The sequence below is a fragment of the Pseudomonas sp. M5A4_2d genome, assembly GCF_053345295.1.
Genome location: NZ_JBKEZW010000008.1, coordinates 227,263 through 283,941, shown reverse-complemented (window position 1 = coordinate 283,941; position 56,679 = coordinate 227,263). Strand labels below are relative to the sequence as shown.

At 57.6% G+C, this 56,679-nt stretch carries 48 protein-coding genes and 4 pseudogenes (2 of these 52 cut by a window edge); 27 read left to right on the top strand and 25 right to left on the bottom strand.

Annotation, left to right across the window (positions count from 1 at the left end; translation table 11 throughout):
- Positions 1 to 492, bottom strand: the 5' portion of a protein-coding gene (locus ACLBW8_RS20175; RefSeq protein WP_447806167.1) for a class I SAM-dependent methyltransferase. 165 nt of this gene lie to the left of the window's left edge; only the first 492 of its 657 coding nucleotides appear in the window; its start codon is at positions 490 to 492; its stop codon lies beyond the left edge, outside the window.
- Positions 489 to 944, bottom strand: coding sequence for a YbaY family lipoprotein (locus tag ACLBW8_RS20170; RefSeq protein WP_064454332.1), 456 nt, complete (start codon positions 942 to 944; stop codon positions 489 to 491). The genes ACLBW8_RS20175 and ACLBW8_RS20170 overlap by 4 nt, the downstream gene beginning before the upstream one ends.
- Before the next feature lie 139 nt (positions 945 to 1,083).
- Between ACLBW8_RS20170 and nrdR the strand changes: the two genes are divergently transcribed.
- The 11 genes from nrdR to ACLBW8_RS20115 all read left to right on the top strand — a co-directional run bounded on the left by nrdR (position 1,084) and on the right by ACLBW8_RS20115 (position 9,361).
- Positions 1,084 to 1,554 carry a transcriptional regulator NrdR gene (gene nrdR, locus ACLBW8_RS20165; protein WP_064455016.1) on the top strand — a complete coding sequence of 157 codons (471 nt, stop codon included), beginning with the start codon at positions 1,084 to 1,086 and terminating at the stop codon, positions 1,552 to 1,554.
- Complete coding sequence (gene ribD / locus ACLBW8_RS20160; RefSeq protein WP_447806166.1) at positions 1,551 to 2,687, top strand: bifunctional diaminohydroxyphosphoribosylaminopyrimidine deaminase/5-amino-6-(5-phosphoribosylamino)uracil reductase RibD; 1,137 nt, start codon at positions 1,551 to 1,553, stop codon at positions 2,685 to 2,687. The genes nrdR and ribD overlap by 4 nt, the downstream gene beginning before the upstream one ends.
- Before the next feature lie 47 nt (positions 2,688 to 2,734).
- A complete protein-coding gene (locus ACLBW8_RS20155) occupies positions 2,735 to 3,412 on the top strand; it encodes a riboflavin synthase (RefSeq protein ID WP_064454330.1) in 678 nt (225 codons plus the stop codon).
- A 15-nt stretch (positions 3,413 to 3,427) separates the two neighbouring features.
- Positions 3,428 to 4,519: a bifunctional 3,4-dihydroxy-2-butanone-4-phosphate synthase/GTP cyclohydrolase II gene (ribBA, locus tag ACLBW8_RS20150; RefSeq protein WP_064454329.1), complete on the top strand. Its 1,092-nt coding sequence runs from the start codon at positions 3,428 to 3,430 to the stop codon at positions 4,517 to 4,519.
- Positions 4,520 to 4,607: 88 nt separating this feature from the next.
- Positions 4,608 to 5,084, top strand: a complete 477-nt coding sequence (gene ribH, locus ACLBW8_RS20145) for a 6,7-dimethyl-8-ribityllumazine synthase (protein WP_003194576.1) — start codon at positions 4,608 to 4,610, stop codon at positions 5,082 to 5,084.
- On the top strand, positions 5,081 to 5,581 hold the full coding sequence (gene nusB, locus ACLBW8_RS20140) for a transcription antitermination factor NusB (RefSeq protein ID WP_053258233.1): 501 nt from the start codon (positions 5,081 to 5,083) through the stop codon (positions 5,579 to 5,581). Before ribH ends, nusB begins: the two co-directional genes overlap by 4 nt.
- An 18-nt stretch (positions 5,582 to 5,599) precedes the next feature.
- Positions 5,600 to 6,565, top strand: a complete 966-nt coding sequence (thiL, locus tag ACLBW8_RS20135) for a thiamine-phosphate kinase (protein WP_447806165.1) — start codon at positions 5,600 to 5,602, stop codon at positions 6,563 to 6,565.
- Between the two features lie 56 nt (positions 6,566 to 6,621).
- Positions 6,622 to 7,344, top strand: a complete 723-nt coding sequence (locus ACLBW8_RS20130) for a substrate-binding periplasmic protein (protein ID WP_447806164.1) — start codon at positions 6,622 to 6,624, stop codon at positions 7,342 to 7,344.
- A gap of 129 nt (positions 7,345 to 7,473) precedes the next feature.
- Positions 7,474 to 8,091 carry a GTP cyclohydrolase II gene (gene ribA, locus ACLBW8_RS20125; protein WP_221295733.1) on the top strand — a complete coding sequence of 206 codons (618 nt, stop codon included), beginning with the start codon at positions 7,474 to 7,476 and terminating at the stop codon, positions 8,089 to 8,091.
- On the top strand, positions 8,088 to 8,507 hold the full coding sequence (locus ACLBW8_RS20120; RefSeq protein ID WP_064454324.1) for a nuclear FMR1 interacting 1 family protein: 420 nt from the start codon (positions 8,088 to 8,090) through the stop codon (positions 8,505 to 8,507). Before ribA ends, ACLBW8_RS20120 begins: the two co-directional genes overlap by 4 nt.
- On the top strand, positions 8,504 to 9,361 hold the full coding sequence (locus ACLBW8_RS20115) for a cobalamin-binding protein (RefSeq protein ID WP_447806163.1): 858 nt from the start codon (positions 8,504 to 8,506) through the stop codon (positions 9,359 to 9,361). Before ACLBW8_RS20120 ends, ACLBW8_RS20115 begins: the two co-directional genes overlap by 4 nt.
- Here the strand turns inward: ACLBW8_RS20115 and ACLBW8_RS20110 are convergent.
- The 8 genes from ACLBW8_RS20110 to ACLBW8_RS20075 form a co-directional block, all read right to left on the bottom strand.
- Entirely contained in the window at positions 9,304 to 11,199 is a 1,896-nt protein-coding gene (locus tag ACLBW8_RS20110) for a TonB-dependent receptor domain-containing protein (protein WP_447806162.1), read from the bottom strand. The two genes, ACLBW8_RS20115 and ACLBW8_RS20110, sit on opposite strands and share 58 nt — an antisense overlap.
- A gap of 157 nt (positions 11,200 to 11,356) precedes the next feature.
- Positions 11,357 to 13,255 carry a 1-deoxy-D-xylulose-5-phosphate synthase gene (gene dxs / locus ACLBW8_RS20105; protein WP_262666355.1) on the bottom strand — a complete coding sequence of 633 codons (1,899 nt, stop codon included), beginning with the start codon at positions 13,253 to 13,255 and terminating at the stop codon, positions 11,357 to 11,359.
- Between the two features lie 110 nt (positions 13,256 to 13,365).
- The gene (locus tag ACLBW8_RS20100; RefSeq protein WP_447806161.1) at positions 13,366 to 14,253 is read right to left on the bottom strand and encodes a farnesyl diphosphate synthase; all 888 of its coding nucleotides are present in this window, start codon (positions 14,251 to 14,253) and stop codon (positions 13,366 to 13,368) included.
- Positions 14,250 to 14,492 carry an exodeoxyribonuclease VII small subunit gene (locus ACLBW8_RS20095; RefSeq protein ID WP_003176346.1) on the bottom strand — a complete coding sequence of 81 codons (243 nt, stop codon included), beginning with the start codon at positions 14,490 to 14,492 and terminating at the stop codon, positions 14,250 to 14,252. The genes ACLBW8_RS20100 and ACLBW8_RS20095 overlap by 4 nt, the downstream gene beginning before the upstream one ends.
- An 89-nt stretch (positions 14,493 to 14,581) precedes the next feature.
- The gene (locus ACLBW8_RS20090) at positions 14,582 to 15,721 is read right to left on the bottom strand and encodes a Fic family protein (protein WP_447806160.1); all 1,140 of its coding nucleotides are present in this window, start codon (positions 15,719 to 15,721) and stop codon (positions 14,582 to 14,584) included.
- 126 nt (positions 15,722 to 15,847) lie between these two features.
- Positions 15,848 to 16,225: a MerR family transcriptional regulator gene (locus ACLBW8_RS20085; protein ID WP_447806159.1), complete on the bottom strand. Its 378-nt coding sequence runs from the start codon at positions 16,223 to 16,225 to the stop codon at positions 15,848 to 15,850.
- Positions 16,164 to 16,808 carry an NAD(P)H-dependent oxidoreductase gene (locus tag ACLBW8_RS20080; RefSeq protein ID WP_447806158.1) on the bottom strand — a complete coding sequence of 215 codons (645 nt, stop codon included), beginning with the start codon at positions 16,806 to 16,808 and terminating at the stop codon, positions 16,164 to 16,166. Before ACLBW8_RS20080 ends, ACLBW8_RS20085 begins: the two co-directional genes overlap by 62 nt.
- Positions 16,809 to 17,130: 322 nt before the next feature.
- The gene (locus ACLBW8_RS20075; RefSeq protein WP_447806157.1) at positions 17,131 to 20,298 is read right to left on the bottom strand and encodes a hypothetical protein; all 3,168 of its coding nucleotides are present in this window, start codon (positions 20,296 to 20,298) and stop codon (positions 17,131 to 17,133) included.
- 606 nt (positions 20,299 to 20,904) lie between these two features.
- On the opposite strand from ACLBW8_RS20075, the gene ACLBW8_RS20070 reads away from it, so the two are divergent.
- The 8 genes and pseudogenes from ACLBW8_RS20070 (at position 20,905) to ACLBW8_RS20035 (ending at position 26,151) form a co-directional block, all read left to right on the top strand.
- Positions 20,905 to 21,486: a YjfI family protein gene (locus ACLBW8_RS20070; protein WP_128587821.1), complete on the top strand. Its 582-nt coding sequence runs from the start codon at positions 20,905 to 20,907 to the stop codon at positions 21,484 to 21,486.
- A 17-nt stretch (positions 21,487 to 21,503) separates the two neighbouring features.
- Positions 21,504 to 22,202: a PspA/IM30 family protein gene (locus ACLBW8_RS20065; protein WP_259763390.1), complete on the top strand. Its 699-nt coding sequence runs from the start codon at positions 21,504 to 21,506 to the stop codon at positions 22,200 to 22,202.
- Positions 22,203 to 22,332: 130 nt separating this feature from the next.
- Positions 22,333 to 22,893, top strand: coding sequence for a rhomboid family intramembrane serine protease (locus tag ACLBW8_RS20060; RefSeq protein ID WP_432751144.1), 561 nt, complete (start codon positions 22,333 to 22,335; stop codon positions 22,891 to 22,893).
- A 125-nt stretch (positions 22,894 to 23,018) separates the two neighbouring features.
- A pseudogene (locus ACLBW8_RS20055) lies at positions 23,019 to 23,144 on the top strand (potassium channel protein); the annotation flags it as partial.
- The gene (locus ACLBW8_RS20050; RefSeq protein ID WP_447806156.1) at positions 23,131 to 23,805 is read left to right on the top strand and encodes a DUF2491 family protein; all 675 of its coding nucleotides are present in this window, start codon (positions 23,131 to 23,133) and stop codon (positions 23,803 to 23,805) included. The pseudogene ACLBW8_RS20055 and the gene ACLBW8_RS20050, both read left to right, overlap by 14 nt.
- 15 nt (positions 23,806 to 23,820) lie before the next feature.
- Positions 23,821 to 24,249 (top strand): DUF350 domain-containing protein, encoded by a 429-nt coding sequence (locus tag ACLBW8_RS20045; RefSeq protein WP_159960214.1) that lies wholly within the window; start codon positions 23,821 to 23,823, stop codon positions 24,247 to 24,249.
- An 18-nt stretch (positions 24,250 to 24,267) separates the two neighbouring features.
- The gene (locus ACLBW8_RS20040; protein ID WP_064454310.1) at positions 24,268 to 24,981 is read left to right on the top strand and encodes a DUF1190 domain-containing protein; all 714 of its coding nucleotides are present in this window, start codon (positions 24,268 to 24,270) and stop codon (positions 24,979 to 24,981) included.
- Positions 24,982 to 24,993: 12 nt separating this feature from the next.
- A complete protein-coding gene (locus tag ACLBW8_RS20035; protein WP_447806155.1) occupies positions 24,994 to 26,151 on the top strand; it encodes a glutathionylspermidine synthase family protein in 1,158 nt (385 codons plus the stop codon).
- A 200-nt stretch (positions 26,152 to 26,351) separates the two neighbouring features.
- Here the strand turns inward: ACLBW8_RS20035 and ycaC are convergent, their stop codons facing one another.
- The 3 genes and pseudogenes from ycaC to ACLBW8_RS20020 all read right to left on the bottom strand — a co-directional run.
- Complete coding sequence (gene ycaC / locus ACLBW8_RS20030) at positions 26,352 to 26,984, bottom strand: isochorismate family cysteine hydrolase YcaC (protein ID WP_262666347.1); 633 nt, start codon at positions 26,982 to 26,984, stop codon at positions 26,352 to 26,354.
- Positions 26,985 to 27,295: 311 nt separating this feature from the next.
- Positions 27,296 to 28,384, bottom strand: coding sequence for a type II toxin-antitoxin system antitoxin DNA ADP-ribosyl glycohydrolase DarG (darG, locus tag ACLBW8_RS20025; protein ID WP_447806154.1), 1,089 nt, complete (start codon positions 28,382 to 28,384; stop codon positions 27,296 to 27,298).
- Positions 28,381 to 28,461, bottom strand: a pseudogene (locus ACLBW8_RS20020) (type II toxin-antitoxin system toxin DNA ADP-ribosyl transferase DarT); the annotation flags it as partial. The gene darG and the pseudogene ACLBW8_RS20020, both read right to left, overlap by 4 nt.
- A 361-nt stretch (positions 28,462 to 28,822) precedes the next feature.
- Between ACLBW8_RS20020 and ACLBW8_RS20015 the strand changes: the two are divergent.
- Entirely contained in the window at positions 28,823 to 29,059 is a 237-nt protein-coding gene (locus ACLBW8_RS20015) for a DUF6124 family protein (protein WP_447806153.1), read from the top strand.
- Positions 29,060 to 29,498: 439 nt separating this feature from the next.
- Here ACLBW8_RS20015 and ACLBW8_RS20010 read toward each other — a convergent pair whose 3' ends face one another.
- Positions 29,499 to 30,776 (bottom strand): DNA cytosine methyltransferase, encoded by a 1,278-nt coding sequence (locus ACLBW8_RS20010; RefSeq protein ID WP_447806152.1) that lies wholly within the window; start codon positions 30,774 to 30,776, stop codon positions 29,499 to 29,501.
- 116 nt (positions 30,777 to 30,892) lie between these two features.
- Here ACLBW8_RS20010 and ACLBW8_RS20005 point away from each other — a divergent pair, with 116 nt between their 5' ends.
- From ACLBW8_RS20005 to ACLBW8_RS19995, 3 genes are all read left to right on the top strand, one after another.
- Positions 30,893 to 31,129, top strand: coding sequence for a helix-turn-helix domain-containing protein (locus ACLBW8_RS20005; protein WP_447806151.1), 237 nt, complete (start codon positions 30,893 to 30,895; stop codon positions 31,127 to 31,129).
- Entirely contained in the window at positions 31,129 to 32,136 is a 1,008-nt protein-coding gene (locus ACLBW8_RS20000) for a Cfr10I/Bse634I family restriction endonuclease (protein ID WP_447806150.1), read from the top strand. Before ACLBW8_RS20005 ends, ACLBW8_RS20000 begins: the two co-directional genes overlap by 1 nt.
- 437 nt (positions 32,137 to 32,573) lie before the next feature.
- Entirely contained in the window at positions 32,574 to 35,207 is a 2,634-nt protein-coding gene (locus ACLBW8_RS19995; RefSeq protein WP_447806149.1) for an AAA family ATPase, read from the top strand.
- A 482-nt stretch (positions 35,208 to 35,689) separates the two neighbouring features.
- Here the strand turns inward: ACLBW8_RS19995 and ACLBW8_RS19990 are convergent.
- From ACLBW8_RS19990 to exaC, 10 genes and pseudogenes are all read right to left on the bottom strand, one after another.
- Positions 35,690 to 36,269, bottom strand: a pseudogene (locus ACLBW8_RS19990) (tyrosine-type recombinase/integrase); the annotation flags it as partial.
- Positions 36,270 to 36,639: 370 nt separating this feature from the next.
- Complete coding sequence (locus tag ACLBW8_RS19985; RefSeq protein ID WP_128587814.1) at positions 36,640 to 37,410, bottom strand: LexA family transcriptional regulator; 771 nt, start codon at positions 37,408 to 37,410, stop codon at positions 36,640 to 36,642.
- A 214-nt stretch (positions 37,411 to 37,624) separates the two neighbouring features.
- Complete coding sequence (ppa, locus tag ACLBW8_RS19980) at positions 37,625 to 38,152, bottom strand: inorganic diphosphatase (RefSeq protein ID WP_003237090.1); 528 nt, start codon at positions 38,150 to 38,152, stop codon at positions 37,625 to 37,627.
- Positions 38,153 to 38,245: 93 nt separating this feature from the next.
- Positions 38,246 to 39,076, bottom strand: coding sequence for a M90 family metallopeptidase (locus tag ACLBW8_RS19975; RefSeq protein ID WP_447806148.1), 831 nt, complete (start codon positions 39,074 to 39,076; stop codon positions 38,246 to 38,248).
- Between the two features lie 6 nt (positions 39,077 to 39,082).
- A complete protein-coding gene (locus tag ACLBW8_RS19970) occupies positions 39,083 to 39,739 on the bottom strand; it encodes a DedA family protein (protein WP_064454304.1) in 657 nt (218 codons plus the stop codon).
- Between the two features lie 307 nt (positions 39,740 to 40,046).
- Positions 40,047 to 40,505 carry a GNAT family N-acetyltransferase gene (locus ACLBW8_RS19965; RefSeq protein ID WP_053258200.1) on the bottom strand — a complete coding sequence of 153 codons (459 nt, stop codon included), beginning with the start codon at positions 40,503 to 40,505 and terminating at the stop codon, positions 40,047 to 40,049.
- 88 nt (positions 40,506 to 40,593) lie between these two features.
- Positions 40,594 to 41,430: an ethanolamine ammonia-lyase subunit EutC gene (eutC, locus tag ACLBW8_RS19960; protein ID WP_064454303.1), complete on the bottom strand. Its 837-nt coding sequence runs from the start codon at positions 41,428 to 41,430 to the stop codon at positions 40,594 to 40,596.
- The gene (locus tag ACLBW8_RS19955) at positions 41,427 to 42,821 is read right to left on the bottom strand and encodes an ethanolamine ammonia-lyase subunit EutB (RefSeq protein WP_447806147.1); all 1,395 of its coding nucleotides are present in this window, start codon (positions 42,819 to 42,821) and stop codon (positions 41,427 to 41,429) included. Before ACLBW8_RS19955 ends, eutC begins: the two co-directional genes overlap by 4 nt.
- Before the next feature lie 64 nt (positions 42,822 to 42,885).
- Complete coding sequence (gene eat / locus ACLBW8_RS19950; RefSeq protein WP_053258197.1) at positions 42,886 to 44,319, bottom strand: ethanolamine permease; 1,434 nt, start codon at positions 44,317 to 44,319, stop codon at positions 42,886 to 42,888.
- 232 nt (positions 44,320 to 44,551) lie between these two features.
- Positions 44,552 to 46,072 (bottom strand): acetaldehyde dehydrogenase ExaC, encoded by a 1,521-nt coding sequence (exaC, locus tag ACLBW8_RS19945; RefSeq protein WP_064454300.1) that lies wholly within the window; start codon positions 46,070 to 46,072, stop codon positions 44,552 to 44,554.
- 272 nt (positions 46,073 to 46,344) lie between these two features.
- Here exaC and ACLBW8_RS19940 point away from each other — a divergent pair, with 272 nt between their 5' ends.
- The 3 genes from ACLBW8_RS19940 to ACLBW8_RS19930 all read left to right on the top strand — a co-directional run bounded on the left by ACLBW8_RS19940 (position 46,345) and on the right by ACLBW8_RS19930 (position 52,866).
- The gene (locus ACLBW8_RS19940; protein ID WP_447806146.1) at positions 46,345 to 48,252 is read left to right on the top strand and encodes a sigma-54-dependent Fis family transcriptional regulator; all 1,908 of its coding nucleotides are present in this window, start codon (positions 46,345 to 46,347) and stop codon (positions 48,250 to 48,252) included.
- A gap of 176 nt (positions 48,253 to 48,428) precedes the next feature.
- Positions 48,429 to 51,641 carry a hypothetical protein gene (locus tag ACLBW8_RS19935; RefSeq protein WP_447806145.1) on the top strand — a complete coding sequence of 1,071 codons (3,213 nt, stop codon included), beginning with the start codon at positions 48,429 to 48,431 and terminating at the stop codon, positions 51,639 to 51,641.
- Between the two features lie 553 nt (positions 51,642 to 52,194).
- Positions 52,195 to 52,866 (top strand): hypothetical protein, encoded by a 672-nt coding sequence (locus ACLBW8_RS19930; RefSeq protein ID WP_447806144.1) that lies wholly within the window; start codon positions 52,195 to 52,197, stop codon positions 52,864 to 52,866.
- Positions 52,867 to 53,245: 379 nt separating this feature from the next.
- Here ACLBW8_RS19930 and ACLBW8_RS19925 read toward each other — a convergent pair.
- Positions 53,246 to 53,779: pseudogene (locus tag ACLBW8_RS19925) on the bottom strand (transposase); the annotation flags it as partial.
- A 585-nt stretch (positions 53,780 to 54,364) separates the two neighbouring features.
- On the opposite strand from ACLBW8_RS19925, the gene ACLBW8_RS19920 reads away from it, so the two are divergent.
- Positions 54,365 to 56,679, top strand: the 5' portion of a protein-coding gene (locus ACLBW8_RS19920; protein ID WP_447806143.1) for a hypothetical protein. The gene runs 706 nt beyond the window's last position; the window shows 2,315 of its 3,021 coding nt (coding positions 1-2,315); the start codon lies at positions 54,365 to 54,367; its stop codon lies beyond the right edge, outside the window.

Sequence of the window (56,679 nt, the reverse complement as noted above, 5' to 3'; positions counted from 1 at the left end):
CTGGTCGAGCAGCGGCAGGTTGGCGCGGTCGTAGAGCACGTCGGCGACCAGGATCAGGTCGAAGCGGTCGGCTTCGGCGAAAAAGTCTGCTGAATAACTCAGTTCCACTTTGTTGAGTTCGGCGTTCGCCCGGCAAGCGGCCAGCGCCAGCGGGTCTAAATCACACGCGACCACTTCCAGCGCACCCGCCTTGACGGCGGCGATCCCGGCCACGCCGGAACCGGCGCCAAAATCCAGCACACGCTTGCCGGCGACCCACTCAGGGTTGGCCACCAGGTAGCGCGCCAGTGCCAGGCCGCTGGCCCAGCAAAAACTCCAGTAGGGCGGTTCATGCAGGATGCGCCGGGTTTCTTCGGGGCTGAAGGCACGGTCCATATTGTCCGCGTCGAGCAGCCACAACGAGAGTTCGGTGCCCGGCAGCGGGCAGGGCACCAATTGCGCGTCGCCGATCAGTTCGCTCAGCGCCCGTTGCAGGCCCAGCGGTGGCGTCATGGTGCCTTGACGAGTTGCAGGGGGCCGGTGGTCTGGGTGATGGCTTGGGTGATGCGCACGGCGGGCAGGTGCAGGATCAACTGGCCGGACTGGCTGGCACGACCGCGCAATTCAACCCGCGCACCGGCCGGAAAGGCGTCCGGGCTGAAGCGCAGGCGGAAGGCCACGGGCTTGCCGTTGCCGGTCAGCACACTGCTGGCGAGCAGTTGTTGCGGGCGGTTGCGCTCGTCGATCACCAGCAGCGCCAGTTCGACTTCGGCGTTGGCCGGCACGCCGTTGAGGGTGCCGTTGATTTCACGCTGATAAGCCGGCAGCGGGCCCAAGTCTTCAATGCCGGGGACTTTTTTCTCTTGGGCAGGCGTCGGTTGCGGTACCGACGGTTTCGGGGCTTCGCTGCTGCAGGCGACCAGGAAACTGAACAGGGTGAGTAAAACAAGTGGTCGTAACTGCATGTACGGCTCCAGAAAGGGCAAAATCCGTGGCTTAAAAAATATGAAACATAATAGTCAGCCTATATACCGTAAAGGCTATGGCTTGTCTTGCCATGGGGATGCGCTACCATGGCCCTCCCTTTTTTTGTTGCCTGCCACCATGCACTGTCCCTTCTGCGGTGCCAACGACACCAAGGTCATTGACTCACGTCTGGTCGCCGAGGGCGATCAAGTACGTCGCCGGCGCGAATGCCTGGCCTCTGGCTGCGGTGAACGTTTCACCACCTTCGAAACCGCCGAACTGGTGTTGCCACGTCTGATCAAGTCCGACGGCAGCCGCCAGCCTTTCGACGAAGACAAACTGCGCGCCGGTATGCAGCGCGCGCTGGAAAAACGCCCGGTGAGTGTCGAGCGGCTGGAGGCGGCGCTGGCGCATATCAAGCACAAGCTGCGTGCGACCGGTGAGCGCGAGGTCAAGAGCCTGGTGGTTGGAGAACTGGTGATGGGCGAGCTGCAAAAGCTCGACGAAGTCGCCTATATCCGTTTCGCTTCGGTGTATCGACGCTTCCAGGACCTCAATGAGTTCCGCGAAGAGATCGACCGCCTGGCCCGTGAGCCGGTAAAGAAATGACCGCACCTTCTGCAGAACAGGCCATCCTCGACGCCCATTACATGGCTCGCGCCCTCGAATTGGCGCGCAAGGGCGTGTACACCACCCATCCCAACCCGCGTGTGGGCTGCGTGATAGTGCGGGATGGGCAGATTGTCGGCGAAGGCTGGCATGAACGCACCGGCGAACCCCATGCCGAGCCGAATGCGTTGCGCGCCGCCGGTGACAAGGCGCGTGGCGCCACGGTGTACGTGACCCTTGAGCCATGCAGCCACCACGGGCGGACACCGCCTTGCGCCGATGCATTGGTGACTGCCGGTGTCGCGAGAGTGGTCGCCGGGATGCAGGACCCCAACCCGGAAGTGGCTGGCCGTGGCCTGCAGCGTTTGGCCCAGGCCGGTATCGAAACCCACAGCGGCGTGCTGGAAAGTGAAGCGCGCGCGCTCAACCCGGGCTTCCTCAAGCGCATGGAACACGGCCTGCCGTTCGTGCGGGTCAAACTGGCGATGAGTTTGGACGGCCGCACCGCGATGGCCAGTGGCGAAAGCCAATGGATCACCGGCCCTGCCGCCCGCGCCGCCGTACAGCGCCTGCGCGCCGAGGCCAGCGTGGTGTTGACCGGTGCCGATACGGTGCTGGCCGACGGCGCCCGCCTGACCGTACGTGCCGCCGAACTGGGCCTGGACGAAGCGACCACCGCGCTGGCCATGTCCCGCCCGCCGTTGCGCGTGTTGATCGACGGCCGCCTGCGCGTGCCGCTCAACGCGCCGTTCTTCAAGGCCGGCCCGGCGCTGGTCATCACCTGCGTTACGCCAGAGAACCAGTTCCCCCGTGGGCCCGAATGCCTGGTCGTGCCAGGCGTTGACGGTCAGGTGGACCTGCGCTCGGCGCTGGTCGCACTGGCGGCCAGAGGTGTCAACGAAGTGTTGGTAGAGGCCGGTCCAAGCCTGGCGGGTGCGTTTGCCCAGCAGGGGTTGGTCGACGAGTACGTGATATTCGTCGCCGGCAAGTTTCTTGGCTCCGCCGCCCGGCCTTTGCTGGACTGGCCGCTTGATAAACTCGCCGACGCCCCCCAAATCAAGATCACTGAAATGCGCGCTGTAGGCGATGACTGGCGAGTCACTGCCATCCCTCTTCCAGCAGCGAGCGTATAATTCTGACCGGGCGCTCAAGCGCCCGTCCCGTTTTCCAGGAGAAGGCCATGTTCACCGGCATTATCGAATCCATCGGCAGCATCCGCGCAATGACCCCCAAGGGCGGTGATGTGCGCTTGCTGGTTGAAACCGGCAAGCTCGATTTGGGCGACGTCAAGCTGGGCGACAGTATTGCCGTCAGCGGCGTGTGCCTGACCGTCATCGAGCTGCCGGGCAATGGCTTTGCCGCCGACGTCAGCCGGGAAACCCTGGACTGCACCGCGATGAACGACCTCAAAGCTGGCAGCCCGGTCAACCTGGAAAAAGCCCTGACCCCGACCACCCGCCTGGGTGGCCACCTGGTCAGCGGTCACGTCGACGGCGTCGGCGAGGTGGTGGCGCGCAGCGAAAACGCACGTGCCGTGGAATTCCGCATTCGTGCGCCGAAAGAGCTGGCCAAGTACATCGCCCACAAAGGCTCGATCACCGTCGACGGCACCAGCCTGACCGTGAACGCCGTCAATGGCGCCGAATTTGAGCTGACCATCATTCCCCACACCCTGAGCGAAACCATCATGGCTTCGTACCAGCCAGGTCGCCGGGTGAACCTGGAAGTTGACTTGCTTGCCCGTTACCTGGAGCGCCTGCTGATGGGCGATAAGGCCGCAGAGTCTGTCTCTCTACAAGGGCCGTCCGGGAACATCACTGAAAGCTTTCTGGCCGCTAATGGCTACCTGAAATCCTGACCAAGGGGGTGCCGCGTGGCGCTCAATAGCATCGAAGAACTGGTTGAAGACATCCGCCAAGGCAAGATGGTCATCCTGATGGATGACGAAGATCGCGAAAACGAAGGCGACATCATCATGGCCGCCGAGGCCTGCAAGGCTGAGCACATCAACTTCATGGCCAAGCACGCCCGTGGGCTGATCTGCATGCCCATGAGCCGCGAGCGCTGCGAGTTGCTCAAGCTGCCATTGATGGCGCCGCGCAACGGTTCGGGTTTCGGCACCAAGTTCACCGTGTCCATTGAAGCGACCACCGGTGTCACCACCGGTATTTCTGCCGCCGACCGTGCACGCACGGTGCAAGCCGCCGCCGCGAAAGACGCCAAGGCCGAAGACATCGTCAGCCCGGGCCACATCTTCCCGCTGATGGCCCAGCCGGGCGGCACCCTCGCTCGCGCCGGCCACACCGAAGCCGCCTGCGATTTGGCGCGCATGGCCGGTTTCGAGCCGAGCGGCGTGATCTGCGAAGTGATGAACGACGACGGCACCATGGCCCGTCGCACTGAACTCGAAGCCTTTGCCGCCGAACACAACCTCAAGATCGGCACCATTGCCGACCTGATTCACTACCGCATGATCCACGAACGTACCGTTCAGCGGATTGCCGAGCAGCCGCTGGACAGCGAACTGGGCCAATTCAATTTGGTGACCTACCGTGATTCAGTGGAAGGCGACGTGCACATGGCCCTGACCCTGGGCACCATTTGCGCCGACGAACCGACCCTGGTGCGCGTGCACAATATGGACCCGCTGCGCGACCTGCTGATGGTCAAGCAGCCCGGCCGCTGGAGCCTGCGCGCTGCCATGGCCGCGGTTTCCGCAGCAGGCAGCGGTGTGGTGTTGCTGTTGGGCAACCCGGTGGATGGCGACGTGTTGCTCGCGCATATTCGCGAAACCGCCGAGAACACTCAGGTCAAAACGCCGACCACCTACAGCATCGTCGGTGCCGGTTCGCAGATCCTGCGCGACCTGGGTGTACGCAAAATGCGCTTGATGAGTGCACCGATGAAATTTAATGCGATATCCGGTTTCGACCTGGAAGTTGTAGAATACGTGCCCTCCGAATAACGGCTGGCTATTTTTGCCCCGTGTTCGCGGTTAAATCATCACTGAGGGACGCACTTTTCGCGTCCCGGCTCTTTAAGAGATTTGTCGAATGACCCTGAAGACCATCGAAGGTACCTTCATCGCCCCCAAAGGCCGCTATGCCCTGGTGGTTGGCCGCTTCAACAGCTTCGTGGTTGAAAGCCTGGTAAGCGGTGCCGTTGACGCCCTGGTTCGCCACGGTGTGAGCGAGAGCGATATCACCCTCATCCGCGCCCCTGGCGCCTTCGAAATTCCTCTGGTTGCGCAAAAAGTTGCACAGCAGGGTGAATACGCGGCGATCATCGCCCTGGGCGCGGTCATTCGAGGCGGTACCCCGCATTTCGAATACGTGGCTGGCGAATGCACCAAGGGCCTGGCCCAGGTGTCCATGGAGTTCGGCGTGCCAGTCGCTTTCGGCGTACTGACCGTAGATTCCATCGAGCAAGCCATCGAGCGTTCCGGCACCAAGGCCGGTAACAAAGGCGCTGAAGCAGCCCTGTCCGCGCTGGAAATGGTCAGCCTGCTGTCGCAGCTGGAGGCCAAGTGATTTCTGACGAGAGCGATCAGTTCAACCCTCAGGACCCACGCCCTGCGGATGCCGGCAAGCCATCCAAAAGCGAGAAGCGTCGTAAAGCGCGTCAACTCGCTACCCAGGCGCTGTACCAGCGTCTGCTGGCGGGCGCTTCGCTGAACGAAATCGAAGCGCAGTTTCGCGTCGATAACGACTTCACGTTTGCCGATCAGAGCTACTTCCACGACATCCTGCACGGTGTGCATGCCAACCTGACCGAGATCGACACGGCACTGGCGCCATGCCTGGACCTGACCATCGAAGAACTGGACCCGGTTGAGCTGTGCGTGATGCGCCTGTCTACCTGGGAGCTGCTCAAGCGCGTCGACGTGCCGTACCGCGTGGTCATCAACGAAGGTATCGAACTGGCGAAAGTCTACGGTTCGACCGACGGCCACAAGTTCGTCAACGGCGTGCTCGACAAGCTGGCCCCGCGTCTGCGCGAAGCCGAAGTGAAGGAACACAAGCGCTAAGTCGCGCTGACGTTACCCATGGGTGAGTTCGAGCTGATCCGCAAGTACTTCGCCGCCGCGCCGTGTGCGCAAGGCGGCGAAGGCATTGCCCTGGGGATTGGCGACGACTGCGCCTTGCTGGCGCTCCCCGCCGGGGACCAGCTGGCAATCTCCACCGATACCCTAGTGGCCGGCGTGCACTTTGCCGACCCGTGTGATCCGTTCCTGCTCGGCCAGCGCTCGCTGGCCGTGGCAGTGAGCGACCTGGCCGCCATGGGCGCCCATCCCCTCGCGTTTACCCTTGCCCTTACCACCCCGACGGTTGATGCCGATTGGCTGCAACGCTATGCCCAGGGTTTGAATGCCATGGCGCAAAGCTGCGGTGTTGGCCTGGTGGGCGGCGATACCACGCGCGGGCCGCTGAGCCTGACCCTGACGGTGTTTGGCCGAGTGCCGGCCGGGCAGGCATTGACGCGCAGCGGTGCACAGCCGGGTGACCTGCTGTGTGTGGGCGGTGAACTTGGCAATGCCGCCGGCGCATTGCCGTTGGTGTTGGGGCAACGCACGGCTGACGCCGCCATCGCTGAGCCCTTGCTCGCCCATTACTGGTCGCCGCAACCGCAGTTGGCGCTGGGCCTGGCGCTACGGGGCAAGGCGACATCGGCCATGGATATTTCCGACGGGTTGTTGGCCGATTGCGGGCATATCGCCAAGGCTTCGGCTGTCAGCCTGCTGGTTGAGCGTCAGAAGTTGCCGCTGTCCAAGGCGTTGTTGGCGTTTGTCGGTGATGATGAAGCCCGTGTCGCCGCGTTGAGCGGGGGCGACGACTATGTGTTGGCCTTCACCTTGCCGCGCGCCGAGTTGGCGCCCTTGTTGGCGAACGGGTGGCCGATCCATGTGATCGGCCGGGTCGAGGCAGGGCAGGGCGTAACGCTGCTCGACGCCACCGGGCAAGACATCACTCCGGCCGTGCGCGGTTATCAACATTTTCACGAGACGCTGTAAGCCTGCGAGCATGCGCTACCCTCTATACGGTTATCACGGTGTAGGAGGTTGTCACCATGGTTGTGCGCCGTTGGCTGCTGATCATGATGTGTGCCTCGTCGCTGGTGCTGGCAGATGAAGCGCCCGTCCCTGGCAAGGTCATGCTGGCCAGTGAGGAATGGAACAACTACACCAACAAAGATGGCAGTGGTCTGGCCTGGGATGTATTGCGTCAGGTCTTCGAACCGGCCGACATCACCCTGCAAACCCGCACCGTGCCCTATACCCGCTCGGTCGGGCTGGCCCAGCGCGGTGAGGTGGACGGCTGGGTCGGCGCCTATCGCGATGAAGCCCGCGGCGTGCTGTACCCGCACTGGCACTTCGACGCCGACCACCTCTACGCACTCGGGCTGGCAACTGCGCCGACGCCGAGCCTCGCCACCCTGGGCAACTACCGCTTGGCGTGGGTGCGCGGCTATCGGTATGAGGCGTACTTGCCGAACCTGCACCACTTCAACCAGATCGAGCGCCGTGACGGCATCCTGCCGATGCTGCAACACGCTCGCGTCGACTTCTACATCGATTCCCTTACCGAAGCCAAACACGTGCTGAGTCAGTCGGATGAACCGTCGCAATTCAAACTCACTCATATCGCCGAGCTGCCGCTCTATGTGGGCTTTGCCGACACTGAGCGCGGGCGGGCCTTGATGGCCGTCTATGACCGGCGCATGGCGGCCCTGGTCAAAAATGGCGAGCTGAAGCCGATTTTCGAGCGCTGGAAGCAGCCGTATCCATTCTGACCTGCATAGAACCTGGACGAAGGCCAATCGAACCTATTGATCTTTATCAGCGATAATTCAGCTTAAGCGTCTGTAGGAACCTGCTGTTACAATGGCGCCCTCTGTGAAATCTGAAATCAGGAGCACACGGTGCCCGTCGTTTTCGTCGCTGCTTCCAAGCTGCCTACCCCTTTTGCCACGTTCACCATGAATGGCTTTCTCGAAGAGGCCAACGGGCGCGAGCACGTTGTGCTCAGCCTGGGTGACATCGCCGACGGCGCGCCGGTGCTTGGCCGCGTGCACTCCGAGTGCCTGACCGGCGACGCGCTGTTCAGCCAGCGCTGTGACTGCGGATCGCAACTGGAAGCGGCCATGCGGGCCATTGCTCGTGAAGGCCGTGGCGTATTGCTGTACTTGCGTCAGGAAGGCCGTGGCATTGGCCTGATGAACAAGATCCGGGCTTACGAGCTGCAGGACGGCGGTGCCGATACTGTCGAAGCCAACGAGCGCCTGGGCTTCGCCGCCGACCAGCGTGACTACGGCATCTGCCTGCCGATGCTGGAACATTTGGGGGTGAAATCCCTGCGCCTGATGACCAACAACCCGCGCAAGGTCAAAGCCTTGACCGAGATGGGCATCACCGTGGCCGAGCGTGTGCCGCTGCACACCGGGCAAAACCCGCATAACAAACTCTACCTGGCCACCAAAGCCAGCAAGCTCGACCACATGATGGGTAACGAGCATCAAGGCGAGGTCGACCGCGCGTGACCCGTGGCCAGGTAAAACGCCGACTGTCCTTCAACTGGTGGCAGTACCTGGCCCTGGCATTGCTCCCGTTGTTCGTCATCAATCTGGTATTTGGTCAGGCCGAGTCGCTGCTTCCCGTGCTGGCCATGCCGTTCTTCATTGCCGGCGTGGCCTCGATGTTTTTGAGCCTGCGCTATTTTCATGGCTATAAACACGCGCTGATTGCCACTTCCAAAGCCCTCGACACACCCGAAGAACCGGCTGCCTGGATCACCCTTGCGGCACGTCGGCGCACGGCGTTGCTGGTGGCAGCCCTGCCAGCCTGGATCGGTGCGTTGGCGGTGTTTGTCGGCCTGGAAGCAGTGCCGCTGTGCTTGCTGGCGCTGTCGACGCTGGTGCTGTTTTACCTCTATCGCATTCCGCGTCAGCTGGGATGAGGCGTTACTGGCTGGCGGTCCTGCTGCTGGTCTTCAGTGCCCAGGCATTGGCAGTCGAACGCGTTGTCAGCCTGGCGCCGTCGCTCTCTGAAATTGTGCTTGAACTGGGCGCTGCCGACTTGCTGGTTGGCGTGCTCGACGGCGGCGAGCGGCCGGCGGCGTTGGCGAACGTGCCGTCGGTGGGGCATTACGGGCAACTGAACATGGAGCGCCTGCTCAGCCTAAAGCCCGACCTGATCCTGCTCTGGCCCGGCAGTGTCGGCCCGGCTCAGCGTGAGCAATTGCAGCGCCTGAAGATCCCGGTGTATGTCGCCGAACCCCATAGCCTTGAACAACTGACGTCTCAAATCCAAGCCATCGCTCAACAAGTGGGCCGTGAAGAGGCCGGTCGACAACTGGCTGCGCAGTTACGCCAGCGCCTGACCGAACTGCGCCAACGCTATCACCGGGCCGAACCCTTGCGGGTGTTTTACCAGGTGTGGAACCAGCCGCTGTACACCGTGGGCGGTGGGCAAATCATCAGCGATGCGCTGAGTGTGTGCGGCGCGCGTAATGTATTCGATGACCTGAAGCTGCCCGCGCCGCAGGTCAGTATTGAGTCTGTGTTGCAGCGTAATCCCGAGGTAATTGTGGCCGGGGATCAGCCGCAACTGGACGCCTGGAAAGCCTGGCCGCAGATTGCCGCCGTGGGGCAGGGGCGATTGCTGTTGGTGCCGGACAAAGGCCTGGAGCGACCCAGCGGGCAAATGTTGGAGGCGGTGGCCAGGCTCTGCCAGGTGATCGCAGCCAGTGCCGATCAGATGTCCGGCGCCCAGCTCACCCCGACCATAAACGCCCGACCTTCTTCCCGATAGCCATACTGTTGGCCTTGATACTGATACAGCTCCCGGTTGTAGCCTTTGTCCAGCAAGTTATCGACCTTCATGCTCAGCGTGATTTCACGGTTCACGGCCCAACTGGCGCGTAGCCCGAGCACCCCATAACCACCCAACCGATGCTGGTTCTTCGGATCGTCGTAGCTGCTGCTTACCGCTTGCCAGCTGGCGCCGACGCCGAACTGATCGAATTGGCGATCCACGTCCAGGCTCACGGTGCGCCTGGCGCGACGCGCCAGTGTGCGGCCGGAATCGCGGTCGCGCGGGTCTATCATTGCCAGCCCAAGGCTACCTTGCCAGCCGAACAACTCTTGCTTGAGCGCGGCTTCAACGCCATTGATGCGTGCCGAACTGACGTTTTGCGGGCCGCCACTGGCGAACACAATCGCATCTTGGATATCCGTGCGGTATAGCGAGGCTTCCAGACGGCTGGTGTCGCTGAGCTGGCTACGCCACTGCACTTCGTAGCTTTTGGAGGTTTCGGGTTTCAAATTCGGGTTGCTGTTTTTAAAGCCAAACTCGTCCGGGTAGTACAGGTCATTGAACGTCGGAGCCCGGAAGCCCTCGCTGTAACTCAGTAACAGATCGTTATCCGGGTTTACCGGCAGGGTTAAGGTGCCGCTCCAACTGTTGTGACCGCCGAACTGTTGGTTCTGGTCGCGACGCAGGCCCAGTTCCGTGGAGAAGTACTGGGTTTGAAAGCGGTGCTGGATAAACGCAGCACGGTTCCAGCGGCTGTCTTCGGCCAGCGCGGTGCTGCTGTTGACCCGGTCTTCGTACCAGTCGGCGCCCAGGATCAGACTGTTCTGTTCATTGAGGGTTAAGTCGTTCTGCCAGTTCAGCGAGTCGCGGTAGGTATTGAACACACTGCGTTCGTCGCTAAGTTTATCCTGGGTCTCTTCACGATTTTCGCTGTGGCCCAGTTCTACGCGAGACTTCCAAATGTCGTTGATACGCGCATCGACGTAGCTGCTGACGCTACTTACGGTGAAGTGGGTGTACGGCTGCTGTTGGAAAGCTTGATAGGTGACCGAGTCAAAGCGACCGTAAGGGTTATCGAATTCGCTCTTGCCATGGTTGTCCAGCACGTTTATGCCGGCGTCGAGATCATCGGTGAAGGCATGGCTCAGGCTGAAACTGACGGCTTGGTTGCGGTAGGCGTCATCGTCGCCATCGCTGGGGTAGGAGGTCCGTGTGCGATTGAACCCGGCGGTGTCTTCCAAGCTGGCGCTGAGGTCGAATCGGGTTTGTGGGTCGCCCCCGGACAATCCCACGCTGCGCTCCCACGTCTGGTTGCTGCCAAAGCCCACATGCATGCGCGGTTGCAGGCCGGGCTCGGTGTAACGCCGAGTGAAGATCTGGATCACTCCACCAATGGCATCGCTGCCGTAGATCACCGAACGTGAACCTCGTAACACTTCTACTCGCTCGATTTGATCGATGTTGAGGTATTGCAAGTTGCTGGTGCCGGTGGTGGAACTGCTGATGCGCTGGCCATCTACCAGAACCAGGCTTTGGGCGGTGGACGTGCCGCGAATATAAATATTGGTCGCGCTGCCACGGCCACCGCTTTGTGCCACCTGCACGCCGGGTACGCGGTTCAGCAAGTCGCTTAGGGTGGTGGGTTGCAGGCGGTCGATGTCATCGCGGGTGAACACGGTGTTGGCGGCGCTGCTGTCGTTGCGTGCCTGGACCTGGCGGTTGGCGCTGATCACTACGTTGGGGAGTTTCAGGGCGTCGTCGCGCTCAAAGGGGTCGGCGAGCAGGTCAGTGGCCGGGAGCAGCAGCAAGGGCAGGGCAAAGCGAAGGCGGGTCATGGGCTGTCCCTAGCGTTTGAAAATGGCATAAAACCAATGTGGGAGCGGGCTTGCTCGCGAAGGCGGTGGCACATTCAACATCTCGGTTGACTGATACTCCGCATTCGCGAGCAAGCCCGCTCCCACATGTTGACCCGGTTTCTACCGGGAGGTCGGTTTACAGGCCGAGCAGTGCCATGCGCTCGCGCACCGACGCTTCAATCCCGGCTTCGTCCAGCCCGCATTCGGCGAGCATCTGCGCCGGCTTGGCATGTTCGACATACACGTCCGGCAAGCCCAGGTGCAGCACCGACTTGAGGATATTCTCCCGCGCCAGGAACTCACTGACCGCTGCACCGGCGCCGCCCATGATGGCGTTTTCTTCGACCGTCACCAGCAGCTCATGGCCCGCGGCGATTTCGCGGACGAGGGCTTCATCCAGCGGTTTGACGAAGCGCATGTCGACCACGGTGGCGTCGATCTTCTCGGCGACTTTGAGGGCTTCGGCCAGTTGCACGCCAAACACCAGGAACGCGGCTTTGCTGCCCTGGCGGCGAACAATGCCTTTACCGATTTCAATCGGCTCAAGGTCTTTTTCGATCATGGCATTCGGGCCATTGCCGCGTGGGTAACGCACGGCGGCCGGGCCGTTGTACAGGTGGCCGGTGCTGAGCATCTTGCGTAGTTCGTTCTCGTCGCTCGGCGTCATCACCAGCATGCCGGGAATGCAGCGCAAGTAGGACAAGTCAAAACTGCCGGCGTGGGTGGGGCCGTCTTCGCCGACTAAACCTGCACGGTCGATGGCGAACAGCACGTCGAGGTTCTGCACCGCCACGTCATGAACCAGCTGGTCATACCCGCGTTGCAGGAACGTGGAGTAGATCGCCACGACCGGTTTCGCGCCTTCACAGGCCATACCGGCCGCGAAAGTAACGGCGTGCTGCTCGGCAATTGCCACGTCGAAATAGCGCAGCGGGAAACGCTCGCTGAACGCCACCAGGTCGGAGCCTTCTTTCATCGCCGGGGTAATGCCCACCAGGCGCGGGTCGGCGGCGGCCATGTCGCACAGCCATTCGCCAAACACACCGGAATACTTCGGCCCGCTGGCCTTTTTCGGCGCGGCGGCGGGAGCGTCCAGAGGTTCGAGCTTGGTGATGGCGTGGTAACCAATCGGGTCGACTTCCGCCGGGGCGAAGCCTTTGCCTTTTTTGGTGACGATGTGCAGGAACTGCGGGCCCTTGAGGTCACGCATGTTGCGCAGCGTGGCGATCAGGGTCGGCAGGTCATGACCGTCGATCGGGCCAATGTAGTTCCAGCCCAACTCTTCGAACAGGGTGCCAGGCACCAGCATGCCCTTGGCATATTCTTCGGTACGCCGGGCAATTTCCCACGCGCCGGGCAGGCGCGAGAGCACCTTCTTGCTGCCTTCGCGCATGCTGGCGTAGGTGCGGCTGGAGAGGATCTTTGCCAGATAGTTGGACAGGCCACCGACGTTGCGCGAGATCGACATGTCGTTGTCGTTAAGGATCACCAGCATGTTGGCGTTCACTTCCGGCGCATGGTTCAGCGCTTCGAAGGCCATGCCGGCGGTCAGCGCGCCATCACCAATCACGGCAATTGCCTTGCGGTCGCTGCCTTGCAGGCGGGCGGCAATCGCCATGCCCAGCGCTGCACTGATGGAGGTGCTGGAGTGGCCGACGCCAAAGGTGTCGTACTCGCTTTCGGCGCGGCGCGGGAAGGCGGCCAGGCCGTCCTTCTGGCGCAGGGTGCCCATGCGCTCGCGACGGCCAGTGAGGATTTTATGCGGATACGCCTGATGGCCCACGTCCCACACCAGCCGGTCGTCCGGGGTGTCGAACACGTAATGCAAGGCGATGGTCAGCTCGATAACGCCCAGCCCTGCACCGAAATGCCCACCGGTCTGACCGACCGTGTAGAGCAATTCCAGGCGCAACTCATCGGCCAGGGTTTCCAGCTCGGCTTCACCCAGTCGACGCAGGCCGTCCGGCGTGGCAGCACGGTCGAGCAGGGGCGTGGACGGGCGCTTGCGGGGAATCTCTTGGAACGTCGTGGGCATCAGGCGAATCGTTATAGGTATAGAAGAGGCGGCAGTTTACCTCAAGCCGCGCAAACTGCCCACGCAGAGCGCCGAACTTGGCTGATATGCGGCGCTAATAGCCCGCGTTATCAGTGGCGGCGTTCGACGATATACCGCGCCAGGTCGCGCAACGGCTCGGCCGCCGCGTCGAAAGGTCGCAGGGCATCCAGGGCCTGGTCACGCAGTTCCAGGGCATACGCCTTGGCTGCTTCGAGGCCGAGCAGGGCCGGATACGTCGGTTTATCGCGTGCGGCATCCGCACCCTGGCGCTTGCCGAGGGTCGCGGTGTCACTTTCGACGTCGAGAATGTCGTCCTGCACCTGGAATGCCAGGCCGATAGCCCGCGAATAGGTCTGCAGGGCGGCCAGTTGCGCAGCGTCTGCACGGCCACTGGCCAATGCGCCGAGGTGCACGGCAGCTTCGATCAGCGCGCCGGTCTTGTGGCGGTGCATGTGTTCAAGGGCTTTCTGGTCCAGCTTGAGGCTGACCGAACCCATGTCGATCGCTTGCCCGCCGACCATGCCGGCCGGGCCTGCGGCCACCGCAAGTGCCGTGACCATGCGCAGGCTGATCTCGGCTTTCACGCTATTCAGGTGCGGGTCCAGCAATGCGCTGAACGCCAGGCTCTGCAAGCCGTCACCGGCGAGGATCGCATAGGCTTCGTCAAAGGCTTTGTGGGTGGTCGGCTGGCCGCGACGCAAATCATCGTCGTCCATCGCCGGCAAATCGTCATGCACCAGGGAGTAGGCGTGAATCAGCTCGACCGCACACGCCGCGCCATTGGCCTGCTCGGCAGGCGCGCCCAGGGCTTCACACGCGGCATACGCCAGCAACGGGCGCACGCGCTTGCCGCCATTCATCACGCTGTAGCGCATGGCAGCATAAAGGCGGTTCATTTCCGGGCTGGGCGCAACAAACATGGGCTCGAGCGCCGCATTCACCCGGGCTTGGCTACTGGCCTGATACGCGTCGATCATTCCGGCTGTTCCGCATCGAAAGGTTCTTCGGCCAACTCCCCGTCACGTTCCAGCAGCACCTGGACCTTCTGCTCCGCCTGCGCCAAGGCGCTCTGGCAGTCGCGCGTCAGGCCGATACCTTGCTCAAACGCCGTCAGCGAGTCCTCCAGCGACAACTCGCCGTTCTCCAGACGCTCGACCAGGGTTTGCAGGTCGGCGAGGGATTGTTCGAAATCGAGTGCAACTTTTTTGCGGGCCATGGCGGCTATTCCGGTAGACGGTAAACCGGCGCGACACTAGCAGACATGGGGATTCTGGGCAAATGAGCGGACAAATGAGTGGGGGCGCTTCAGTCTTCTCGGCCATTGATTTGATAACGCGTACTACGGCCTCCGCCGGGCAAGCGGACCAGGCAGTTTTTTTCCAGCAGATCAGCCAGATGGCGGGTTGCAGTAGCCTTGGACACCTTCGCCACGGCCTGGTACTGCGCGGCGCTGATGCCGTGTTCGAAGCCCTTTTCACCGCCGTCGAGCAGGCGGTTGAGTACCTTGATCTGTTCGGTGGACAACGAGAGGTCGCGGTGCTGCTGCCAGAACCGGGTCTTGCCCAGGACGCGTTCTATTCGCGCCATCGCCTGCTGCAGGCTGCGCAACAGGGTTTTCAAAAACCACGCCAGCCAATCAGTGATATCCAGTGTGGCCTTCTGGCTGGACTCCAGCGCGCTGTAGTAACCGGCGCGGTCCTCGAGGATGCTGGCTGACATGGCATAAAAACGGATGGCCTGATGGTCGCCCTGGGCCAATGCCAAATCAGTGATTGCGCGGGTCAGGCGACCATTGCCGTCATCGAACGGATGCAGCGTGACAAACCAGAAGTGCGCGACGCCAGCGCGGATCAGCGGGTCCAGCTCTGGCTGGTTGCGGCTGGTTTCGAACCATTCGAGAAAATCACCCAGCCCTTGCTCCAGGCCTCGGCGCGGTGGCGCCTCGAAATGGACCGTTGGCCGATCAAGTCGCCCCGACACCACCTGCATGGGCTCATCTCCCCTCAGTGCGCCGACATTGAGCGCGCGTGGGGCAAAGCCAGCTTCCGGGGTGGGGAAGACCCAGTGATGCCAATTCAATAAGCGCGTAAGAGTGAACGGCTGCGCGAATTGCTCGGTGGCGTCCATCATCAGTTCGGCGAGGCCTTCACTGCGTCGACTCACTTGGCCATCCTGCATCGCCTCCAGGCCCAAGCGTCGCGCCAGAGAGGAACGCACGGAGCCGACATTCAGCTGCTCGCCCTCGATTGCCGAGGAGGTCAGAATATTTTGCAGCAACGCATCCAGCTCATTCTGCGCACTGACTGTCTGGCTGACGGAGCCAAGCATGCCCAGCAGCTTGCCTTGGGCTTGCCCGCACTCGCGCAGCAAGACCGCCAGCTGTCCGGGCTGCCAATGAAAGTGGGGCCAATCGGTGTGTTGCCAGATCCAGTACGGATGATCCATGGGGCATGCCTGGGTGCGTGAGCCGAATAAAAACGTTATTCGGCTCATTTTGTGAGCCGATTGTGCATCCTATTCGGCTCATCGTCCACCAGACACCGAGCCAGAAGGCGTCGTCGTCCGGGAAAGTCAGTCACTGTCAGCGGTTAAATAACACTGCCCCTGCGCGTCCTTAAGCTGTGCTTCAAATGCGGTCAACCCCGCCTGCATCTGCTGCAACCCGGCAATCTGCGCGGCCAGTTCGTTCTTCTTGCTGGTGATGGCCTGGTCTGCGCGCTCCCAAGGCAACGCATCAGCCTCGTGCCCGTGCAAAATTCCCTGCAACTCCTTGAGCTTGAAACCCAACTGCTGGGCGCACTTGATCAACGCTAACAGCTCGACACTTTGCGCTGAATAGACCCGATAACGTCCTTCCCGCTGCGGTGCTGGCAACAGGCCAATCGCCTCATAGTGACGAATCGCCTTGATGGTCGTGCCCGACAGTTGCGCGGCTTTGCCGATGTACATGAAAACTCCCTTTTCCCATTAATCCGCCAGCCTGTGTCAGCCACTTTGCCCGTTGCGCTGGCGTAGATCCCAGCACCGGCCCGAACAGCAACGTCTTGATCGGCTGGATGCCGCAAAACGCCAGGGTCGCGCTGCGCAGCTGATGAATGCCCGGCATGCGGTAGAACCAGCGGTAATACCACGGCGGCGTGTCCAGGGTCACCAACAAGTGCGCGGTTCGGCCGAGCAGCAGCTTGTCAGGAAACAACTTGCCTTCGCGGTATTTAAAGGCAAAGCCGGGTAGGAAAATACGGTCGATAAACCCCTTCAACAACGCCGGAATACCGCCCCACCAAATCGGGAAAACGAAAGCCAGATGGGTGGCCCAGAGGATGTCGGACTGGGCGCTGATCAAATCGGGCTCCAACGCCTGGATCTGCGTGTAGCCGTGGTGAAGAACGGGGTCGAAAGTGAGATCGCCCAGGGATAGGACGCGTACTGGGTGGCCAGCGACTTTTGCGCTGTGGATGTAGGCTTCGGCCAAGGCTGAGCAGAGGCTCGTGGTGGAAGGGTGGCCGAGGATGACCAGGATGCGTTGGTGCATGGGGTGAGGTCCTGAACGTCGAGGTGTTCAGGGTAGGGTGTGCCGTATAGGGGAGAGTCAAGGGCCGGGCTAGTGCTGCGGAGTAATTGTGCAGCAGGCTGCTGCACAAACACCCACCGGTTTGCCTCAATGCCGGTCAGTTAAGCGAACGCAATACTCAAAGCAGCAAAGATCAAATGTGGGAGCGGGCTTGCTCGCGAAGACGTCGGCCCAGCAAACATTGAGGTTGACTGAACCACCGCTTTCGCGAGCAAGCCCGCTCCCACGGGGATCTGCGTTTAACCGAAGAGCAGGGGCTTGCTTGAAAAATGCCTACGCAACATCAGGCCGTGTTCTTGCTCCCCGTGTCCATGTCCGTGCTGCTCCAAGGCCGCCAGTCATCGGTGTGCCGCTCACTGCCATGTGGCCCGCTGGAACTGGTCCCGCCCGCCAGGAATTTTTCCCACAGGTTCTTGCTGTCGGGGTCGCTGTCTTTGTGCAGATAGGGCGCCAGCCGCGCCAGCGAGCTGCCTTTTTTGTCTTGGGTTTCCTTGAAGTGTTTCCACTCGTCCGACTGGTACTCGAACATCGATTTGTCGTCCGGCGTGTCCCGGCCGCCATACATATAGGTGGCATAACGCGCGTATTCGAGCTTGTCGCCCCAGTCGTCCTTGGTCACGCCGGCGGCGGCGAGGTCTTTGAAGAACTTGCCTTGGGAATCGGTGAGCTTTTGCATTTTGGCATGCTCGACCGCCTCCGCGATCAGGGTGCCTGCCACCCCGAAGATCACACCGGCCACGGCGAAAATCGGGCCCGCCACACGGGCACCGATGGCGAGCCCGCGTATAACCGTGGCGGCAACATCACCGGCCAGTTTGCCTGCCAGGTGCGCGCCTTTGGGGGCGAACATCGCGATGGTATTGGCGATCGCCATGCCGGTGCCGGACGCACCACCGCCCAGCGTGAAGGCCGCGTCGGTTTTTTCCAGTGCGGTCTTGGCAGTTTTCAGTTTGCGCGCGCCGGAAACGATGTCCATCACGCCACCTGTCAAATCCAGGCCGGCGCCGCCCATAAAGCGCAGGAACGAGCGCCCGGAGGCGATTGCAATGTCGGATTTTGAAGCCGGCGTGCCTTTGCCGGGAATGTCCTTGACGCCCATGTGTTCGCCAAGGGATTTGGCGGCGTTGTCGTACTCCTTGACCTCATCGGCCGACAGGTTGCCCACGTCGAGCTTCTTGAGGGTTTCGGACGATTCTTTAACGCGGGTGCTGATAGATGCAGCCAGTGCGTCAGATTTTTCTGTGGTTTTCTTGCCCCAGATATCCGGCAGGTTCTCATCGATCAGGCCGAGCCATTCGGTGGCTTTGATTTTTGGCGGGCCTTTACCGTCTTTGTCCACCGCAGGGTCATAGGTTTTAGTGCCACCCAGGGTTTCCACAATGTTCGAACCGAACTTGAGGAAGTCGTTGGTAAAGCTCAAGCCGGCGACCAGGTCTTTCGCGGCGGCGATTTTCTGGTCGTCGGTCATGTTGCCGCCGCCATTGGCGAGCTGCAGGGCGCCGCTGACCAGGTTCATGGTGCCCGCCATGGCACTGAGCCCGCCCGTGGAACTGGCGGTGTGCAGCACCGTCTTCAAGGAACCGGCGGCCGCCTCGCGATTGGCGCCCAGGCCCTTCAATTGGGTGTCGACCACCTTGTCGATGGCTTTCGGGTCGCCGCTGGCGGCAGCGAGACGAATCGCCGCTGCGATCTGTTTGTTTTCCGCCGGGGTCAGCCCTTTGATATGGCCGTCGAGGATGTCGATCTCATCCTTCATCTTTTTGTACATGTCGTACGCTTTGTCGCCCTTGTCCAGCCCACCCAGGGCGGCGTTGATGCCGCCCTTGATCATGGTGAACGAGGCCTTCAGCCCACTTTCGGCATTTTCCGGCGACACCTTGTCGGGGTTTTCCATGTAGGTGTTGAGCTGGTGCGTCATCATGTTCTGGTCAAACGTCTGACGGCGCGCGGTGTAGCTGTCCGGTTCGAGAATACGCAGCGACTCGAAATAGCGGTCCACGTCCAACTCCGCCGTTTCCGATTTTTTCGGATCGCCCGAGTCATTCATGGCGATTACATATTCTTCGAAGTTCAAGTTGGCATCACGGGTGCCATCTTTGAACAGGGCCGGGAACACTTGTTCGCGCACTTCATTCAAGCGATCTTCCGACAAACTACCAACACTTTTCTTTAGTTCTGCGTCGTAACGATCCTTAATCCCTTCCTTGCCCATCAACGTGGAAATTTCTTTGGCAAGTTTGTCCTCGTCGACCATCTCCTTCACGTCTTTGCCGTTCAACTTGGTCGGGGTCTTATCCGTTTCCCGGTAAGTGCCGCTGCCCAGGTTGATGCTCTCGGCATAGCCGTACAGGTCGTAGCCACTGTCCAGTGCAGCCTGGGCGTCCATCAGCTTGACGATCTTGGCTTCATCCGAGTCTTCGCTTAGCTTGCCGCTCTTGATGTCATCGCGGATGCGCTGCACAAAGTTCTCGGCCGTCTGGCCGCCCACGGTCTTGTCGTTGGGCAACTCCATGTCCATCAACCCTTCGGCGCCGAAAGTCGGGATGTTGTACTTGTCGCGCAGGGCCTGCACGTCCTGCGGCTCATCGGGCGGCGCGGCCTTGTCGCTATGCGTCGCGTCTTTGACGTGCATCAGGTCGCCCTTGAGGCTTGAGTAGCCGTACTTGCCGAAATCCTGCAAGCGGCCGGCTTCGGTGCCGTGGCGGGCCTCTTTGTCTTTGGTGAAGCCATCAATGCTGTCGTTGTCTTTATTCCTGGCGTCGATGCCGGTCAGCAACTTGCCGTTTTCATCGAGGCTGACCACATGCTCCAACACCTGGGTGGCGCGGTACGCGGCGTCGGCATCGTTCTCGAAATCCCCCACCTGTTTCTTGAGGTTTTCCTTCACATCGCTCTGGTTACCCAGGTTTTTCAACAGCGGCGTGGCGTCGATAATCTCCTTGGCCGAGCGCGTGTCACCCTCAGGGCGCTTCTGCTGGTCGCCCAAGTCCGACTTCACCACCTCGCCGCGTAGGCTCGAATAGCCATACTTGCCGAAATCCTGCAGGCGGCCTGCCTCGGTGCCGTGCCGAGCCTCGCCGTCCTTGGTGAACCCGTCGATGCTGGTGTTGCCGACATTCTTGCCATCGGTCAGCTTGCCGTCTTCATCAATGTATTCGACATGCTCCAGCACCTTGGAGGCGCGATAGGCCGCGTCCGCATCTTTCTCAAAATCGCCGACCTGCTTTTTAAGGTTGTCCTTGACCCCACTTTGGTTGCCGAGCTGGGCGAGCAGCGGCGTGTCATCAATGATTTGCTGGGCCGAGCGGGTATCACCTTCGGGGCGTTTCTGGCCTTTGCCCAACTCATCCTTCGGTGCAGAAGCTTTTTTGACGGATTTTTCCCAGGCAGCGACGGAGCTTTTAGGGGTGACCGCGGCGTCCTTTGGGGTCGTTTCTACCTTCGCTACCATGGTTCTTCTCCTGATGTAATTATTGCGCCGGCGTCTTTTAAGACGCGCAGGGGCGCCCAACTTCCTGGATAACTACCCGAGGCTGTTTATTGAATAACAAGAGGGCGGACTTAGTGGGTCGGCCGCTGTGCGCAAGTGCTGCGAATGACAACGTCACGCAACTTAGCATGACGAATTGGCCCACTTGCCCGGCCTTCACAACAATTCACAACGCCAAGGCTAATTTGGAACACTCAGAGAGTAGGGGCCGGCACCTGCAAAAAAGCTCGTCGTTCAAGGCAGGCTTATCCTAGAGCGCGGCAAGCGAAGTGTTGATGCGCTGTCAGTGCCGAATAACCGTTCATCAGATTGCGATGCAGTCGTGCCACCCTTGGGCAAGGAGTGCGTTTGGATCGAGCGGAAACGCCGGGAAAAAATCTCACGCGTGAGCTATTGAGCAAGCCGAGATTTACCTGTAGATTTTCTCACGCGTGAGTTTTTCACAACGAGGTCAGTACCATGAAAAGCAGCTCTCCATCGAGCCCGCCAGCAGGGCCCGATACCGATTCAGCAAGCCGCAAGGGAGAGCGCTTGAAGTCGCCCGCGAAAAAGCCGTCGAGCTTTTACATGAAGCAGATGCGTGCGGGCCTGGCAGCCGCCGGTTATGTGAAACACGAGACTTGGGTGCTTCCCGAAAACCGAAGCCTGCTCAAGCAGATGGAGAAACAGCTTCGCCAGCCGATTCTGGCTGGCTCATTCATGTCGGAGAATTTCATGAGCGCAGGTACTAACTGGAATATCGATCGCCTCTTCACGGCGCTTCAGGCCTTGGACGAAGTGGTTTCCAACGACATTACGCTTTCTCTGGTTCAAGGCTCCGAGTCCAGCATCAAGCTGGAAATGAACGACTTCGGGGGCTTGCCGATTTACATCGCGGTAGTGGGCGAGCAGATCATCGTGGACACCGTGCTGGTCGACGTCGAGTCCATCAACGACGTCACCGCATTCAATGACGCGGTGCTGCGCAGCCGGGAAATGTTCCCGTTGTCTTCGATCGGTATCGAGTCCATGCCTAACGGGCAAGTTGTTTACAACATGTTCGGCGCACTGAGTTCCGACTCCAGCCTGACCAACATCGTGACCGAGGTGAAAACCCTGGTTGATAACGTGCAGCGCGCCAGCGAAGCCTTCGAACGTTTCTTCAATTAATTATTCGGGAGTATCCAATGACTCAGTCCATCTGGAGCAAATTGTTCACCGCGCTGCGTGGCGGTGCCAGCGAAGTCGGCGAATCGATCGTTGACCAACAAGCCCTGCGCATCCTCGACCAGGAAATTCGCGACGCCGACACGGCGCTGGCCAACGCCAAGCGTGAGCTGGTCAGCATCATGGCCAAGCACAAACTGGCGGCTGATCGCGTGGGCGAGTACGACGCCAAGATCAAGGACCTGGAGTCCAAGGCGATGGCGGCTATCCAGGCCAATCGCGAAGACCTGGCCATGGAAGTCGCCGAAGCCATTTCGAGCCTGACCAACGAACGTGACGTCGAGCAAAAGCAGACCACCGAGTTCGGCGGGTATGCAGAGAGCATGCGCAAAGACATCACCAAAGCCGAAAGCCGGATCAAAAGCCTGCGCCAGCAAGTGGACATGGCCAAGGCGCGCGAAAGCGTACAAAAGGCCCAGGTCAGTGCGTCCATCGCCAGTGGCGGCGCCAACGGCAAGCTGGAAACCGCCGTCGGTACGCTGAACCGCTTGCAAGCCAAGCAGCAGCAACGCGCCGCTGAACTGCAAGCCCAGGATGAGCTGGCTGAGGCATCCACGGGCACCGACCTGGAGCGCAAGCTGCGCGAAGCCGGCATCACGCCGGACACAGGCAGCGCCAATGCGATTCTGGAACGCCTGAAGCAAAAGTCGGCTGAGTAAATAACGCCGCAGCAGGAAGGGCAGGTCAGTTAAGTGGACGAAATGCTCAAAGCACCGCGGCTCCCACAAGGGGCTTGCACTTAACTGACCGGCATTAAGGTCTGCCCTTCTTTTTTATCTCGAGGTCAGGATGGATACCCTGAAGGGTTTCAAGACAATCGCAGGCCTGGCCGTCTTTATGGTCGCGCTGCAACTGCTCAATGTAGCCACCGGTTACAGCCTCATGGCATTCGGCCTGGTCCCGAGAACGGTGCAGGGGCTGTTCGGCATCCTCGCCTCACCTTTTTTACACGCGTCCTTCGCGCACCTGAGCGCCAACCTGATTGCCTTTTTGGTACTGGGCACCCTGGTCATTGTCGAAGGGCTCAACCGGTTCATCGCCGTCAGCGCGATCATTATTCTGCTGGGCGGCTCGCTGGTCTGGCTGTTCGGTTTTAACGGCGTACACGTCGGTGCCAGCGGCTGGGTATTCGGGCTATGGGCCTACCTGCTGTCTCGCGCCTGGTTCCACCGGAGCTGGAGCAACCTGATCACCGCCGCTGTCGTGGCGCTGCTGTATGGCGGGCTGATCCTTGGCTTTCTGCCGCGCCAGGGGATTTCCTTCGAAGGCCATCTGTTTGGTGCACTCGCCGGGTTTATTGCGGCCAAGGTACTTCTCTCTGCGCCGCGCAGCAGGTTTAATGCCGGGTGAACGCACTTGAGCATCCAGACGCCGGGGCGCTGACGTCATCAGGAATCAAGTACCCAGGGAATCGGGACGACATGTCGATTTTTCTTTTGTTGCGCCTTTACGCCGCCTCCCTCTTTCACCGCTTCGGCTATCGCGCCGACGCGGCTCGGCACCCCTCAATCAACCCGCCTGGCGCCACGCGCGTTGAAGGCGGCGAACGCTTCTACATCGCCTCCACCCGCCTCAAGGAAATCTCCAATGGGATGGTTTAAACAGTTGATGGGGCTTGAGGCCCCGCAAGCGAATACAGAATCGAAATGGACCGCAGGCCAAACCCTGCCGGTTACGGGCCCGTTGGGCCTGGCGCCGGGCAAAGGCGTGATGTTCGACACGAGCCTGAAACTGCTGCTCGATGAGAAAACCACGGTGGTGATCCCCGGCTCCCAGGAGATCTGGGCCAACGGCACCGTTGATCTCGGGCAATCGACCTGGCTGTCGCGCTACTACATGAACGACGAAGATTACTGGCTGCAGGTGCACACCACCGGCGAGATCGCCGGGCAGGTCGAGTCGGTGATCCTGTTCAACTACCTGAGCGTCGTCACCCTCAGCAGTGAAGCGGAACTGCGCCGGCTGGCCGGGCCACAAAGCCTGATCGGGCTGCCGACCTACACCCACGACGGCGTTGAATACGCCCGTGTGTGGGGCAGCGAGGCTGGCCAGACAGAACTGGTGGCGATGACCGAACAGGTGATCAACCCCGAGACCGCCTACACCGTCGAGCACCGTTCGATGCTGTACGCCCGCGACACAGGCCTGACCGATCGTCGAGAGTTTTTGCTGTTTTCCGTCGAAGAAGACGCAGAAGGCACCATCAGCCTGAGCACCTCGCTGGGCATTTCGCTGTACACAACCGACCTGACTGCGCTCTAAAAAAGGAAGAAGTCCATGCTAGAAGCTCTCTCCATCTCCCTGAACAAAGCGGCCGTGTTCGGGTTTGTCACGTACATCCTGGGGGCTGCCGTCATTTTCGCGCTGTTCCAGTTCATCTACACCCGCGTCACACCGCACAAGGAGTTCGAACTGATCCGTGCGGGCAACGTGTCGGCGGCGGTCGCCCTGGGCGGTGCCATCATCGGTTTCGCCATTCCGGCCAGCAACGTGATTGCCTACTCGATCAGCATCCTCGACTTCGTCGTCTGGGCGGTGATCGCTGCCGTCGTCCAACTGTTGGCCTTTCTGCTGACCAGCCTGGTGCTCAAAGGCACGTCCGAGCGCATCAAGAACGGCGAACTCGCGGCCGGTATCTACGTGGCCGCCGTGGCCATCAGCGTCGGCATGTTGAATGCCGCGTGCATGACGCCTACCCAGAACTGATCGCGCACGGAGCTCCCGATGAAACGAAGCAAGTACGTCCAGCTGTCGCTGGCAGCGTCGGTCGCCATGGCGATATCCGGCTGTGGGCCGACGGAAAAAACCTACGATTTGCAGAAGAAGTACAACTTCCAGTCTGTTCAGCAATGCGCCGATGAAAAGCTGCCGGTCGACGTGTGCTCGGACGCCTACATGACGGCCATGGCCGAGCATCGCCGCATTGCCCCGGTGTACGACAGCCAGGCCGACTGCGATGCCGACTTTGTCGCCAACTGGTGCCAGCAGGATTCCACCGGCAAGTTCATCCCCAAGCTGGGCGGTTTCGAACTGACCGCCGCCGGCCAGGTGACCCAATCCCAGGTCGATGCGGCCAATGCGCAAGCCGGCGGATCCCAAGCGAACAGTGGCGGCTCAGGCTTCTCCACCAGCAGCCTGCTGACCGGCCTGCTGATCGGCAACATGCTCAGCAACAATCGCAACAGCTACCGCTCCGAGCCGGTGTATCGCTATCGCGATGATCGCGGCAATTACGGCAACTCGACGCTTAACCAGCGGGTCTCGAATGGGGCGACATTCGGCCGGTCCAACCAGGCCCGGTACGGCAGCAGCAATTACACCAACACGCTGCGCTCCTCCAGCAAGCCGGTGTCCGTGGCGTCCTCTACCTCCCGTGGCGGCTTCGGCAGCAAAGCCAGCGCCCGCAGCGGCTGGGGCGGCGGCGGGTCGAGCAGCTAAGGAAACCGGGCCATGAAAAAAATCCAATGCGCAGAACGTCATGACTGGAAACAGACTGCCGACAGCCTCGGCTTTCTGTTCCACACCATTGACGGCGAACCCTACTGGGACGAGCGCGCGTACTACCAATTCACGCTCCAGCAAATCGAGCGCGACCTCGAAGACCCGACCACCGAGATCCATGACATGTGCATGGACCTCGTGGCCCGCGTGGTTCAAAGCGAAGAGCTGCTGGAACGCCTGAGCATTCCCGCGCCGTTCTTCGACATGATTCGAACCTCATGGCTCGAAGGCCACCCGCACTTGTACGGGCGCATGGACTTCTCCTACAACGGCAGCGGGCCCGCCAAGCTGCTCGAACTCAACTACGACACGCCAACCAGCCTCTATGAGGCCGCGGCGTTTCAATGGGGCTGGCTGGAACAATGCATCGAACGTGGCCTGCTGCCCAAGCATGCCGACCAGTTCAACAGCATCGACACCAAACTGCACCAGGCCTTCGCCCAATTGCAGGTCAACCAGCCGTTCTACTTCGCCTCCATGAAAGACTCGGTCGAAGACAAAGGCACCACCGACTACCTGCGCCTCGTCGCGGAAAAGGTCGGCATCGAATCACGCCACATCGACATCGAAGACATCGGCCTGACCAGCGACGGCCGTTTCGTCGACCTCGAAGATCGCTGGATTCCGCGCCTGTTCAAACTGCACGCCTGGGAATTCATCTTCCACGAGCCCTTCGGCGCCGCGATTGCCCAGTGCGATACGCAGTTTTTCGAGCCCGCCTGGAAATCCATCCTCTCCAACAAAGGCATCCTGCCGCTGTTGTGGGAATTCAACCAAGGCCACCCCAACCTGCTCGCATCCCACCTGGATACCGACCCAGGCAAAGCCGTGCCAAAAGGCTGGGTGCGCAAACCGTTCTTCTCCCGCGAAGGCGCCAACATCGAACTGCAAACCGCCGACGGCCTGATCGTAAAAGAAGACGGCCCCTACACGGATGCGCCGTTTATCCTCCAGGAGTTTGCGCCGCTGCCGCGATTTGGCGACAGCTACACGCTGATCGGGTCGTGGGTGATTGGCGATCAGGCCGCCGGCATTGGCGTGCGGGAAGACAATAGCTTGATCACCAAGGACTCAAGCCGGTTTTTGCCGCACCTGATCCTCGACTGAGTAAGGGCAAACAGCGCGTCTGTGGTCAGTGGGCTTGCCCCAATACTCAAAGCAGCGAAGATCAAATGTGGGAGCGGCGGTGCGACGATTCGACTTGCTCGCGAAGACGGTGTGTCAGTCACCTAATATATGACTGATTCACCGCCATCGCGGGCAAGCCCACTCCCACAGTTTTTTGCCGGCCACACAGCCCCTCAACCTCAGCCCTGACGCGCCGTCACCGCCGCATACCCATTCATCAAATTCCGATAGTTAGGAATCCGCTGAGACAACAAATTCCCCAACCCTTCCATGTCATTGCGCCAGTCACCCTGCAACTCACACGCCACCGAAAACCAATTCATCAACTGCGCCCCCGCCTGCGTCATCCGGCTCCACGCCGCCTGCTGCACCGTGGTATTAAACGTGCCCGACGCATCCGTCACCACAAACACCTCAAACCCCTCCGCCAGCGCCGACAACGTCGGGAACGCCACGCACACATCCGTCACCACACCCGCAATGATGATCTGCTTACGCCCAGTCGCCTTGACCGCCTTAACGAAATCCTCGTTATCCCACGCATTGATCTGACCAGGACGAGCGATATACGGCGCCTCCGGAAACATCTCCTTCAACTCCGGCACCAACGGGCCATTAGGGCCCTGCTCGAAACTGGTGGTGAGGATCGTCGGCAAGTTGAAGAACTTGGCCAAGTCCGCCAGGGCCAGCACGTTGTTCTTGAACTCGTTGGGGGAGAAGTCCTGCACCAGCGAGATCAGACCGGTTTGGTGGTCGACCAGCAGAACTACGGCGTCGTCTTTGTTCAAGCGGCTGAGAGTTGGAATGCTCATGGTTGAAATCCTTTTTTGTTTAGGTTGGTTTGGCGTTGCGTTCAACATGGGCACAGATTAATGGGTGGGGTGTGGGGGGATAAATCGGGTGGGAGGAGTCTTACTGTCAACTCAGACGGGACAGTTGCGGCGAATGTAGAGTCGAGTCCGCTTCACACTAAAAGGCGGGGAGGATGAGTATGTGGGCGGACTTTTTAGCAGGAATCAAGAAGCTGATTCGAGCAAACCAGCGGGTAGGATTTTCTAACTAGAGAATCTGAAAATGCATCTTTGCGCAGGCTGTTTCCAGCCTGCACAAAAAACTCCCATATCTAACAGGTAGCCAGCTGAGGTCTGAAAGTACTGGAGGTAAGCCGCTTCAGCGCAATATCAAGCGCTTGATCGTCAAACAGCTTGTTTTTGCGAGTAGCTGCACCGGAGCCGCCATCCCACTGTTTTAATGCTTCACGCACAGCGGTAACCGTCGGGGGAACGTCTTCCTGGCTAAGCAACCAGTCGACTGTCGCTAACAGCTCCATGCCAAAGGGCGACTCAAAGCCATCGATCAATTCGGCGGTAAGCTCAAGGGCTTGTGAGTACTCCTTGGCCTCCGTCTTCAAATAGGTTTGGAGGAAGGCTTTTCGGTCTTGATCAAACCAGATCACATCGCTGATACCTGCATCGCTGATGCGCTTGTCGCAATGCAGATAGCTGCCATCCAGGTTATCGAGCAGATGCTCCAACCGATTGGCATATGGCCCGTATTTATGAGCAACAAACTTTAGATCCAGTGGGTTTTTTGCATCCGGCAGCTTCTCAATGGCGCGCTCTAAGAACCAAGCCAGCTTCTGAATCTCAAGCAGGCTGCATTCCATACCTAAAACCCAGTAGCGTCGAACCAGTTCCGCAATGAGTGCGCGGGCGGGGGTGAGCTTCTCCACACCACTGCGGTTGGCGACATTCAGATACTGATTGGAGGGTTCAAATACAAGCACATCGACATCCAGATCACTTAAGACATCAACAATTTGCTCGCGAACTTCCGGCCATTTCAGTCCACCATTACCCGCGCCCAGCGGTGGAACCGCCACAGACTTCACATGGTTTTCGATCAGAAAACGACGTAGGTCGTGTAGACCCTCTGTTATCCAAGCCATTTGCGATGGCGATCGCCAGTGACGTTTGGTCGGGAAGTTAACAATCCATTGAGGACCGTCCAGTTCGTTGACCGCAGTGACATGAACCTTACCGGTCTCTACCTCGCCAGCCTTGCAGGCTGCTGCATACAGGCGATAGTTTTCCGCAAAACGCTCTTTGAACATCAGCGCGATACCCTTGCCCATCACGCCCACGGTATTCACCGTGTTGACGAGAGCTTCGGTATTGGCTTCCAAAAGGTTGCCTTGGGTGAATCTGATCATTGGAAATACCATCCCGGACGCGCATGCACAGACAACGTCAGGCCTCTGGCGGCAACGTCCTGCTGTATGCGTTCTTTCATTACTTAGGTGTAGCGAATAATGCTTGTGCGAATTCGTTGTGCCAGCAGGGCCGGTCCCTTTCATTTGGAGGACGTTTCCTAGAGAATTCCAGGCGCTTGCGCCAGTTAAATCCCGCGACTAGGCTGCGTTCCGTCACTGCATTTTCAGTGATCGGGTTTAGTCGCCCGGACTTCGCTAGGCGCACGCGCCATCCCAAAGCCAGGTGTCTTCTCACCTGCACTTTATGGTGGCTGTGCGCAGGGCACCTTCGGGTGCGCCGGTGCCTAGCGGCCGGTCGACTAACCTGCGTACAGCCGCCACCTCTGCTCGTTTAGTCGCGAAAGGACGGTGGTAATCACTTACCGCTAGAGGTTTTCTATGGATAACGTTGTTTCGGATTTGCCGTCATCGGCTGCGACTAAGCCATTTACTGTTAATGAAGAGCTGAGCTTTGAAGATGCCTGGGTGCGTGTGGCTGAGTTGCTGCAATGTGCGGTGGCAACGTCGCAGGCGCTTGGTGAACCGCTGGGAGCGCCGCATCGGGCGGTAATGCATTTGGTGGAGATGGCGAAGATGGTGGCAGATCGGGCTGTGGATTGTTTGCAGCCCAAATGATGCGGCTTGAGAGACGGGCCGGGCTGTAGGTAGTCTGCCTTTGCTTATCCAATTGTCCAACAGGTGCTGGACAATTGGTTCGTAGTTTTTAAGGGCATTAAAAGCCGGCTTGTGGGCGGCGTTATTAGTGAGATATGGCCTTGTTTTACTGGTCTTATAGGCTAAAAGCAATTCTGTCCCCCCATTTGTCCCCCCACATTGAGCGGGCGTGAACCAAATGCTTATTGTGCTAGGCGTGGGGTGCTGGGGAGGGGCGACGAACGTCGTGCAGTCGGGCTCTCCTCCACTTTGCTATTTAAGGAAAGACACTCGAAAGTATCTAAAACGAGCTTTTTCGTGACGAGGCTCGTTTTAGATCGAGATTTCAAGCCGGATTGTCAATGTAGCGCTGTATGCTTTCAACCGCTAAAGGCTGCAAACGAAAAATCGTCTGTTTTCTTTAGGCCGGAATCAATAGCTCAGATTGAACCGTTGGTGATTGTAAAGCACTTGAAGCTAACTGTTCTCCATCAAGAACAGAAAGGATGCGATGTGATAGCTTCCCCAAAGCATACCCAAGCAACGGAGGGACGGCATTGCCAATCTGCTTTAGCTGTTGCCACTCACTACCAACAAAAACAAAACCATCATGAAAAGATTGCAGTCGGGCGGCTTCTCGTACAGTAATCCACCTATTTGCGTGTGGATGTATCCACTCACTCATGTCTCGGTGCATTTGGGCCAAGATGGTGTGCGATGGTTGGTCTGGATGCAGTCTCCTCCATTTCTCTGGGCGTTTACCGTCCCAGATTTCTTTAGGAAGGCTGTTCGCTTTCATGCCCGGTTTAAGTAGAGAAATAAGATTGGCTCTTCGGGCTTGAATTTCTTTGGTGTGGTGGTTATGCAGTGCAGCAGCTGTTTTACCTAGCCCTCTTTTTTTCTTGAGCGCTTTGGAGTATCGCAAACCATCGTAATCAAGTCTCATGTCTTTCATGAATTGCGATGGCTTGGTTGTCTTCGGATACTCTAGAACTTCGCCGCTATGGACAATTTCATCTGGTAGGTCGCCAATCGCTTCACTAACGGTAACGACTTTATCTACGCGATATCCGTCTAGTGCAGTTTCGCAAAATGAATAAAGATCGAAAGGGAATTGGTCTTCGTCGCGAGTGCCAACAAATATTACCCGTTGTCTTGTTTGAGGTACTCCAAAGTCGTCAGCGGAAAGCCGAAGCATTACTGCGTTACTGTAACCAAGACTTGAAAACTCCTCCAGAATTAGCTTTTTGAAGTGGCCTTTGTTCATGAGGGCAAGGTTAGGAACGTTTTCCATAAAGAAAACCCGTGGTCGTAACGTATCAACAATCCGGGTGTATTGTTTATAGAGTTCGTTTCGCTCGTCATCTAGCTTTCTTTGGCCTATCTGACTAAAGCCTTGGCATGGAGGTCCTCCGAAAACGAGGTCAACCTTGCTTAGCCGGTAATCTTGGATGTGCGATGAGTCATCAGTTAGAAAACCGTGAACATCGCCCTCGAAAAGTGGTGTGCTCGGAAAATTATGTCGATAGGTCTCGCACGCAAATTTATCGAGCTCTACTGCAACCTGTATTTTCGTGCCGGCGCTTTCTATACCCTCACAAAAACCGCCGCATCCTGAGAACAAGGATACCGCTGTGGGCGCTGGGTTTGGCGCTGCCACCGTATGTGGTGCCGGCGTAAGGGGGTGACTTTTAGGCATCTGCTCTACCGCGTAAATCAATCAATGGCCCACAGTAGCTGGATCAAACGCATCTGTACACCCTGTGTGACTCATAGTCCGTGGTCTCTTAGTCGACATAGCAGTAGCTTTCCGCCATGAATCTAGCGGACTACTTCGGTCTAGCCATCCGTCGGCACAGAGAGCTTTTGCGCCTCAGCCAGGAAGAGCTAGCCAGCAGAGCAAATATTGATCGCACCTACATAAGCGGAGTGGAGCGCGGCGCGCGCAATCCGACTCTCCATGTCATGCAGAAGATCGCAACGGCTCTTGGTAGCGATCTAGATGTCCTTTTTGCTACCGCACGCGAAATAGCACGCGCTAAGGAAAGCTGATGCCATACTCATTTGACCACGCCCAGGTTTGTCTCAACTGTCCTTTTGGAAAGTGTTTTGAAGACAGGCGCGTAAATACGGTGAAAGGGCGAAATACTAAGTTTCGGTTTCGTCAAATGGCCGCAATGAACTGTACGTTCACAGATTTCATGCCTGGCTGTGACAATGATCCAGACCCGTCCCGTTCTTTTGGTGAGTATCTGACACAATTTACGAGAAACGCGACCTTGGCAGGGGAGGCGCTCTTTGGGAGGGAGTTCGACGTTAAAACTTCTGCTATTGCAAAAGTTGAAGGTGACGTATTTGAGCTTTTGGAGGCTGGCGCGTTTTGGAATGCAGCTGCGGCCTGGAACAATTTTATGGATTCAGGCATATGGGGCTCTACAAACCTCACAAAGCCACCCCAAGCAATACCAACGCCTACTCGAAAAATTGCCGTTGTGAAACTTCCGAGAGGGTACGATGCAACCAAACTCTTTCGTCCAGAAATTCGAAGTGATATTTTGGCTCATGAGGCTGCTCTAAGCTCTCGAGGCTTAGCATTGGGGTTATCTAGCCCGGATATAGTCGGCGTTCGACTTCCATACCCGCTTCCCCCAGAGCTGTCTTGTTTTTCTGATCCTGCCGAAAGCTTGAGTGTGGTTAACTTGGCGAAGCTTGAAAATGCACATAAGCTGTTAGAGGGGAAAATTGATTCAACAGGTTTTCTATTTGCTGTTGCTGTCAAGAGAACCACAAGAAGTGATAGACTTTATCAGCCACTGTTTGAAGCAAATGTACTAAAATATTTAATTGAAGTTGTACTTAAGGGTGCTGCATTTAGATTTTATGCTCATTTGAATTCGTTTGATGGGGCTGATGTGGTTCGGCATTATAAGGCGGCGTCTTTGATTTCACTTGCAAGGGGAGGGACACCGACCAAAGCAGTTGATGTACTGTATTTGGCTATATCCCCCCGGGATTCAGCTCAATCAATTCTTAATGATTTTCCACTTTATCATCTGTAGGAATTCCATTTAATTCTGTGGTTCGCGAGGATTGCAGGCGCGAGCTGATGCCAACAGAGAGCCCACATTCTCGGTGGATGCAGCCTCGGGTCCATCTTTTCCTTCAAAATCGTGGTTTGTGGCTCACCGTAGAGTCCCCCTCTGACTGGCCTCTCATACTTGTTCGGAGGGACCTTAGGCGTTCGATTTGCCCGCTTTCTGGCTAGAAAACGTGGACAGAAGGCGCCGATTTCGCGTGGTCGGAAACCCGCGAACCGCGCGTGCCTGCCGGCCGTAATGCAGAGAATAGTCTCCAGGGGGCCCAACCTTTCAGCCAGGCTGAATGTAGCGTGTTGCCCTGTCCCAATTGAAAAAATTAAATTCAGTTGCAAACAAGCGATAGGCGGGTATTGATAGCTTCAAGAAAACGGAAGCGCATCAATCAGAGAGGGATACCCATGTCGATATTGCAGGAAATTTTAGACTGGACTCAGGGTTTACCTGAATGGCAGAGCGACGCGGTTGCTCGATTACTGGCTAATCAAACCTTGAGGTCAGAAGACCAAGATGACTTGTTCGCACTGCTGAAAGTATCCCATGGTATCCCCGACCCGCAAGGCAGAGTTCCAAAGCCGCTGACAGCCGACCAGATTCCCGCACCGGTAAAGCAAACAACGCACATCGAATTGCGGGCAATGAAGAGCCTGCAACACGTAAACGCCATTGCCGAGAATCAGTACCTTCCCTTTGGGTCCACGGGGATGACAGTGATTTATGGCGACAACGGTTCGGGTAAATCAGGGTACTCACGAGTGCTCAAGCGCGCATGCCGTGCTCGCGACCAAATGGAACCCATTCTTCCTAATGCCAACCTTCCGGCCGGTCAACCAGCTACTGCTGAAGCCTGGTTTGAAATTGGAGTCGACGGCGTAGTCCAGGATGTACAGTGGATTCAAGGCCAACCAGCGCCTGCGTTGTTATCGTCCTTTACAATTTTTGATACTCGATGCGCGCGCGCATACCTTGATAACGAGGATGACTTTTCCTATGTGCCCTACGGGCTCGATGTATTCGAGGGACTGGCAAAGCTCTGCCGGCAACTGAAAGTAATGGTCGAGGCGGAGAGCGCGCAATCTACAGTCGACCTGACCGCCTTCGCGCCGCTGCAGGGTGACACACCAGTTGGCAAACTAATCGCAACACTTTCAGCGAAAACGACAGAGGCACAGATTGAAGCACTGGCGATACTGACACCGGAGGATGTGGCCCAGCGTGACGCATGGGACAAGAGCCTGAAGGAGAGTAATCCAAAGGAGAAGGCCACCCAGCTTCGCCAGCTTGCCCGCCGCATCACCACCGTCGCGACAAACGTGACCACTAAGTCAGCGCTGGTTAATAAGGCAGTGATTACTCAGCTGCACAGCTTAGCGGATACATACCGCACGGCACAGGTAGCATCTGCGCTGGCGGCCCAGCAGTTCAAAGAGGCAGAGAATTTACTGCCCGGCACCGGCGGCGAGGCATGGCGTGAGCTCTTCGACGCTGCGCGCAAATTTTCTATCGAATCACACCCTGATAAAGCGTTTCCTGCATTAGGGGCTGATTCGGCTTGCCCGTTGTGCCAGCAGCCTCTAACTGAGGGAGCCGAGCGCTTGCTGCGCTTTGAGGCCTTCATTCAGCAAGAGGCTGAAAAAACATCACAGCAACGCCGCCTAGCGCTGTACAGCCAGTACAAGCCGTTCATTGCACACGTGCTAACGATCGATGTGGACGACGTTACCTATGGCGAAATTGCTGCCCTAGATGTGCAGCTCGCCAACGACACCAGGCTATTTGCGAAAACACTAGCGGCTCGGCAGGAAGCAGTTAAAGCGGCTGTAATTTCGCATGATTGGTCCGGCACTGATCAGGAGCTGGTGAATCCGGCAGGGCGACTTCAAGCACTAGCCGACAAGCTGAATACAGATGCTGAAGTCCTAGAAAAGGCCTCGGACGAGAATGCCCGTGCCGAACTCCAAAAGTTGTTCACTGCACTCGATGCTCGGGTGCGACTGAACGAAATCAAAAGTGCTGTGGCCACGGCCGTAAGCCGGCTTGTGCATCAAGCTCGACTTGCAAAGTGTTTGGGAGCAATCAAGACCACAAATATTTCTTTGAAAGCATCCGAACTTGCAGAAAAGGTTGTATCCAAAGATCTGGAGAATGCACTCAATCGAGAGTTCAAGACGCTGGGAGTTGGTTTGCTGCAGGTTTCCTTAAAAAGCCGTGCTGACAAAGGTAAGCCGTTGCACAAGCTCAAGCTGGAGTTGCCCCAAACTCGTAGTCCAGGCGACATCTTGAGTGAAGGTGAACAACGCGCAATTGCTATAGGCTCCTTTCTCGCGGAGGTGAGCCTTGCTGGCGGAAACGGTGGGATCGTCTTTGATGACCCTGTGTCATCACTTGATCATCGTCGACGCGAACGCGTGGCTAAGCGCTTGTCGATTGAGGCTGGACAACGCCAAGTCATCATCTTCACCCACGATATTTACTTCCTTTGCCTTCTTGTCGAAGAGGCAAAGCGCGCCGGTGTGCCAATTGTCACGCAAAGCCTTACACGCCGAGCCGAAGGCTTTGGAATTGCAGATCCTGAGCTGCCATTCGAAGGCAAGAGTGCTAGCAAACGCATAGGTGCATTGAAAGCGCAGCAACAAAAAATCGCAAAGCTATTCAAGGATGGCGAGGAGCAGGAGTATTACAAGCAAACCGTCGACGCTTATTTCCGGCTGCGCATGGCGTGGGAGCGCGCTGTCGAAGAAGTGCTATTGCGCGAAGTAGTCATACGCTTTCGAAAAGGCGTCGAAACACAACGCCTTGCTGGAGTTGTCGTCGACGACACTGACTATGATCAAGTGAATGCCGGCATGTCGAAGTGTTCTAACTATGCCCATGACAAAGCTGTGATGGGTGGAGTTGCGGTTCCCGAGCCAGAAGAATTGTTCGCAGACATCATGGCTTTGGAATCTTGGCGCGAGACAATCGATATTCGCAGTCTCGCCACTGCTAAGAAACGCAAATCCGGTCCAGCATCTGCAGCGGCCCTGGCGCCTTAACACTTGGGCAGTGGCATTCCTTGCTATCGAGAATGTGGGAGGCAGTGCCAACTCTGACCACTGCAATGCATTAGCAGCCAGCAAACGAGAGTTTTGTTGGCTGCTTAACTACCTTAACCCTGACGTTAAGGGTGATTGCTCCCGCTTAAAATACTTGAAAACAATTCTCCTTATTGCTCAGGGTTTGAAGGTGGGCTTGCCAACCACTTGCCTTCAGTGCTTAAGGAAAGTTGGTATCTTGTTACATGATTTTTCTCCAGAGTATTTATATCTCTCTGGATATTGTTTTAGTGCCCGGCTTCTTGGACGTTGTGTTTAGATCAGATGTTTTTGAGGCTCGGTATTGGTAGTATGATTTACTAAGCTCCATATGTGTGCGGATAAGTAAGGTGGACATCGATGTAGGCCAGATATTAGGTAGTGGTCTTCCACGAAGACCATAGCTGCAATGTAGGTGACTGATGGGGGCTGTAAAAGATTACTCGGTATGGAGATGTGTATGACCTCATATTGCGTGCTTTGGCGGCGTCCAGGACTTGCTCAATTTACCCACGTACCTCATCGGCGGTTCGCGATTTAGTAGCCCAGATAGGTTGCAGCACCTTGAGCACTTCGGGAGTACCGATGTCTTCGGCTGCCAGCTTACCAATGTGATCAAACGCATACAGCTCCAGCTTTCGCAGCCAGCCTTTACGCCATTTATCTGACCATGCAGCGCCGTGAGCATTACGGTATTCCGTTGCGAGCGTCTCGAACTTCAGTTGCTTGGCTTCACTTGCGCGTTGGGCTTCGCGTTGAGCGGCGCGCTCTATGTCTCGAGCGGCTAATGGGTCTATGCCATCACTCAATTGGGTGCGTTTTGCTGGCATCTTGTCTGGCCTTCTTGAGACTCACCTCAGGGAATGAGCCCAGCCCCATCTCTCTACGACGGCCTGCCAGTTGGAAGCGAAGCAGCCAAGATTTACGCCCGGTAGGTTTGACGACCAAGCGAAGCCCATCACCATCTTCATAGGTGCCGGGTTCGGTCAGGTTTTCGACTTGTTTCGGATTTAGCTTACCCATTGGATTTCCCCTGTCGTCCGTTTTGTCCCCCCACCTGTCCCCCCACTTCATCGTTGGATGAGGTCAAATGGCGTCGAACGCCATCGGACAGGGGAATGCCTGAAAGCCACGGAATAGCTAAGCTATCAGGAAGATTCTTGGATGGGATAGGATTATTTCGGACAATTAAAAAGCCGGCTTGTGGCCGGCTTCTCGGGGACTGCTTCAGCTTGTTTTTGACAAACCTCACCAGCCTTCAAATCGCTCAGCCCACATCACGTCTGGCTGAATAGTAGGGGCATCAGCGGGAACTCCTCCGCATCGCCAGGCAGGATAGATAGCGCAAAGCCATCCCCTGCCAAATGTGCGGCGCATGATACCCACATTCACCTCAAATGCCTACCTCCGGGTCCGATTTAGAGCCTTCCCAGCCCAGCAGGTGTTCGTCCAGTGGCACCGGTCGGCGGTTGTTGAGGGTGGACCACCAGAACACCCAGCCCACGATCTCGAAGTTCTGTTCGAAGCGTTGCTCGTGGGTGAGGTATTCGTCGGGGTGTTCGCTGGCGTTGTGGCTGCGCATGCGCAGGCCACCGCCGGGGCGGTTGTAGAGGTATTTGATGCGTAGCATGCCGTCGTGTTCGACGGCGTAGATTTCGCCGTCGGTGATTTGGCTGCGGCCGCGGTCGATGGCGAGGGTGGCGCCTTGTTGGATGATGTCGATCATGCTGTTGTCGACCATGTAGGCGCCTACGGCACGGTCGGGGTTTACGTTGAGGGTGTCGAGGGTGTGCAGGGAGACGCGGATGCGCTCGGTGGAGGTGAAAGTGGGGTGGAGGGCGATCTCCACGTCGATTTTTTCCGGGAGGCAGGCGGGGCCTGTGAGGTATTTGCCGCTGTCTTCGCGGGTGCGCAATCCTTTGGCTGTGTCCGGGCCTTCCAGCAGGAAGTTGGCCGGTGGGTGTTTGAGGCCTTCGCCGGTGCGTAGCCAACGGCTGGAGACGCAGAGCAGTTCTGCGATCTCGTTGAGTCGGCCCATGGGCACGCCGCGTTTGAACCAGTTGTTCACGTGTTGAGGCGTGACACCGCGGTTCTTGGCGAAGTCGGAGGCGGAAAGATGAACTTCCCGTAATAACGCTTTTAGTCGATCACCTGATGTATTCATAAACGCAGAGTTTACTGGCCGGAAAAATACATCAAATAAACTATGCGTTGAATTGCGCGTGTAGGGATTTGCTTAGTTGTAGTCCGATATTTCAGTGTTTTAATTTTGTTAAACGCTGCGCATTAAACATTGAACTTTGAGTTTAATTTTTCCCACAAAAAAAGCCCCGAATAGTCGGGGCTTTTTTGATTGCCAGGGCAATGAGGAGCGGGTATCAGCCTTTGTAGGCAGCGACCGACTTCATGATCTCGGCGCGGGCAGCGTCTGCGTTGCCCCAACCTTCGATCTTTACCCATTTGCCTTTTTCGAGGTCTTTGTAGTTCTCGAAGAAGTGCTTGATCTGTTCCAGCAGCAGTGGCGGCAGGTCAGTGTATTCCTTCACGTCCACGTACAGCTGGGACAGCTTGTCGTGGGGTACCGCGATAACTTTGGCATCGCCGCCGCCGTCGTCGGTCATGTTCAGGATGCCGACTGGGCGCGCGCGAATCACCGAGCCTGGGGTAACCGGGTAAGGGGTTACAACCAGCACGTCGAGGGGGTCACCGTCGTCAGCCAGGGTGTTCGGGATGAAACCGTAGTTGGCCGGGTAGAACATCGGGGTGGCCATGAAACGGTCAACGAACAGGCAGTCGCTGTCTTTGTCGATTTCGTATTTGATCGGCGCGTGGTTGGCCGGAATTTCGATGGCGACGTAGATGTCGTTCGGCAGGTCTTTGCCAGCCGGAATCTTGCTGTAGCTCATTGGGCGTTGCCCCCGTAGTTGGCCATGGAACATGGCCGGATTGGCCTAAAAGTGGCGGCGATTATAGGCATATTCTGACGCCGACGCTATGCGTCAGACGTCGTGTGGCGCGTGGCGTTCAGTCTGATAGCGGGCGTCGCTGGCTTGCAGTTGGGTCAGGCGGGCCAACGGGTCCTGCCGATAAAAGCGGCTCAGTTGCGCGTACACCTGGGGATAAGTGCTGACCAGTAAATCCGGGGCGCTGAAAAAATACTCGCTGGTGACCGCAAAGAACTCCGCCGGGTTTTCGGCGGCGTAGGGGTCGATCTCGGTGTCGGCGTGCGGGTTGGCGTCCAGCTGACGGTTGAGGTCATCAAAGGCGCTTTGCATCACGCTGGCCCATTCCTGCACGCGCATGTCGTGGTGCAGCGGTGGCAGGCCGTTGGCGTCGCCGTTGAGCATATCGAGCTTGTGCGCCAGCTCGTGGATCACCAGGTTGTAGCCTTCCCACTGGCCGCTGGCCAACACGCCGGGCCAGGCGAGGATCACCGGGCCCTGTTGCCAGGCTTCGCCGCTGTGTTCGCCGTCCCATTCGTGCTCGACGCCGCTGGCATCGCGATGGCGCTGCGGGCTGAGGAAGTCGTCTGGGTACAGCACGATTTCGTGGAAACCCTGGTACCAATCGAGTTCGCCGAGGTTCATCAGCGGCAATTGCGCCTGGGCGGCGAGCAGCAGGCGTTGTTCCTGGTGCAGGTCGACGCCGGGCAGGGCGGTGAGGTGTTTTTCGCTGAGGAACACCACGCAAGCTTCACGCAGCCACTGGTCTTGCTCGGCGCTGATGCCGTCGAGGAAGGTCAGGTGGTGGCGCACCCGTTGCCAGGTGTCATCGGCAATCGGGTGCTTGGCCAGCAGGCGCCGGCGACGCCAGGCGCTGAGGGACCACATCGCGGGTTACTGCGGCTTGGCTTCGGAGGAGTTGCGGCCAAAGCGGCTGCGGAATACGCCGATGATCATCGGTACCAGCGACAGCAGGATGATGAACACCACCAACAGCGAGAGGTTTTTCTTGATAAACGGCACGTTGCCGAAGAAGTAACCCAGGGTCACCAGGCCACCGACCCACAGGATGGTGCCGAACACGCTGAAGCCGAAGAAGCGCGGGTAGGGCATTTTGGCGATACCGGCGACGAACGGCGCAAAGGTGCGCAGGATCGGCAGGAAGCGCGCCAGGGTCACGGTTTTGCCGCCGTGCTTGTCGTAGAAGTCGTGGGTTTTTTGCAGGTAGTCGCGGCGGAAGATTTTCGAGTTCGGGTTGCTGAACAAGCGTTCCCCGGCCGTTCGCCCAATGACGTAGTTGGTGCTGTCGCCGAGAATCGCCGCCAGCATCAGCAAGCCGCCCAGCAATATCGGGTCCATGCCGCCGCCTGCTGCGACAGCGCCGGCGATGAACAGCAAGGAATCACCCGGCAGGAAGGGCATGACCACCAGCCCGGTTTCACAAAAAATGACCAGGAACAGAATGGCGTAAATCCACACTCCGTAGTTTCTCACCAGCATGTCGAGGTACACGTCGAGATGCAGGATCAGGTCGAGCGGGTTGAAATCCATGGATGGCACCTGTGTGAATGGCCCGGCTCAGCAGGCCAGTGCGGGGGCTACGGGTAAGTAAGGCTACAAGTGTATGCCGTATTTCTTACGACCTTGAAGGGTTGGCATTATACGGATTGAGAGGTGAAAAGCGTGTTGGTTTTGTAGCGGGGGATGTCGTGGGTATTGCGGGCATACATTGATCCAAATGTGGGAGCGGGCTTGCTCGCGAAGGCGGAGTGTCAGTTACATGATGTATCGACTGACACTCCGCCTTCGCGAGCAAGCCCGCTCCCACAGGGGATCTAGTGTGTTTGAAGGATCAGGTTCAGTCCTCGCTGATCGGCAACACGTAGTTCTTGAACTCCGTATCTTCACGAAACCCGATCGACTCGTAAGTCTTCTGCGCCACGTCATTGTTACTGCTGGTCGACACCCGCAGCCGCACCGCATGGGTTTCCTTGGCCATTTTTTTCGCCGTGCGCATCAGGTTATCCGCCACCAACTGCCGGCGGGCGTCTTCAGCCACGTAGATGTCGTTGAGGATCCATACCCGTTTCAGCGACAGCGACGAAAAGCTCGGGTACAGCTGGCAAAACCCAAGCAGTCGCTTGTCGTCGTCATCGGCCAGGGCCAGGTAGATCACCGACTCCTTTCGGCGCAGGCGCTTTTCCAGAAAGGCCCGCGACGAGTCCGGGAAGGGCAAAGCCCCGTAGAACTCGCGGTATTTGACGAACAGTGGCGTCAACAGGTCCAGGTGTTCCAGGGTCGCTTGAGTAATCCGCATGCCAGGCCTCAACTTCCAAAGGGGTATGACCACACAAGCGGCCGTGACTGGATGCTGCCTAATGGTGAAAAAAAGTGCAATCGCGCTGCTATTGGTCATCCGGTGGGCTGAGTAGGAAATTGCCTTTCATCAGGTCGGGATCATCGGATTCGAGGGTCATAACCTGCGCCTCGTCCTTGAGATTGACCCCCGACAGCTGCCGACGACACGCCTCTTTCATCAAGTACAGCAGGCGATGCGCGGCCATGCCGTAGCTCAACCCCTCAAGGCGCACATTGGAGATGCAGTTGCGATAGGCGTCGGTCAGGCCGACCTTGGGGTTATAGGTGAAATACAGGCCCAGGCTGTCCGGCGAACTGAGCCCTGGGCGTTCGCCGATCAAAATCACCACCATCTTGGCGCCGAGTAACTGGGCGACTTCATCGGCGACCGCCACACGGCCTTGTTCCACCAGAATCACGGGCGACAAGGACCAGCCTTCGGCGTGGGTCTGTTCCTCCATGCGTGTAAGAAACGGCAACGTATGTTTATGCACAGCCAGTGCCGACAGGCCATCGGCCACCACGATGGCCAGGTCTACGCCGCCAGGGTTGGCAGCGGCGTAGTCGCGCAGGCGTTGCGCCGACTCATCGCTCAAGCGGCGCCCCAGGTCCGGGCGTTGCAGGTACATATGGCGGTCAACCGCAGCGCTGTGCAGCAACAGGCTCTCACGCCCGCGTTCGGCCATTTGGCCGCTCAGGCCCGCAGCGTCGAAGGGCAGGTGCACCGCGTCGCGCGCCTGGGCGTGGGCGAACTGGAAATCCAGCTGCGCGCTGGTGGGGATGCTGGTGCCGGTGCGGCCCAGGGCAATGCGCGCAGGGGTCAGGCGGCGCAGTTCCAGCCACGGATTATCAGGCAGTTCTACTTGCACGGGCGGCTCCTTCATCGCAATTGCTTCAAGGCGTGGCGAAACGCCGGTGGCAGGCTGTTGCCGAAGTGCACTTTGCCGTCGGCTTGCGTGAAGATGCCCATTTTCGCCAGCCACTGTTCAAATTCCGGCGCCGGCTTTAAGCCCAATGTTTGGCGGGCGTACAGGGCGTCGTGGAACGAGGTGGTCTGGTAGTTGAGCATGATGTCGTCGGAGCCGGGGATGCCCATGATGAAGTTGATCCCGGCCACGCCCAGCAGGGTCAACAGGGTGTCCATGTCGTCCTGGTCGGCTTCAGCGTGGTTGGTGTAGCAAATGTCGCACCCCATCGGCACGCCGAGCAGCTTGCCGCAGAAGTGGTCTTCGAGGCCGGCGCGGATAATCTGCTTGCCGTTGTACAGGTACTCGGGGCCGATAAACCCTACGACGGTGTTCACCAGGAACGGTTTGAAATGCCGCGCCACGGCGTAGGCACGGGTTTCACAGGTTTGCTGGTCAACGCCAAAGTGCGCGTTGGCCGACAAGGCGCTGCCTTGGCCGGTTTCGAAATACATCAGGTTCTGGCCCAAGGTGCCGCGGTTCAGGCTCAAGCCCGCGTCATAACCTTCCTGCAGCACGCTGAGGCTGATGCCGAAACTGGCATTGGCCGCCTCGGTGCCGGCAATCGACTGAAACACCAGGTCCAGCGGCACGCCACGGTTGATGGCTTCGATGGAGGTGGTGACGTGGGTCAGCACGCAGGCTTGGGTGGGGATTTCGTAGCGCTGGATGATCGCATCGAGCATCTCCAGCATGGCGCAGATCGAGGCGATGCTGTCGGTGGCCGGGTTGATGCCGATCATGGCGTCGCCGTTGCCATAGAGCAGGCCGTCGAGAATGCTCGCGGCGATGCCCGCCGGTTCGTCCGTAGGATGGTTGGGCTGCAGGCGGGTCGACAGGCGCCCGCGCAGGCCCATGGTGCCGCGAAACTGAGTGACTACGCGGATCTTCTGCGCGACCAATACCAGGTCCTGCACGCGCATGATCTTGGAGACGGCGGCGGCCATTTCCGGTGTCAGCCCGGGCGCCAGGGCGCGTAGGCTTTGTTCGTCGGCCGCGTCACTGAGCAGCCAGTCACGCAGGCCGCCGACGGTCAGGTGGCTGACCACGCTAAACGCCTGTTTATCGTGGGTGTCGATGATCAGCCGCGTGACTTCGTCGCTTTCGTAGGGGATCAGCGCTTCTTCCAGGAAGTGTTTCAACGCAATGTTCGCCAGCGCCATCTGCGCGGCCACCCGCTCGCCGTCGTTCTGCGCGGCCACACCGGCCAGGAAGTCCCCGGAACGTGCGGGGCTGGCCTTGGCCATCACGTCCTTGAGGCTGTCAAAGCGGTAGGTTTGAGCACCCACCGCGTGGGAAAAGCTTGCCATACAGTGTCTCCTTGGCGACGCGGGCAGGCTGTGAGTAAAGCGCCCGCGTCGAGGTTTACGGCAGTTAGTGCAAGGCGGCCTCTGCGGCCTGGATCGCCGCGAATTCCTCTTCCGGCGTGCCTGCTACCAAGTGATGCCGGCTGTAGAAAGCAAAGTAAGCAATTAATACTCCATAGATGATCGCGGCGCCAATCACCACCCGTGGATCCACCAGAAAGCCCGCCACCACGGCCACGCAGGCCAGCACCAGCGCCACGCCGGAAGTGAAAATGCCGCCCGGTGTGCGGTACGGACGGTCCATTTTGGGGCGACGGATGCGCAAGGTGATGTGCGCGGCCATCATCAGCACGTAGGAAATGGTTGCGCCAAACACCGCCACCAGGATCAGCAAGTCACCCTGGCCGGTCAGCGACAAGCCAAAACCGATGATGCCGGGGATCACCAACGCGAGCACGGGCGCTTTGCTTTTGTTGGTTTGGGACAGTTTGCGCGGCAGGTAACCGGCACGGGACAACGCGAAGATCTGCCGCGAATAGGCGTAGATAATCGAGAAAAAGCTCGCGATCAATCCCGCCAGGCCGACCAGGTTGACGAAGCCGCCCATCCAGGTTGAACCGCCGTAGGAGAGTGCCAGCGCTTCAACCAGCGGGTTACCTGATTTGATCAGCGCGTAAGTCCCCGCGCCACCCGGCGCAATCACCAGAATCAGCAGTGCAAAACTGGTCAGCACCACAATGGCGCCGATCAGGCCGCGTGGCAGGTCGCGTTTAGGGTTTTTGGTTTCTTCTGCGGCCAATGGCACGCCTTCGACTGCAAGGAAAAACCAGATTGCATAGGGAATCGCCGCCCACACACCGACGTAGCCAAATGGCAGGAACGTGCTGGCGCCCTTGGCCTCGGTCACCGGAATATCCAGCAAGTTGGCGACGTTGAAGTGCGGCACCATTGACACCAGGAACACGCCCAGGGCAATCGCGGCGACGGCGGTAATCACAAACATCAACTTCAAGGCTTCGCCCACGCCGAAGATGTGGATGCCGATAAAGATGATGTAAAACGCCAGGTAAATCATCCAGCCGCCAATGCCGAACAGCGACTCACAATAAGCGCCGATGAACACCGCGATGGCGGCGGGGGCGATGGCGTATTCGATCAGGATGGCGGTGCCCGTGAGGAACCCGCCCCACGGGCCAAAAGCGCTACGGGCAAAACCGTAGCCGCCGCCGGCGGTGGGGATCATCGAAGACAGTTCAGCCAGGGAAAAGCACATGCACAGGTACATGGTGGCCATGAGCAAGGTGGCGAGGAACATGCCACCCCAGCCACCCTGGGCCAGGCCGAAGTTCCAGCCGGCGTAGTCGCCGGAGATAACATAGGCAACGCCAAGGCCGACTAACAGCACCCAGCCGGCGGCGCCTTTTTTAAGTTCGCGTTGTTGGAAGTAGTCGCTGCCGACTTTTTCGAAGTCGACGGAAGAGCCAGTAGGTTCGCTAGGCATGAGGAAGTACCTTCCATTGTTATTGTTCTAATTCGGCATCTTTGTGCCGAATGCGAGTTACAAGTACATGTGGAGATTCAATAGGGGAGCAGGCTTGTGTGGGAGCTGGCTTGCCTGCGACAGCATCACCTTGCTGTGCCTGACACACCGGGGTGCCTGCATCGCAGGCAAGCCAGCTCCCACACTTGATTGCATTTCAAGTTGAGAACCGGGCGCCTGTTACAGGGTTTAGTTAGAAGAAACCCAACGGATTAATGTCGTAGCTCACCAGCAAGTTCTTGGTCTGCTGGTAGTGGTCCAACATCATCTTGTGCGTCTCACGGCCCACGCCGGACTTCTTGTAACCGCCAAACGCGGCATGCGCCGGGTACAGGTGGTAGCAGTTGGTCCACACGCGGCCCGCCTTGATCGCCCGGCCCATGCGGTAGGCGCGGTTGATGTCGCGGGTCCACACGCCGGCGCCCAGGCCGAACTCGGTGTCGTTGGCGATCGCCAGGGCTTCGGCTTCATCCTTGAACGTGGTGATACTCACCACCGGGCCAAAGATTTCTTCCTGGAACACGCGCATTTCGTTGGTGCCCTTGAGCAGGGTCGGCTGGATGTAATAACCACCGGCCATATCGCCGCTGAGCTTCTCGACCTTGCCGCCGGTCAGCAGTTGCGCGCCTTCGCCCTTGGCGATTTCCAGGTAGGACAGGATCTTGTCGAACTGCTGCTCCGACGCCTGGGCGCCGACCATGGTGTCGGTGTCCAGCGGGTCGCCGCGTTTGATCTGCTCGACCTTTTTCATCACCACTTTCATGAAGTCGTCGTAGATCGACTCTTCCACCAGTGCGCGCGATGGGCAGGTGCACACTTCGCCCTGGTTAAAGAACGCCAGCACCAGGCCTTCGGCAGCCTTTTCGATGAACGAAGGTTCGGCTTTCATGATGTCGGCGAAGAAGATGTTCGGCGACTTGCCGCCCAGCTCGACGGTGGACGGAATAATGTTCTCGGCCGCCGCGTGCATGATGTGCGAGCCCACCGGGGTCGAGCCGGTGAAGGCGATTTTGGCGATGCGTTTGCTGGTGGCCAGGGCTTCGCCGGCTTCTTTGCCGTAACCGTGTACCACGTTCAGCACGCCTGGCGGCAGCAGGTCGCCGATCAGCTCCATCAACACGTTGATGCCCAGCGGGGTTTGCTCGGCCGGCTTGAGCACCACGCAGTTACCGGCGGCCAGGGCCGGCGCCAGTTTCCATGCGGCCATCAGCAGTGGGAAGTTCCACGGGATGATCTGGCCGACCACGCCCAGCGGTTCGTGGAAATGATAGGAGGCGGTGAGTTCGTTGATCTCGGCGCTGGTGCCTTCCTGGGCGCGGATGCAACCGGCGAAGTAGCGGAAGTGGTCGGCGGCCAGCGGGATGTCGGCGTTGAGGGTTTCACGCACGGCCTTGCCGTTGTCCCAGGTTTCGGTGATGGCCAGCAGTTCGAGGTTCTGTTCGATGCGGTCGGCAATTTTCAGCAGCACCAGCGAACGGTCCTGGGCCGAGGTCTTGCCCCAGGCATCCGCGGCGGCATGGGCGGCGTCGAGGGCTTTGTCGATGTCTTTGGCAGTGGAACGCGGGAATTCGGCGATGGGCTTGCCGTTGACCGGCGAGGTGTTGGTGAAGTAGTTGCCATCCACCGGCGCAACGAATTCGCCGCCGATGTAGTTACCGTACTTGGCCTTGAACGAAACGATCGCGCCTTCAGTACCGGGATGTGCATAACGCATGGTGGGTATCTCCTGACTTTTATGTTTATTGGAGTACAGCGGTGTTGCGCTTGATAAAGCGTAGAGCAAAGGTTGGGCCACTGCTTTGCAGGCCAGGTAAATCAAGGGGTTGAGGTTTGTCGCAAGGCGTTGCTGTGACAGGCGTGGTACAGGCGGGGTGACAGTTTGTGCCATAAACGGTACAGCCTGTGACCGGTGGGTCTGCCCGGGATTGCAATGGTCGGATGGCTGGGGGATGCTGGCTGTTCTCACGCAGAGAGAATAATAAGAACATGCATAACGATCATTTCAGTCGCCATGCCCAGCAAGTCCTGACCGTCACCCGTGGGCAAGACCTTGCCCAAGGCCCCGGCAGCGACCCGTCTATCGCCCGCTCCTGGCTGCGCTGCCTGGAGGATTATCACCTCGACCCCGCGCTGAGCATCGCCCCCACCGTGCTTGAGCACGGCCGCCTGCTGGAAAGCCGCGAACGCCTGCAACAAGTGCTGAGCATCGCCGGCAGCGAGATGAACAGCCTGCATCAACAGCTCTCCGGCGCTGGCCATGCGGTGCTGCTCACCGATGCGCGCGGGGTGATCCTCAACTGCGTCACCGCGCCGTCCGAGCGCAAGATTTTCGAGCGCGCCGGGCTGTGGCTGGGTGCGGACTGGAGCGAGGCGTGCGAAGGCACCAACGGCATCGGCACCTGCCTGGTCGAGCGCCAGTCCCTGACGATTCACCGCGATGAGCACTTTCGTGGCCGCCATACGGGGCTGACCTGTTCGGCAAGCCCGGTGTTCGACCCCCAGGGTGAGTTGCTGGCGGTGCTGGACGTGTCGTCGGCGCGTGAGGCGGTGTCGCGCCAGAGCCAGTTCCACACCATGGCGCTGGTGAACCTGTCGGCGAAGATGATCGAGAGTTGTTACTTCCTGCGTCATTTTGAGAACCACTGGCTGCTGCGTTTTCACCTGCAGGCAGAATCTGTGGGGCTGTTCAGCGAAGGGTTGCTGGCATTTGATGGGGAAGGCCGGATCTGTGCGGTCAACCAGAGCGCGCTGAACCTGTTGGGGCAGGTTCGCGGCGGCTTGTTGGGGCAGCCGGTCGAGGCGTTTTTCGAGTGTTCGCTGGACCAACTGCTCGGCCGCGCCAGCGCCAATGCCACGGCCAGTTGGCCGTTGCGTACGCGCGATGGCCGGCAGTTATTCGCCGCGCTGCGCGGGCAGGCGCGGAGTTTGCCCGCGCCGCTGCCCAAGCCCGAGGCGCCACGCCTGCCGGGTATCTGCCTGGGCGACCCTGCGTTGCAGAGTGATTTTAACAAGGCGCTGAGGGTGTTCGAACGCGACGTGCCGCTGCTGATCAACGGCGAAACCGGCTGCGGTAAAGAGGCGTTCGCCAAGGCCGTGCATCAGGCCAGCTCGCGTGCCGACAACGCCTTCGTCGCTCTCAACTGTGCCGCCATCCCGGAAAACCTGATTGAAAGTGAGTTGTTTGGTTACCGCGGCGGCAGCTTTACCGGCGCGTTGAAGGAAGGTATGCGCGGCAAATTACAGCAAGCCGACGGCGGCACGCTGTTTCTCGATGAGATAGGCGACATGCCTTTCGCGTTGCAAACCCGTCTTTTAAGGGTGCTGGAAGATCGCGTGGTGGTGCCCATCGGCGGTGCGCCGCAGGCGGTAGACGTCAGAATCATCAGCGCCACCCATCGTGACCTGTTAGCACGTGTTGCCAATGGTAGCTTCCGCGAAGATCTTTACTATCGTCTCAACGGTCTTGAAATTGCTGTGCCGCCCTTGCGTGAGCGTAGCGACAAAGCGCAATTACTGGCGTTTTTGCTGGCGGAAGAAGCAGCAGGGCAGGTTGTGTTGCTTGATGAGAAGGCGCACCACGCGTTGCTCGACTACGCCTGGCCGGGCAACGTCCGGCAATTGCGCAACGTACTTCGCACCTTGGCGGCCTTGTGCGAGAACGGGCGAATCAGGTTAGAGGATTTGCCGCCCCTCATTCGCCAGGCGCGAGCGGCGATGGTTGTCGAGCCCCGGCAGGGGGGCGCTCTGGACGATGCAGAGCGCGTAGTGTTGCTCAACGCACTGAAGCGGCAACATTGGCACATGTCCCACACGGCAGAAAGTTTGGGAGTGAGCCGGAATACGCTTTACCGGAAGTTACGCAAGCATGGAATCGAACGGTGCCCACAAGCGTGATCTGCACGTTGTTACCGCAGCACGTATGAAGCCTGATTATTAGCCTCTGATGAGGGCAGTGTTTAGAGCTGAAATATCTGGATAAATTTTCCCGAATTTTTTTTGTATAATTTGTAAGACATTGCACCACTCAACGTACGAACAGTTATTCATTTGAATCGTACGCGAGTGTGGAAATGACAAATTTTGAAGGCGTTAGAGTAACGCCTACCTTATCAGGCAACGTGGTAGGCGAACCTCCTGCGGCTGCCGCCAGGGTGAGCATCAATAATGCAGTCGTTCACAGCAACACACACGCGCAAATGCCAGACACCCCCGAAGCGCGTGCAATGGCTGACGCTCAGTTGGCGAACCCCTACGCGATCGCATTAGCGACGCGCTCCTATCACACCTCAATAGCGCCGCCTGATGTTCAAGTTGCTCCTGAGTCCACACTCGGGCGTTGGCGCACCCAATTGGACAGTAATTTCAAAAGCCCTGGATTTTTATCATGGGCGAAAGCGCAGGGTCTTGATACCCGGAGCCTCAAACTGGATCCCTACCTCGGGGAGTTGACCGGCATTGTAAATGGCAAGATGCAAACGTTTTCCCTAAAAGATGATTCGGGCTGGTCAGATGTCTCTCGCGTGCTGTTGTCGATTGCCAGGGTGATCGCTCCAATGCCCGGGCAGGCGTTCAATTACCCCTGGCCGGACGGTAAGGTGCCGTTGTACACGGTGGGGCGATTTTACGGAGAACCTATCGACCTCTCCCCCTCACAAGCTGCCTCGCACCGTGAGAAATTGAATGAAGGGGCCGCGTTTGAGTTTGCACCTGTGGGGCATGCATTGCAGCGATCGGTAGAAGCATTAGCGGAGCAGGGCAAGGCGCAGGGTGATGACGCTAACCGTCATGCACTTATCGCTGCACTGAGGTCCCAGGTAGATGATGCCGAAGGGAAGATCGATCTGAATAACGTTATGGTGCCGATTGACCGACGTTCAAGTTTATTTCTTACCGAACAGCGCCGGGAGATAAGTGTTGCACAACTGCTCGAAAGGCAAGGGCATAAACTACCCGTCAACAGCACGGAGGCGCATGGCCTGGCTAACGCACTGACCTTTGACCTTGCGCATAGGGTGCCTGGGGCTGACGCTGGGGGCGTCAGGCATATTGGTGGGCTGCTGAACCGAACTGAATTACGCAAGATGAAAGCGGTAGTGGATCAGTGGAAGTTGAAGCATGCAAGCCAGGCATCTGATCCGCAGGCAGGGGTTGGGGCAGGCAGTTTGTTACGCGGCCTGATCAGCACGCTTGCGACGTCTACAAAGAAGGTGATTGCGGACAACCCTTCATTAGCATTGGACCAACTCATTCGGTCGCCCGAGGCGCAGGCGTTGGGCAAAACTATACAAGGTAGAATCAAATCAGCAGCGTCGCCGACCGGTGCAACTGAGGCCTTGACTGCGGCACTTTTGCAAGAGCTTGACCCTAATTCAGGAAAGTCACGTTTCAACTTGGCGGGTTATAACCTCTATAAAAGCGAAAATGTAGGTGCCTCCGCTGCTGAAATCGTCAAACGTTTTACCGCTTACCTTGAAACTAAGGTGGGTGTTGAAGCAGCGCCTCTTGCTGCGCAACTATTACTGTCCGCCGTCGCCCCTGAACTCTTGGTAAAAAACATTCCTCCTGAACTTGTTTATGGGTCTCATACGTGGGCGGATTTTTCTATAGCAGTTGCCCTGGTAGAGCAAGAAGCGCCCGGCGCATCGGGGAACATGACGCTCAGTCAAGTCATGAACTATGCGGACGCGCAGCTTAGTATTCTTGACGGTGGGGATGAGTTAGCTGCCGCGTCAGCCGATTCGCTTATTGCGTGGGGCCTCGCTAATCAGGTGATTAAAAACAAACCCCAGGGTCAATATACGTTCGAAGACGTTGAGCAATCATTAACGGTGTTAAAAAAGCAGAAAAAGGAATTGGCGTGGGCACGCGCTGAGCTGATGAAGCCAGCGCCCACTCGGGAGGCGTTGGCGCTGGCTGAGTTCAAGCGGGTGTTCCCGGGTGTTGACCCGACGAAGATAACATTACGAAGTATTAGGGATGACACGTATCGTGTATCGCCACTTGATGTCTACATGACGACGCCCATTGATCTGGAATCGTGGGCGCCGCTAAATGAAAAGGAATTACCTTGGGCAACGATTAAGTCTCGCTTTTCCGAGCTTGATCCAGACATCAATAAAACATTTTCTGAAACGTTTGAAGACTATACAAAGACTCAAGCGGCGGCCTGGGCTATCCAGTTCAAGTACCAGGTTTCTCTGCTGCCTAGAGCCGAACAAGAGCGTATAAACCAAGCGGATGTCACGTTCATGAGCGTGTCTCGCCCTTTTTTGGGTACAGAAGAAACGAACAGCAGCCAACTGTACCCCGGGCGCCGACCACGAATGCCGACCCCTCATGAACTCAAAGAGTTGGAAGGGGGGCAAGGTGTACTGATGAAAGTGGAGGGAGCTGATAGTAAGGTCGAGTACTATAGTTACTTCCCAGGCCTAGGAAAAATCGTTAAGGAAAAGGGTGATCCGGGAGAACAGTCAAATTTTGACGACAGCAAGTATTTTTCCCCGGGTTCCAAAGCTCGCGTACCCGGCACGTATAATGTTTTTACGAAATTTGATGCCACCCATCGGGACCGTGATTTGCCTGAGGTCACCGGTGAAGGACGAATTCCTTATTTTTCTCGACGAAACGGTTCGCTGGCTACCGTGGTGGGTAAGTTTTTTACTAAAGATTATGGGTATTTGAAAGCCAAGACTGTCGGTGAAACGAGGATTGAAAAAAATACAGCAGGTAATCAGGCCGTCAATGATTTTCTCCTTTCGCTTATTCCTTTCTATGACGGTATTAAGGATGCGATAACGGGGAATGTTGCGGGCGCAGTTTTTAATATCGGGTTCGATATTTTGGGGTTCTTTCTTCCCGGGGCAAGTGCTGCGAACAAGGCCATGAAGCTGGGTACGTCAGCAGGCAAAGTACTCAAGCGTTCTTTTTTTGCCGGGCTCGGTGTTTCGGTGGGTGTTACCGATGTTATTAACCTGCCGAGAAATATTAAGCGGGGGGTGGTGGCTGTCGGTAAGGATATAAAGAAGGCGTACAAACACGCCGATGAGGTGCTTCCTCGAATCAAAGGCAATTATAGGTCTTATGAAGTGACAAGTGCTTATAAGGACGGTGATATCGTCAAGGGCTTCTATCAGGTGGAATCCGATGGTGTGCGTAGGCCAATAGTCGCGGTCTTAAAAAAGGGGGCCTGGTATGCGTACAATTCCCTCATGAATACACCTTTTGGTCCTCAGTTAGCGCAATTTGGTGTGCTGAGCGCACTGGCGCCGTCGAATAAAACGTAATGATGTTCAGGCGGGTGGATTGGCAAGTGCTCACCGCATCAGTGTGAGTGCTAAACGGTACGCATCGTTAAGCAGTTTAGCAGGCTGATCAATGTCAGGCTGGCTGGCGAAGTGTGCCTGCGCGCCTGGAAAGTGTTCTCCAGGATTGTTGCGTATTCGTCATAGGATTGAACTATTTGTTTTGTAGCTTGGAACTGTTTGTGGCCTATCTGTTACACAGTAAGTGGAAGAAATGGATGGCTTTCTAATGCAAATCAATCATTAGGTAGATCATTATGATGTTTTCAAATGCAGCGGCGCGACCGGTAGTATTCTCAAAGGTTGGGGATTTTTTCAGTGGTGGATTCACCAGGACCGACACGCCTAGTTCTGTAAGGACAGTTGAAGCACCTAAGGTAGAAAGCCCGGGAGGGTCCAAGCCGGCAGACGGTAGCAATAACAATTTTGATCAGGGTTTTGTTGATAAAAAAGTGGGTTTCGACGGGCCGGGGCAAGCCACGGGTCACCGCCAGCCTGGGGATGCCCCGATACAGAGGCCCCAGTTACTCCGGAAGTGGCCCAACACAGAGAAGCCAACAGGAAGAAGTGGCAAGCTCAAAAAGATGCTGGCGCCCGGGATAAGTTATTTGATCAGCCGACGGCAGGTCGAGTAGACGGAAAGGAGGTGGAGCCTTTTTCGCAGAGTAGCCTGGAAGAAAGCGCCGAGGCGGTAGTGAAGGCTAAAGCTGCGAAAGCGGATCGGGCGCTCCCGCTTGAGATGCGAAATATTGCCAAGGTCGCCGGAATTACGGCAGCGATCACAGTACCCTTAACCGTTGGCGGGACATTCGCCGCCAACATCGCTCTTGAATTTCTCAAGCCCAAAATCAATCCAGCGAAAACTCCGGCCACAGAGCAACATGTTATGGAGTCGCGATTGGTCGATGATGCTCAGAGGGGCGTATTTCTATTAGCCAATACGTTGGGTGCCCTTCGTTCAGAAGCGGGTGTCAAACCCAGTGTGGAATGGTTGGCAAAGACAAATGAAGAGCGGATGGACTATCTTGATGAGATGCTTGATTACCTTGAAGTGGAGTTTGTTAGAGAAGCGAACGCGCTGGGTATTCAATCTCACACTCCGTCGACAGGCGCGCAAGAAGATGATATCAAGAGCCGGGCCATTGGCATGGAGTCCAGAATGGCCTACCTCACCGAGTTGATGCGAGCTATCGAAGCCAAGCTATAGTTAATACTGGCCTCGTACACTTTATAGTGGGTTGTTCTAACGGATTCACGCGTAAGCAGTTGCTCACTTAATAGGGGCAGCTGCTTTCCGTGTTTTCATACAACAACCATCGCGGGGGTGAACACTTCGATTATTCTGACTTTGCCTGTTTCTGTCTTTCCTCAATACCCTTTGCTCGCCGAAGAGGCCACTGCCCAACCTGAGTCACAGGGTACTGAGGTGGTTGATCAGCCTTTAGGCAAGGTCTGAAGTACCTACCGATTTTTCATGCCCTCGCTACTTGGGCTCAAAAAATCAAAAGTCGGGCGAGCATCAGACTTTTCTTGCCCTTAATTCATGATTCTTTCCTCTGGTAGCGCTGTTTCAAGGTCAACCCGTATCACAGACGCACCTCGCCCATACCCATCAACCGTTTTCGCATCCTCCACAGATTTGACAAAGCGAACAAGGTTGTCTGTTGAGCGATGTTCTTCGACAAGCCACGAAAGCGCACTTTCGTATAGCCAAACTGCGGTTGATCACGCGAAACGGATGTTCAACCTTGGCCCGTACCTGCGCATCCCCGCACACATAAGTTTCCTCGCCATGCAGTAACTGATCGTCGCATCGACCACCGTGCCGTGACGCAGCAGCAAACCACGATCACCCAGATAGCCATTGATGACCTGCAAAATCCCGCTCGCCAACTCATGTTTCTCCTGTAGGCGCCGGAAGTTGAGGATCGTGGTTTCAACGGGAATCCGGTCCAGATGCAGCCCCGAGAACTGGCGCAGGATCGTGGTCTCGTAAAGTGCTTCTTCCGTCGCCGGATCGCTGTAACCGAACCAGTTCGCATCAGATGAACCCGCAACATGGCCAGCAACGGATACGCCGGAAGACCGCCTTCACCCGTTGGACTATTCTCAAAGAGCAGTTTTCCGTTAATAGGTAAGCTGTATGGAGTTGTTAGTTATATTCAATCGATATAGCTGTCTCGTGGCTTGGTTGTTCTGGAACTTATTGGGTGGTGAGGGCCACTTAATATTCGAACACCGGGGAAGCCGCTCTTCAATGTCAAGCACTGTCTGGCTGGTTTTTTGGTCAGTGGGTCTGCGCTCAGGGTATAGGGAATTAAAATAGCTCGCCAGTTTGGGCTGTTCGAATGATTGACTTTGAAGGTTGGCGCTTATTAAGTAAGCCTTAAACTTGGCTGGCCTTATAAAAAGTTTTCGCGATGCGCGCTGTTGATTCAGTTGCGTTGGCGAGCCGTTCATCGGAAGCCTGAAAGAGAGATGAAAATATGACTGTGCCTACAATAAATGTTGCGCCCTTTGGCTTGCCAAAGAGTGGTTTTCCTCAACTGAACCCTAACGCGGGCAGTGCACCGTCGACGATGAGTGAGAACACTTCGTCGGGTGGCCCTGAAGCGGCCCGAACGGCGGCCGATGCGCGTGTCGAGCAAGATTGGTTGAAGCAGCCTTCAGCCGGATCGCGCGTACCGGTTCCACCCGAGTCGACCTTGGGGCGTTGGGTTGACGCACTGAGGTTTGCGACCCATTCTTCTGCGTTCAAGCAACTGGAGGACATGTTTGGTGGGTATGGTGCTTTTACTCATATTGAACCTAACAAAGGTGAGATCTTGTTTGACGGCGGGCTCAATAAAATAAATAGAGATTCCCCTGAGCTCAACGATATTCCGGGCGGTAAAGCGTTGTTTGACAACATGATGGTCATCGCTAAAAAATTGGCGCCTTATGGGGCCTTGAGCCGCCGTGACGTTTATCAACTTGGCAGGCCCGGACCCACTCCGAACACGGTCGATTCAAACGTTGTTGGTCAATTTATTTATGGCCAACGTCCGAAGACGTTGCCCGACCATCATGTGCCTGCCGAAATTTTAAGTAAAACGGGCGAAGCCGAAACGCAGCACAACCTGCTCGCCGCTTTGAAAAAGCAGATTGAGGCGCCCGGCGCGAAGCCGGATCTGGAATCCATCGTCGTAGAGATCGCACCGCACTCCGTCTTTTGGCGCGAAGACCAGCCGCAGCCTGTCACGATAAACCTCAAGCAATTGATGGCCGCTTACGGTTTGCAAGTGCCAACCACACTGGAAGCACTTGCCAATTTGGAGCGCGTACTGTTCGCACCACCATTAAGTGCGCCACGTGAAGGTAATTGTGGTGGGTTGCTGACTAAAAGTGTGCCACTGGGCGAGGATGCTCAGAAAAAGATAGTCGAAACCGTCAGTGCCTGGAAGGCGCTTCAAACTCAGGTTCCGCTGGACGCAGAGGGTAAGGCCCCCAGTCTTTTCGAGTATTTGAAACGTGCAGTTCCAGAGTCTCTGAGGGCGCTGGCCGCTACCCATCCTGAGGCGTTTCTCAAAGCCTTGATCGACACTCCTCAAGCCCGTGCATTGGGTAAGCAGCTGCAGGAAGCGATTGGCGCATTGCCCACCGCCACCAGTGGCCAGGAAGCACTGCTCACGGCGTTAGGGCTGGAAGCCAACCGGTCGTCAGCGGGGCTGGAGCGCGATCATTTAGCCGGGTATAACTTGCGGCAACCAGGCAACGTAGGGCGTACGCCAGCTGAGATCGTCAACGGTTTTGAAACCTATATGGAAGGTATCGTCGGCCCCGAGATGGCGAAAGTAGCTGCCTACCAATTGCTGGCTATGTCGGCTCCGGAGTTTTTGGTCAAGGGTGTGCCGCCATCAGTGGTTTTTGGCTCCCTGCAATGGGTAATGTTCAGCGCTGAAGTATTTCGTCGCGAGCAGAGCACCCCGGGATCGTCGGCGGGCAAGCGCTATGATCAGATCAGGGCGCATGGGGCTCTGGAGCCCGTTACACTGGAGCAAGAGTATCAGTCGAAAGCGGCTGCTGTGCAGGCAGTGGTCGACTGGGGTATAGCTAAAGGCATTATCGAGGAAAATAGTGAGGGCTATTCCGCTGAAGCCATCGCGAACGTAACGGCTGCCATGGAAGAAGAGGCCAATCGCCTGGCGGCTACTTTGAAAAGTATTACGGCTTCACTGCCGATTCGCCGGGAGTTGGCGCTGGCGGAATTAACGCGGGTATACGGCGAAGAACACGCACACCTGTTTGAAAAACAACTACTCACCCGCCAATCGGGGATAAGTAGACTCACAGACTCCCTGTTGAATCTTTATATGTCTGGGACACTTAACCCCAGCTGGAATTCTACTGTTTCAACCTTTCCTAATGAGATTTTACATCCAGGCATGAAAAAGCTGCCTGATATCAAGAAAGATTTCTTTGATAAGTTTGATGCGTACACCGACAGCTTCAGCCAGGCGGCAGGTGAGATGTTCCAGTATCACGTATCGCAGCTGCGGGATGAAGATCGGAAGCGATTTGAGTTCGGTGGTGTAGAAATGAGGTATTTGAGCCAGGCGGAAGGCCCTAATTTTCCTAAAGGCAGTGAGAGTAATGCGTTATTTGAGGCATTCGGAAGTGGTGCGTTTCTCATCACCACTGTAGTGAATGATGAAAGGGTTAAGTATATTTACTCGCCACTGCTAGGAAGGATCATTAAGGAGGGCGACCCTCTGCCTGGGGTCCCTGAGGGGTGGAGTGTAAAGTTCAGTAACCGTGCACCTCTTTTCAGTGTGAGTGTTGGGGGGAAGCGTTACGGCTTAAAAACTATCTGGAGGACGGGCGGTGCTAACGAAGTGGACGAACCCCATACACTTAAGCCGAGGAATACTTCATCGGAGAGGTCCGGCAAATTCGCCCGTCACATAAGTTATATTTATAAACATGCTGTCAGTCAGCTTAAAGACGCGGCCAATGGCATGAGCGACTCCGAAAAAAGAAG

What these genes read in the sequence shown, in the direction of transcription:
- ACLBW8_RS20170 (WP_064454332.1), bottom strand. Translation starts at nt 944, where the DNA reads ATGCAGTTACGACCACTTGTTTTACTCACCCTGTTCAGTTTCCTGGTC.
- eat (WP_053258197.1), bottom strand. Translation starts at nt 44,319, where the DNA reads ATGCCTAGCGAACCTACTGGCTCTTCCGTCGACTTCGAAAAAGTCGGC.
- ACLBW8_RS19935 (WP_447806145.1), top strand. Translation starts at nt 48,429, where the DNA reads ATGACAAATTTTGAAGGCGTTAGAGTAACGCCTACCTTATCAGGCAAC.
- ACLBW8_RS20010 (WP_447806152.1), bottom strand. Translation starts at nt 30,776, where the DNA reads ATGCCTAAAAGTCACCCCCTTACGCCGGCACCACATACGGTGGCAGCG.
- ACLBW8_RS19995 (WP_447806149.1), top strand. Translation starts at nt 32,574, where the DNA reads ATGTCGATATTGCAGGAAATTTTAGACTGGACTCAGGGTTTACCTGAA.
- ACLBW8_RS20070 (WP_128587821.1), top strand. Translation starts at nt 20,905, where the DNA reads ATGAAGCAGATGCGTGCGGGCCTGGCAGCCGCCGGTTATGTGAAACAC.
- ACLBW8_RS19985 (WP_128587814.1), bottom strand. Translation starts at nt 37,410, where the DNA reads ATGAATACATCAGGTGATCGACTAAAAGCGTTATTACGGGAAGTTCAT.
- ACLBW8_RS19955 (WP_447806147.1), bottom strand. Translation starts at nt 42,821, where the DNA reads ATGGCAAGCTTTTCCCACGCGGTGGGTGCTCAAACCTACCGCTTTGAC.
- ACLBW8_RS20060 (WP_432751144.1), top strand. Translation starts at nt 22,333, where the DNA reads ATGGATACCCTGAAGGGTTTCAAGACAATCGCAGGCCTGGCCGTCTTT.
- ACLBW8_RS20110 (WP_447806162.1), bottom strand. Translation starts at nt 11,199, where the DNA reads ATGACCCGCCTTCGCTTTGCCCTGCCCTTGCTGCTGCTCCCGGCCACT.
- ACLBW8_RS19975 (WP_447806148.1), bottom strand. Translation starts at nt 39,076, where the DNA reads ATGTGGTCCCTCAGCGCCTGGCGTCGCCGGCGCCTGCTGGCCAAGCAC.
- ACLBW8_RS20000 (WP_447806150.1), top strand. Translation starts at nt 31,129, where the DNA reads ATGCCATACTCATTTGACCACGCCCAGGTTTGTCTCAACTGTCCTTTT.
- ACLBW8_RS20015 (WP_447806153.1), top strand. Translation starts at nt 28,823, where the DNA reads ATGGATAACGTTGTTTCGGATTTGCCGTCATCGGCTGCGACTAAGCCA.
- thiL (WP_447806165.1), top strand. Translation starts at nt 5,600, where the DNA reads ATGGGTGAGTTCGAGCTGATCCGCAAGTACTTCGCCGCCGCGCCGTGT.
- ACLBW8_RS20035 (WP_447806155.1), top strand. Translation starts at nt 24,994, where the DNA reads ATGAAAAAAATCCAATGCGCAGAACGTCATGACTGGAAACAGACTGCC.
- ACLBW8_RS20040 (WP_064454310.1), top strand. Translation starts at nt 24,268, where the DNA reads ATGAAACGAAGCAAGTACGTCCAGCTGTCGCTGGCAGCGTCGGTCGCC.
- ribD (WP_447806166.1), top strand. Translation starts at nt 1,551, where the DNA reads ATGACCGCACCTTCTGCAGAACAGGCCATCCTCGACGCCCATTACATG.
- ACLBW8_RS20115 (WP_447806163.1), top strand. Translation starts at nt 8,504, where the DNA reads ATGAGGCGTTACTGGCTGGCGGTCCTGCTGCTGGTCTTCAGTGCCCAG.
- ACLBW8_RS20095 (WP_003176346.1), bottom strand. Translation starts at nt 14,492, where the DNA reads ATGGCCCGCAAAAAAGTTGCACTCGATTTCGAACAATCCCTCGCCGAC.
- ACLBW8_RS20085 (WP_447806159.1), bottom strand. Translation starts at nt 16,225, where the DNA reads ATGTACATCGGCAAAGCCGCGCAACTGTCGGGCACGACCATCAAGGCG.
- ACLBW8_RS19965 (WP_053258200.1), bottom strand. Translation starts at nt 40,505, where the DNA reads ATGCGGATTACTCAAGCGACCCTGGAACACCTGGACCTGTTGACGCCA.
- eutC (WP_064454303.1), bottom strand. Translation starts at nt 41,430, where the DNA reads ATGAAGGAGCCGCCCGTGCAAGTAGAACTGCCTGATAATCCGTGGCTG.
- darG (WP_447806154.1), bottom strand. Translation starts at nt 28,384, where the DNA reads ATGATCAGATTCACCCAAGGCAACCTTTTGGAAGCCAATACCGAAGCT.
- ACLBW8_RS20045 (WP_159960214.1), top strand. Translation starts at nt 23,821, where the DNA reads ATGCTAGAAGCTCTCTCCATCTCCCTGAACAAAGCGGCCGTGTTCGGG.
- nrdR (WP_064455016.1), top strand. Translation starts at nt 1,084, where the DNA reads ATGCACTGTCCCTTCTGCGGTGCCAACGACACCAAGGTCATTGACTCA.
- ACLBW8_RS20050 (WP_447806156.1), top strand. Translation starts at nt 23,131, where the DNA reads ATGGGATGGTTTAAACAGTTGATGGGGCTTGAGGCCCCGCAAGCGAAT.
- ACLBW8_RS20005 (WP_447806151.1), top strand. Translation starts at nt 30,893, where the DNA reads ATGAATCTAGCGGACTACTTCGGTCTAGCCATCCGTCGGCACAGAGAG.
- ACLBW8_RS20075 (WP_447806157.1), bottom strand. Translation starts at nt 20,298, where the DNA reads ATGGTAGCGAAGGTAGAAACGACCCCAAAGGACGCCGCGGTCACCCCT.
- dxs (WP_262666355.1), bottom strand. Translation starts at nt 13,255, where the DNA reads ATGCCCACGACGTTCCAAGAGATTCCCCGCAAGCGCCCGTCCACGCCC.
- ppa (WP_003237090.1), bottom strand. Translation starts at nt 38,152, where the DNA reads ATGAGCTACAGCAAGATTCCGGCTGGCAAAGACCTGCCGAACGACATC.
- ACLBW8_RS19940 (WP_447806146.1), top strand. Translation starts at nt 46,345, where the DNA reads ATGCATAACGATCATTTCAGTCGCCATGCCCAGCAAGTCCTGACCGTC.
- ACLBW8_RS20100 (WP_447806161.1), bottom strand. Translation starts at nt 14,253, where the DNA reads ATGATCGACGCGTATCAGGCCAGTAGCCAAGCCCGGGTGAATGCGGCG.
- ACLBW8_RS20065 (WP_259763390.1), top strand. Translation starts at nt 21,504, where the DNA reads ATGACTCAGTCCATCTGGAGCAAATTGTTCACCGCGCTGCGTGGCGGT.
- ACLBW8_RS20080 (WP_447806158.1), bottom strand. Translation starts at nt 16,808, where the DNA reads ATGCACCAACGCATCCTGGTCATCCTCGGCCACCCTTCCACCACGAGC.
- ACLBW8_RS19970 (WP_064454304.1), bottom strand. Translation starts at nt 39,739, where the DNA reads ATGGATTTCAACCCGCTCGACCTGATCCTGCATCTCGACGTGTACCTC.
- exaC (WP_064454300.1), bottom strand. Translation starts at nt 46,072, where the DNA reads ATGCGTTATGCACATCCCGGTACTGAAGGCGCGATCGTTTCGTTCAAG.
- ACLBW8_RS20155 (WP_064454330.1), top strand. Translation starts at nt 2,735, where the DNA reads ATGTTCACCGGCATTATCGAATCCATCGGCAGCATCCGCGCAATGACC.
- ACLBW8_RS20090 (WP_447806160.1), bottom strand. Translation starts at nt 15,721, where the DNA reads ATGGATCATCCGTACTGGATCTGGCAACACACCGATTGGCCCCACTTT.
- ycaC (WP_262666347.1), bottom strand. Translation starts at nt 26,984, where the DNA reads ATGAGCATTCCAACTCTCAGCCGCTTGAACAAAGACGACGCCGTAGTT.
- ribH (WP_003194576.1), top strand. Translation starts at nt 4,608, where the DNA reads ATGACCCTGAAGACCATCGAAGGTACCTTCATCGCCCCCAAAGGCCGC.
- ACLBW8_RS20130 (WP_447806164.1), top strand. Translation starts at nt 6,622, where the DNA reads ATGGTTGTGCGCCGTTGGCTGCTGATCATGATGTGTGCCTCGTCGCTG.